The sequence below is a fragment of the Collimonas sp. genome (genome assembly GCF_039923675.1).
Classification (GTDB): Bacteria; Pseudomonadota; Gammaproteobacteria; order Burkholderiales; family Burkholderiaceae_D; genus Collimonas.
This window is the reverse complement of record NZ_JBDTCG010000044.1, coordinates 1-57,671: the sequence shown is the minus strand read 5'-3', so window position 1 is coordinate 57,671 and position 57,671 is coordinate 1. Positions and strand designations below refer to the sequence as shown.

Annotated in this window: 45 protein-coding genes (1 of these 45 running past the window's edge); 21 read left to right on the top strand and 24 right to left on the bottom strand. The window is 58.4% G+C overall.

From position 1 onward, the window contains the following. On the top strand, window positions 1-2,093 hold the 3' portion of the coding sequence (locus ABI171_RS08740) for an FUSC family membrane protein (RefSeq protein ID WP_348092184.1). Its footprint begins 112 nt before the window's first position; the window shows 2,093 of its 2,205 coding nt (coding positions 113-2,205); the start codon falls outside the window, past its left edge; the stop codon is at window positions 2,091-2,093. A gap of 169 nt (window positions 2,094-2,262) precedes the next feature. Continuing rightward, window positions 2,263-2,652, top strand: coding sequence for a hypothetical protein (locus tag ABI171_RS08735; protein ID WP_348092183.1), 390 nt, complete (start codon window positions 2,263-2,265; stop codon window positions 2,650-2,652). An 18-nt stretch (window positions 2,653-2,670) separates the two neighbouring features. Here ABI171_RS08735 and ABI171_RS08730 read toward each other — a convergent pair whose 3' ends face one another. Both ABI171_RS08730 and ABI171_RS08725 read right to left on the bottom strand, forming a co-directional pair. Further along, a complete protein-coding gene (locus ABI171_RS08730) occupies window positions 2,671-3,576 on the bottom strand; it encodes an SMP-30/gluconolactonase/LRE family protein (RefSeq protein ID WP_348092182.1) in 906 nt (301 codons plus the stop codon). 76 nt (window positions 3,577-3,652) lie between these two features. Next, entirely contained in the window at window positions 3,653-4,747 is a 1,095-nt protein-coding gene (locus ABI171_RS08725) for a porin (RefSeq protein WP_348092181.1), read from the bottom strand. Window positions 4,748-4,944: 197 nt separating this feature from the next. Here ABI171_RS08725 and ABI171_RS08720 point away from each other — a divergent pair, with 197 nt between their 5' ends. Then, window positions 4,945-5,886 carry a LysR family transcriptional regulator gene (locus tag ABI171_RS08720; RefSeq protein WP_348092180.1) on the top strand — a complete coding sequence of 314 codons (942 nt, stop codon included), beginning with the start codon at window positions 4,945-4,947 and terminating at the stop codon, window positions 5,884-5,886. Window positions 5,887-6,024: 138 nt separating this feature from the next. Here ABI171_RS08720 and ABI171_RS08715 read toward each other — a convergent pair whose 3' ends face one another. The 7 genes from ABI171_RS08715 to chvE all read right to left on the bottom strand — a co-directional run bounded on the left by ABI171_RS08715 (window position 6,025) and on the right by chvE (window position 15,359). Next, window positions 6,025-6,816 (bottom strand): SDR family oxidoreductase, encoded by a 792-nt coding sequence (locus ABI171_RS08715; RefSeq protein ID WP_348092179.1) that lies wholly within the window; start codon window positions 6,814-6,816, stop codon window positions 6,025-6,027. Between the two features lie 37 nt (window positions 6,817-6,853). Next, window positions 6,854-8,431 (bottom strand): aldehyde dehydrogenase (NADP(+)), encoded by a 1,578-nt coding sequence (locus ABI171_RS08710; protein WP_348092178.1) that lies wholly within the window; start codon window positions 8,429-8,431, stop codon window positions 6,854-6,856. 28 nt (window positions 8,432-8,459) lie between these two features. Continuing rightward, window positions 8,460-9,455, bottom strand: a complete 996-nt coding sequence (araD1, locus tag ABI171_RS08705; RefSeq protein ID WP_348092177.1) for an AraD1 family protein — start codon at window positions 9,453-9,455, stop codon at window positions 8,460-8,462. 124 nt (window positions 9,456-9,579) lie between these two features. Beyond that, window positions 9,580-11,325, bottom strand: a complete 1,746-nt coding sequence (locus ABI171_RS08700) for an IlvD/Edd family dehydratase (RefSeq protein WP_348092176.1) — start codon at window positions 11,323-11,325, stop codon at window positions 9,580-9,582. Between the two features lie 157 nt (window positions 11,326-11,482). Then, complete coding sequence (gene mmsB / locus ABI171_RS08695; RefSeq protein WP_348092175.1) at window positions 11,483-12,700, bottom strand: multiple monosaccharide ABC transporter permease; 1,218 nt, start codon at window positions 12,698-12,700, stop codon at window positions 11,483-11,485. Window position 12,701: 1 nt separating this feature from the next. Beyond that, window positions 12,702-14,240 carry a multiple monosaccharide ABC transporter ATP-binding protein gene (gene mmsA, locus ABI171_RS08690; RefSeq protein ID WP_348092174.1) on the bottom strand — a complete coding sequence of 513 codons (1,539 nt, stop codon included), beginning with the start codon at window positions 14,238-14,240 and terminating at the stop codon, window positions 12,702-12,704. 87 nt (window positions 14,241-14,327) lie between these two features. Continuing rightward, complete coding sequence (chvE, locus tag ABI171_RS08685) at window positions 14,328-15,359, bottom strand: multiple monosaccharide ABC transporter substrate-binding protein (protein WP_348092196.1); 1,032 nt, start codon at window positions 15,357-15,359, stop codon at window positions 14,328-14,330. A gap of 151 nt (window positions 15,360-15,510) precedes the next feature. On the opposite strand from chvE, the gene ABI171_RS08680 reads away from it, so the two are divergent. Next, window positions 15,511-15,741 carry a hypothetical protein gene (locus ABI171_RS08680; RefSeq protein ID WP_348092173.1) on the top strand — a complete coding sequence of 77 codons (231 nt, stop codon included), beginning with the start codon at window positions 15,511-15,513 and terminating at the stop codon, window positions 15,739-15,741. Between the two features lie 81 nt (window positions 15,742-15,822). Here the strand turns inward: ABI171_RS08680 and ABI171_RS08675 are convergent, their stop codons facing one another. Further along, window positions 15,823-16,722 carry a LysR family transcriptional regulator gene (locus ABI171_RS08675; protein WP_348092172.1) on the bottom strand — a complete coding sequence of 300 codons (900 nt, stop codon included), beginning with the start codon at window positions 16,720-16,722 and terminating at the stop codon, window positions 15,823-15,825. A gap of 165 nt (window positions 16,723-16,887) precedes the next feature. On the opposite strand from ABI171_RS08675, the gene ABI171_RS08670 reads away from it, so the two are divergent. Beyond that, entirely contained in the window at window positions 16,888-17,991 is a 1,104-nt protein-coding gene (locus ABI171_RS08670) for a YeiH family protein (RefSeq protein ID WP_348092171.1), read from the top strand. Between the two features lie 59 nt (window positions 17,992-18,050). Here the strand turns inward: ABI171_RS08670 and ABI171_RS08665 are convergent, their stop codons facing one another. Then, the gene (locus ABI171_RS08665; RefSeq protein ID WP_348092170.1) at window positions 18,051-19,115 is read right to left on the bottom strand and encodes an NAD(P)-dependent alcohol dehydrogenase; all 1,065 of its coding nucleotides are present in this window, start codon (window positions 19,113-19,115) and stop codon (window positions 18,051-18,053) included. A gap of 421 nt (window positions 19,116-19,536) precedes the next feature. Between ABI171_RS08665 and ABI171_RS08660 the strand changes: the two genes are divergently transcribed. After that, window positions 19,537-20,649 (top strand): porin, encoded by a 1,113-nt coding sequence (locus ABI171_RS08660; RefSeq protein ID WP_348092169.1) that lies wholly within the window; start codon window positions 19,537-19,539, stop codon window positions 20,647-20,649. A 100-nt stretch (window positions 20,650-20,749) separates the two neighbouring features. Here the strand turns inward: ABI171_RS08660 and rpiA are convergent, their stop codons facing one another. The 7 genes from rpiA to smc all read right to left on the bottom strand — a co-directional run bounded on the left by rpiA (window position 20,750) and on the right by smc (window position 32,167). Next, window positions 20,750-21,421: a ribose-5-phosphate isomerase RpiA gene (gene rpiA, locus ABI171_RS08655; RefSeq protein ID WP_348092195.1), complete on the bottom strand. Its 672-nt coding sequence runs from the start codon at window positions 21,419-21,421 to the stop codon at window positions 20,750-20,752. A 91-nt stretch (window positions 21,422-21,512) separates the two neighbouring features. Further along, the gene (locus tag ABI171_RS08650) at window positions 21,513-23,279 is read right to left on the bottom strand and encodes a cation:proton antiporter (RefSeq protein ID WP_348092168.1); all 1,767 of its coding nucleotides are present in this window, start codon (window positions 23,277-23,279) and stop codon (window positions 21,513-21,515) included. 278 nt (window positions 23,280-23,557) lie between these two features. Further along, the gene (def, locus tag ABI171_RS08645) at window positions 23,558-24,094 is read right to left on the bottom strand and encodes a peptide deformylase (RefSeq protein WP_348092167.1); all 537 of its coding nucleotides are present in this window, start codon (window positions 24,092-24,094) and stop codon (window positions 23,558-23,560) included. Between the two features lie 32 nt (window positions 24,095-24,126). Next, window positions 24,127-25,002 carry a UTP--glucose-1-phosphate uridylyltransferase GalU gene (gene galU, locus ABI171_RS08640; RefSeq protein WP_348092166.1) on the bottom strand — a complete coding sequence of 292 codons (876 nt, stop codon included), beginning with the start codon at window positions 25,000-25,002 and terminating at the stop codon, window positions 24,127-24,129. Beyond that, window positions 24,989-27,043, bottom strand: coding sequence for an NAD-dependent DNA ligase LigA (gene ligA / locus ABI171_RS08635; RefSeq protein ID WP_348092165.1), 2,055 nt, complete (start codon window positions 27,041-27,043; stop codon window positions 24,989-24,991). The genes galU and ligA overlap by 14 nt, the downstream gene beginning before the upstream one ends. Before the next feature lie 98 nt (window positions 27,044-27,141). Continuing rightward, window positions 27,142-28,287 (bottom strand): cell division protein ZipA C-terminal FtsZ-binding domain-containing protein, encoded by a 1,146-nt coding sequence (locus ABI171_RS08630; RefSeq protein ID WP_348092164.1) that lies wholly within the window; start codon window positions 28,285-28,287, stop codon window positions 27,142-27,144. A gap of 349 nt (window positions 28,288-28,636) precedes the next feature. Beyond that, the gene (gene smc, locus ABI171_RS08625) at window positions 28,637-32,167 is read right to left on the bottom strand and encodes a chromosome segregation protein SMC (RefSeq protein WP_348092163.1); all 3,531 of its coding nucleotides are present in this window, start codon (window positions 32,165-32,167) and stop codon (window positions 28,637-28,639) included. A 430-nt stretch (window positions 32,168-32,597) separates the two neighbouring features. On the opposite strand from smc, the gene dapC reads away from it, so the two are divergent. The 11 genes from dapC (at window position 32,598) to ABI171_RS08570 (ending at window position 45,168) form a co-directional block, all read left to right on the top strand. Continuing rightward, window positions 32,598-33,800 (top strand): succinyldiaminopimelate transaminase, encoded by a 1,203-nt coding sequence (gene dapC, locus ABI171_RS08620; RefSeq protein WP_348092162.1) that lies wholly within the window; start codon window positions 32,598-32,600, stop codon window positions 33,798-33,800. 178 nt (window positions 33,801-33,978) lie between these two features. After that, complete coding sequence (dapD, locus tag ABI171_RS08615; RefSeq protein WP_348092161.1) at window positions 33,979-34,806, top strand: 2,3,4,5-tetrahydropyridine-2,6-dicarboxylate N-succinyltransferase; 828 nt, start codon at window positions 33,979-33,981, stop codon at window positions 34,804-34,806. Between the two features lie 184 nt (window positions 34,807-34,990). Beyond that, window positions 34,991-36,136, top strand: a complete 1,146-nt coding sequence (locus ABI171_RS08610; RefSeq protein ID WP_348092160.1) for a PilT/PilU family type 4a pilus ATPase — start codon at window positions 34,991-34,993, stop codon at window positions 36,134-36,136. A gap of 37 nt (window positions 36,137-36,173) precedes the next feature. Continuing rightward, complete coding sequence (locus tag ABI171_RS08605; protein ID WP_348092159.1) at window positions 36,174-36,527, top strand: ArsC family reductase; 354 nt, start codon at window positions 36,174-36,176, stop codon at window positions 36,525-36,527. Between the two features lie 49 nt (window positions 36,528-36,576). Beyond that, window positions 36,577-37,725, top strand: a complete 1,149-nt coding sequence (dapE, locus tag ABI171_RS08600) for a succinyl-diaminopimelate desuccinylase (RefSeq protein ID WP_348092158.1) — start codon at window positions 36,577-36,579, stop codon at window positions 37,723-37,725. A gap of 21 nt (window positions 37,726-37,746) precedes the next feature. Continuing rightward, the gene (locus tag ABI171_RS08595) at window positions 37,747-39,333 is read left to right on the top strand and encodes a methyltransferase regulatory domain-containing protein (protein WP_348092157.1); all 1,587 of its coding nucleotides are present in this window, start codon (window positions 37,747-37,749) and stop codon (window positions 39,331-39,333) included. Window positions 39,334-39,523: 190 nt separating this feature from the next. Then, window positions 39,524-40,408: a 50S ribosomal protein L3 N(5)-glutamine methyltransferase gene (prmB, locus tag ABI171_RS08590; RefSeq protein WP_348092156.1), complete on the top strand. Its 885-nt coding sequence runs from the start codon at window positions 39,524-39,526 to the stop codon at window positions 40,406-40,408. 177 nt (window positions 40,409-40,585) lie between these two features. Continuing rightward, window positions 40,586-42,592, top strand: a complete 2,007-nt coding sequence (locus ABI171_RS08585; RefSeq protein WP_348092155.1) for an ATP-binding cassette domain-containing protein — start codon at window positions 40,586-40,588, stop codon at window positions 42,590-42,592. After that, window positions 42,550-43,449 carry a Rossmann-like and DUF2520 domain-containing protein gene (locus ABI171_RS08580; RefSeq protein ID WP_348092154.1) on the top strand — a complete coding sequence of 300 codons (900 nt, stop codon included), beginning with the start codon at window positions 42,550-42,552 and terminating at the stop codon, window positions 43,447-43,449. The genes ABI171_RS08585 and ABI171_RS08580 overlap by 43 nt, the downstream gene beginning before the upstream one ends. A 159-nt stretch (window positions 43,450-43,608) precedes the next feature. Continuing rightward, on the top strand, window positions 43,609-44,412 hold the full coding sequence (locus ABI171_RS08575) for a cystine ABC transporter substrate-binding protein (protein WP_348092153.1): 804 nt from the start codon (window positions 43,609-43,611) through the stop codon (window positions 44,410-44,412). Window positions 44,413-44,505: 93 nt separating this feature from the next. Further along, on the top strand, window positions 44,506-45,168 hold the full coding sequence (locus tag ABI171_RS08570) for an amino acid ABC transporter permease (RefSeq protein ID WP_348092152.1): 663 nt from the start codon (window positions 44,506-44,508) through the stop codon (window positions 45,166-45,168). A 14-nt stretch (window positions 45,169-45,182) separates the two neighbouring features. On the opposite strand, the gene ppk1 is transcribed toward ABI171_RS08570, so the two are convergent. From ppk1 to ABI171_RS08545, 5 genes are all read right to left on the bottom strand, one after another. After that, window positions 45,183-47,237: a polyphosphate kinase 1 gene (gene ppk1, locus ABI171_RS08565; RefSeq protein WP_348092151.1), complete on the bottom strand. Its 2,055-nt coding sequence runs from the start codon at window positions 47,235-47,237 to the stop codon at window positions 45,183-45,185. Between the two features lie 243 nt (window positions 47,238-47,480). After that, a complete protein-coding gene (locus tag ABI171_RS08560) occupies window positions 47,481-48,833 on the bottom strand; it encodes a GntP family permease (protein WP_348092150.1) in 1,353 nt (450 codons plus the stop codon). Between the two features lie 108 nt (window positions 48,834-48,941). Continuing rightward, a complete protein-coding gene (locus tag ABI171_RS08555; RefSeq protein WP_348092149.1) occupies window positions 48,942-49,325 on the bottom strand; it encodes a RidA family protein in 384 nt (127 codons plus the stop codon). A gap of 204 nt (window positions 49,326-49,529) precedes the next feature. After that, window positions 49,530-51,068 carry an amidohydrolase family protein gene (locus tag ABI171_RS08550; protein WP_348092148.1) on the bottom strand — a complete coding sequence of 513 codons (1,539 nt, stop codon included), beginning with the start codon at window positions 51,066-51,068 and terminating at the stop codon, window positions 49,530-49,532. 1 nt (window position 51,069) lies between these two features. Then, window positions 51,070-51,951: a MurR/RpiR family transcriptional regulator gene (locus ABI171_RS08545; protein ID WP_348092147.1), complete on the bottom strand. Its 882-nt coding sequence runs from the start codon at window positions 51,949-51,951 to the stop codon at window positions 51,070-51,072. A gap of 196 nt (window positions 51,952-52,147) precedes the next feature. On the opposite strand from ABI171_RS08545, the gene ABI171_RS08540 reads away from it, so the two are divergent. Further along, window positions 52,148-53,449 (top strand): amino acid deaminase, encoded by a 1,302-nt coding sequence (locus ABI171_RS08540; protein WP_348092146.1) that lies wholly within the window; start codon window positions 52,148-52,150, stop codon window positions 53,447-53,449. 20 nt (window positions 53,450-53,469) lie between these two features. Then, window positions 53,470-54,390, top strand: a complete 921-nt coding sequence (locus ABI171_RS08535) for a sugar kinase (RefSeq protein WP_348092145.1) — start codon at window positions 53,470-53,472, stop codon at window positions 54,388-54,390. 56 nt (window positions 54,391-54,446) lie between these two features. On the opposite strand, the gene ABI171_RS08530 is transcribed toward ABI171_RS08535, so the two are convergent. Beyond that, on the bottom strand, window positions 54,447-55,943 hold the full coding sequence (locus ABI171_RS08530; RefSeq protein WP_348092144.1) for a PLP-dependent aminotransferase family protein: 1,497 nt from the start codon (window positions 55,941-55,943) through the stop codon (window positions 54,447-54,449). A 189-nt stretch (window positions 55,944-56,132) separates the two neighbouring features. On the opposite strand from ABI171_RS08530, the gene ABI171_RS08525 reads away from it, so the two are divergent. Then, the gene (locus tag ABI171_RS08525; protein ID WP_348092143.1) at window positions 56,133-56,489 is read left to right on the top strand and encodes a hypothetical protein; all 357 of its coding nucleotides are present in this window, start codon (window positions 56,133-56,135) and stop codon (window positions 56,487-56,489) included. A gap of 108 nt (window positions 56,490-56,597) precedes the next feature. Continuing rightward, window positions 56,598-57,284 (top strand): gamma-glutamylcyclotransferase, encoded by a 687-nt coding sequence (locus tag ABI171_RS08520; RefSeq protein ID WP_348092142.1) that lies wholly within the window; start codon window positions 56,598-56,600, stop codon window positions 57,282-57,284. Window positions 57,285-57,671 lie beyond the last annotated feature (387 nt).

The following is a 57,671-nucleotide window of genomic DNA, read 5'->3' as shown; positions in this document are numbered from 1 at the left end:
ACCTGCCCACTGCGATGACGGTCTGTATCGGCGCCCTGTCGACCAGCCTGATGGATTTGCCAAGCACCCTGCGCCATAAATTCAACGAGATGCTGTCCAGCGTGCTGCTGTGTACCGTGGTGACGCTGATCATCAGCCTGTGCGCGCCGTTCCACTGGCTGCTCAGCATCATGCTGGTGATCGTCACCTTCCTCGCCTGCATGATGGTGGTGTATGGCAAAAAAGCCATGCCCTTGCAGTTTTCCGCCTTGTTCGTGATGACCTTGTCGATGGAAAACGCCACCAATGTGGAACAGTCGTTTTTCCATACCGGCTTGTTCCTCGCCGGCGGCCTGGCCTATCTGGCTTATTCGATGGTGGTGTCGTGGTTCCTGCGCAGCCGCATCAAGCAGCAGGTGCTGGCCGAAGCGCTGTTCGAGCTGGCGCGCTATATCAATATCAAGGCCGACTTCTACGACATGCATGTCGACCTCAACAGCCAGTTCAACATCCTGGTGCGGCAGCAGATCGTGCTGGCAGAGAAACAGCAGGCATCGCGCGACCTGATCCTGCGCGATCCGCGCAATCAGGAGGATGCGATCCTGGTGCAAGTCCACTTCGGCATGTTCGACCTGTATGAACACATCCTGTCGACCCATACCGACTACGCCATCCTGCGCCAGCATCTGGCGGATGCCGAAGTCCTGACCTATCTGCGCGACATGGTCAACAAGGCGGCCAAGGATATCGAATCGATTGCCTATGCCGTCACCCGCAAACGCGCCTCGTTCGCCAGCGTCAGCTACAAAGCGGAAATGCGTTCGATCGAAGCCGAATTGCTGCAGCTGCAGCAAGACAGCCTGGCGGGCAAGGTATCAGAAGAAGCGCTGGATATCCTGCGCACCAGCTACGGCAAGATTGTCGATGCGATCGACATGATCCAGCAATTGCACCACGCCACCCAAAGCGTGCAGGGACCGTTGCCGGTATTGCTGGGCAAAGACATGACGCCATTCCTGACCCAGCAAAAGTATCAGTTGGGGGTGCTGGTGGCCAACCTGCGCTGGCAGTCGCCGACTTTCCGTTTCGCCGTGCGCGCGGCGCTGGCGATTTCCTGCGGCTTGCTGGCGGCCGATGCCCTGCCCTATGCCGGCCACGGTTACTGGGTGGTGCTGACGATTGCGATCATCCTGAAACCGAGCTTCAGCCTTACCAAGCAACGCCGCAGCGACCGTCTGATCGGCACCTTGATCGGTTGCGTGGCGACCGCGCTGATCCTGCGTTTCGTGCACGAGCCGGTAGCCCTGCTCGGGATACTGTTCCTGGCTACGGTAGCGTCACCGGCCTTCATCTATGTCAAATACCGCTACACCGCGATTGCAGCCAGCATGCAGATCCTGCTGCAAATCAACCTGGTGATTCCGAGCAGCGGCCACGTCATCGGCGAGCGGCTGATCGATACGCTGATCGGCGCGGCGATCGCCACCGCTTTCAGTTTCGTGCTGCCGAGCTGGGAATACCGCACGCTGCCGCAACTGGTCAAGAATGTCTTGAAAAGCAACCAGCGCTTTCTCGACGCCAGCAACAAGCTCATGCAAGGCAAGGCGCTGGACGACTTTATCTACCGCCTCTCCCGCAAGCGTTTTCTGGACAACATGTCAGAACTGGCGTCGACGCTGGTGCGCATGCTCGACGAGCCGGTCAGCAAGCATCGCGCGGTGGAAAACCTGAACCAGTTCATCGTCCAGAATTACCTGGTGATGGCGCACATCGCCGCGCTGCGCATGCTGCTGCGGCGCAATGCCGAAGGCATGCCGCATGCCGCGGTCAATCTTGAACTCGACGCCGCCACCGCGCGCGTTTGCATGACATTGGGACTGGCGGAACATGTGCTCGACCCTGATTCGCCGTTACCCCCGCCTGGTGCGGCAGCCGGCCCGTCAGCTGGCGCAACGCCTGATGCCGACGCCATAACGGTAGCGCCGCAGGAGGCCGACCAGCCGGAAAACTGGCCGGCCTGGCATCCGTTGCAACAACGGGTGGAATTGCTGTATCAGGATAGTGAAAAGATTGCCGTCAACAGCGCCGCGATCGGACGCATTCTGGCGGTCTAAGGGCATCACCAGAAGCGGACCACCCGCAGAAAAAAGGATTTTTGTCAAAATAAAATCAAATTGTTTCTCTGATCAAGACCAGTGAAATACTGGCGCCTGTAGTTTCCATATAGTACTATTTCTACCTGGAAACGCATGTGCGGGTTTTACAATCTTGGAAAGGGTAACAATGAACATCACTATTTTAAAACTGGCAGTCGCATCTGCCCTGCTGTCAGTATCTGTCAGCGCCATGGCCAACGCCAACGGCGGAATCATTCATTTTGTCGGCGCCATCGTTGAACCGCCTTGCAGCACCGGCAGCTTCGATGGCGGCCAGATCAGCATCCGCTGCGAAACCAGAAGCGCCTTCGATGTGGCATTCCGGCGCGTCGGACCTAACGCAAATTCGCCCAACACGACTGTTACCTTGACGCGCGACGGCAAAGCGCTGGACATCAAGGAAGCCAATGCCTACCGCATGGCGCTGCAAGGAAATACGCAATTGGGCTTGAGTGTCAAAAAAACCGCGGCCCGGGCCGAGCTCAGCCCGGTCATCATGACCATCAGCTATCTGTAGATGTGATGCAGGTGGCGGCTATCCAGGCACGCCGCCAAACCGGACCTCCGGCAGGCCATGCACGTCCGCCAGTTGATGGCTGAATACGCCGCCTGCAGCGGGTTCGGCCAGCAAAGCCGCCGCCGACATCGATTCGCGTGCGGTAGTGATATATAAGATATCCAGATTCTCGCCGCCGAAAGCGACGCAGCTAGGTTGCGCCACCGGTACACCGACCATGCGTTCGATGCTACCGTCGGGCGCAAAACGCACTACCCGGTGACCGCCCCATTGGGCATTCCAAAGATACCCTTCGCTATCGATGGCTGAGCCATCCGGATAGCCGGGCTGTGCCGACAAGTCAGCGAACAGGCGCAGATTGCCGACCGTGCCGGCGCCAGTATTGTAGTCGCAGCAATCAATCTTTTTGCTGAGCGTATCGCAGTAATACATGATGCTGCCGTCGGGACTAAAACAGATGCTGTTACTGATCGCTACCGGCGGCAGCGCCAGCCGCTCCAGCGTCAGATCGGTGTTGAGCCGGTAGAACGAGGAGCAGGCGGCCATGTCGGCAGCGTCATTCTTGGTGCCGAAGACGAAGCGGCCGGCGCGGTCGCAACGGCCGTCATTGACCCGGGTATGCGGCAACTCGGCCTCGACCGCGCAAATCGGCGTGACGACGTGGCTGGAAAAATCAAACCAGGCAAGCTGTGAGGCCAGTCCCAGTAATAGCCGGTCATCGTCATTCGTCAGGGCAAAAGTCCCCAACCGTTCCGGCATCGGCCAACTCTGCGTGGTAGCGGTGGCAGGATGATGACGCCATAACGTAGCGCCGAGAATATCGGTCCACAGCAAGCATTGCGTGCGCCGGCACCAGAGCACGCCTTCTCCCAACTGATGTTTACCGTCGAATACCAGGCTTGCGGTGGCCGCTGCAGTTGTCATTGCACATCCTTGAAAAAAATAATAACGAGGCCGTTCGGCCTCGTTATTGTATTACCCATCAGTTTAAATCAAAGCATCAGAAAGAATGACTGGCGCCCACATAGCCGCCGTTCTGGCTGTGGCCCGGCAAAGGATTGTCGCCGCTCATTTCGACCGAGAAATCGGCATTGCCCTTGTTGCGCACGGTGCCGACGCTAGCGTACAGCAAAGTACGCTTGGACAGGTTGTAGTTGGCGCCCAGCATGAACAGGTTGCCGCTGCCGCCGTCATTGCTGAGCTTGGCATGGAAGGCGCCGCCGATCAGGGTCAGCGCCGGCGTCAGCGTATAGTTGGTGCCGATCCAGTAATGCTGGATCTTGTCCGGGCTGCCGGCGACGGCATCCGGCGCCGAGACATTTTCATAAGCCGCAAACAGCTTCAGGGCATCTACCGTGTATGTGCCGCCCACGATCAGGTCCTTGGACGCGGCGTACACGTCGCTGTACCTGCCGTTGACATCGCGTATTACGTCATAGATCGCGCGCAGCTCCAAACCGGCCACTGTGTAGACCAGCGAGATGCCGTCGCTGCGGCCGTTGCGGGTCGAACCGGCCTGTTCGCCCAGGCTGGTTTGCGCGGTAGCGTTAAAGCCGCTCCAGGTCGGGGTCTGGTATTCGATCACGTTGTTGGCGCCCGGCCAGTTGCGGCCCTTGACCAGATTGGCGGTACCGATGAATTGCTGGCCGGTCGGATCGAGGTACCAGACGTCGTTGACGATGAACAGGTTCTTGCCGAACTTGATCGACCCGGCGCTGCCGTTCAAGCCGACATAGGAACGGCGATTGAACAGCGCGCTGCCATTGGTCTGCCCGGTCGGCGCATTGAAGCCGGATTCCAGCAGGAAGAACGCGCCCAACCCGCCGCCCAAGTCTTCCGTGCCCTTGAAGCCGATCATGCTGGTGCCCCATTGATTGCCGGAGGTGCCGAACTTGCTGCCGGTGGCGCCGGTCGGATTGCCGTTGGCATCCTTCAGTGCGACGCCGCTCTGGAAATCGAGGCCGGCGTCGACCCGGCCGTAGATGGTGACATTGGTTTGAGCCTGGGCCGGCGCGGCGCCAAGGCAGAGCAAACCGAATGCTGCGGTTGCAGCCAGCGCCTTGAGAGGCACGCCTGTGGTGTTAGCGAATAGCATGTTACGTCTCCTTGAATTTATTTTCTTATGTGTACCCCTGATCGTCAGGATCGAGGCTGGACTCATAGTAAGGATTCGATTGATATCCATCCAATGAATTTTTACGCCACATCGATACTATGTTTGGTATCATTTTAAGAGCTGCACCAAGGCAACACCGATCGGGCGGCATATAAAAACCAACTAAAGAGACGACCATGTCCACAAACGACACCAACTGGTTTCTGCGTGCACGCCTGAAAACCCGTCAGCTGCTGTTGCTGATTGCCTTGGATGAAGAACGCAATATCCATCGCGCGGCGGAAGCGCTCAACATGACGCAGCCGGCCGCCTCCAAGCAGCTCAAGGATCTGGAAGACATGCTGGATGTGCAGCTGTTCGAGCGGCTGCCGCGCGGCATGCGGCCGACCATCTATGGCGAGGCCATGATCCGCCATTCACGCATGGCGCTGACCAGTTTGTCGCATGCCCATGAAGACATCACCGCACTAAAGTCGGGCCTGTCAGGCCAGGTCAATGTCGGCGCGATCCTGTCGCCCGGGATGGTGCTGTTGCCGCCGGCGATTGCGCGGCTCAAGCAGCAAGCGCCGATGCTGCGGATCGGCGTCGAGGTCGAGAGCAGCAACATCCTGCTGGAACGCTTGCAGCGCGGCTCGCTGGATTTCCTGGTGGCGCGCATCATGGACCAGGATGACAACCGCAACCTGGAATATGAAGAGTTATCCGATGAGCCGGTATGCGCGGTAGCGCGGGTCGACCACCCGCTGCGCCATGTCTCGAACCTGCAGTTGAAGGATATCGCCGATAGCGGCTGGATCCTGCCGCCCAAGGGCAGCATCCTGCGCCACCGGGTCGACATGATGTTCCACAAGGATGGCCTGGCGCCGCCCGCCAACGTGGTCGACACCACCGCCATCCTGGTGATCAGCAGCCTGCTGCAGCAGACCGATTTCCTGCATGTGATGCCGGCCGAGGTGGCGCGCTTTTATGTGCAGGTGAATGTGCTGGCGATACTGCCGATCGAACTGCCATGCAAGATGGACGGCTTCGGCATCATCACCCGCCGCCTGCAGATTCTGTCGCCGGGCGCGAAGATTTTGCAACAGACGATCCGTGACGTGGCGGCGCAAATTTATTAGCGCACAGAATGAAGTCCGTCGTACTTGCCGCACGCTGGCTTATCGCCCGCACAGGCAGCCATGATGCGGGCCTGCGCACAGCGTCGGCGAGAACTTCCCTGCTATCAGATGTCGAACAACAACGGCAAACGCGGATGATCAGGCCCAGCCGGCGTCAACGATGAATTCCTGCGCGGTACACATCGCGCTGTCATCCGCCGCCAGGAACAGCACCATGCGCGCCAGATGCCAGGGTTGCAGTTTACCCGGCAGGCACTGGTTGCGCTTGATGTCTTCCTCACCCGCTGCATCAAGCCATAAGGCAATCTGCCGCTCGGTCATCACCCAGCCGGGGGAGACTGTGTTGACGCGGATATTGTGCGGCCCGAGGTCGCGCGCCAGGCCGCGGGTCAAGCCCACTACTGCTGCCTTGGCGGTGGTGTAGACCGGATAGCCACCGTTGGACAAATGCCAGCTGATCGAACTCAGGTTGATGATCGAGCCGCCGCCCTTTTTCTGCATGCCGGGAGCGACTGCCTGGCAGGTAAAAAACATGGGACGCTGGTTGATGGCGATGCGGTCGTTCCAGTACTCGACGGTGACGTCCTGCCATTGATGGCGCTGGTCGTTGGCGGCATTGTTGACCAGTACATCGAAATCGCCCAGCTCTTGTGCGAAGTCTTGCATGGTGGCTTGCAATGCAGGAATGTCGCGGATGTCGCAATGGCGGAACAAGGGCTTGACCAGACCGGCGTCGGCCAGACGCTGGCACAGGGCTTCGCTCGCCGCCGTTTCGATGTCGACAAAAGCCACGCGAGCGCCCTGCTCGGCAAAGGCGCTGACAATCGCCTCGCCGATGCCGCTACCGCCACCGGTGACGAATACGCTTTTGCCTTTCAGGCTGGGGAAATTCGCCAACTGTTCAATTCCAACATTCTTTACTGCCGACATGACAACTCCTGTTCAATGTGATGCGAACGTATCTTGATTATTTCTTCAGCTGGCCGTTAATCCGCTGCCAGATAGCCAGCGGATTGGCATCCTGGATCGCCGCAGGCAACAGGTCCTGTGGAATGTTCTGATAGGAAACGGGCCGCAAAAATCGTTCAATCGCAGCGGTGCCGACTGACGTGCTGCGGCTGTCGGAAGTTGCCGGGAACGGCCCGCCATGCACCATCGAATAGGAAACTTCAACGCCGGTCGGGAAGCCATTGGCCAGGATCCGCCCGACCTTACGTTCCAGGATCGGCAGCAAGCTGCGCACGACGTCATGATCGCCATCCGTCATCTGCAAGGTAGCAGTCAGCTGGCCTTCCAGATGCTCGGCCACTTCCTGCATCTCGGCGACATCCTTGCACGCGATCAGTAGCGAGGTCGGACCGAATACTTCTTCCGACAATGTCGGATCGGCCAGGAAATCCTCGGCGCTGGTAGCAAACAACGCCGGCACGCCCTTGCCGGCGGCATCACCGGCGACGCCGTGGCTCAACTGGCGGGCTCTGGGGTTGCCGGCAAGGCGACCGACTCCCTGCTCATAGGCATTGTGAATGCCGGCGGTAAGCATGGTGCCGGCGCTGCGTTGCGCCAGTTGCAGGGCAGCTGCGGCGCGAAAACGTCCCAGGTCCGGCCCTTCCACCGCCAGCACCAAACCCGGATTGGTGCAGAACTGGCCGACGCCGAGCACCAAGGAATCGACAAAACCCGTGGCGAGCGCATCGGTCTTCTCGGCCAACGCATGCGGCAACAGGAAAACCGGATTGATGCTGCTCATTTCCGCATACACCGGAACCGGTTGCGGACGCGCCGCAGCGGCGGCCATCAGCGCCAGGCCACCCTGGCGCGAGCCGGTAAACCCGACCGCCTGGATCGCCGGATGTTTCACCAATTCGACGCCAAGCTGGTTGCCGATGCCGGTCAGCAGGGAGAACACGCCTTCCGCCAAACCCGCAGCGGCGACCGCTTTCTGAATCGCCCTGCCGACCAGCTCGGAGGTGCCGGGATGGGCAGGATGCGCCTTGACCACGACCGGGCAACCGGCTGCCAGCGCTGACGCGGTATCGCCGCCAGCCACCGAAAACGCCAGCGGAAAATTACTCGCGCCGAACACCGCCACCGGTCCCAGCGCAATCATGCGCAGGCGCAAATCGACGCGCGGCAAAGGCTGGCGGTCCGGCAGGGCCGGATCGATACGGGCATCCAGCCAGGAGCCTTCGCGCAGTACTTCAGCAAACAATTTAAGCTGGCCAACCGTGCGGCCGCGCTCGCCTTCCAGGCGGGCCCGCGGCAAACCGCTTTCCTGCATGGCGCGTTCGATCAGCTGGTCACCCAGTTCGATGATGTTGTGTGCAATGCTTTCCAGGAAACGCGCGCGCGTCTCGGGATCGGTGGCGCGATACGGATCGAACGCAATCCGCGCCAGGTCGCAGGCGCAATTTATTTCCGCCTTGCCGGCGGTGTGGAAGGCCGGCTGCAGATTGGCGCCGGTGGCCGGATCGAGCGCAAAGAAATCAGCGCCGCCGCCTTTGATGCTGGAGGCGCCGATCAGCGACTCGCCTGTAATGTTCATGGTTTTCCTGACAATGGTTGTCGACAGCTTACAACTGATGGATCTGCGGCGCGGGTAAAGTCTCGACCGCCAGGCGATTGCGCAACGGCGGGCCAAAAGCGGCGACATCGATCTCGAACGTTTCGCCGGGAACGACCTGGATGCCGTCGGAACAGCTCAGGGTGGCGGTGCCGAAAAAATGGATATGCACATCGCCCGGACGACGGAACAGCGGATACTTGAAATGATGGTATTCCAGGTTGGCGACCGTATGCGACATATTATCCTCACCGCTGACGAACGGCTTTTCCCAACGCACCTGGCCTTGGCTATCGCGAATACGCGACATGCCGGCCACATGCCCCGGCAGAGCGCCGACCAGCAACGCCGGTCCGACCGCACATACCCGTAGCTTGGAATGGGCCAGGTACAGATAGTTCTGCCGCTCGGTGACATGATCGGAGAACTCGTTGCCGATGGCGAAGCCGAGCCGGTATGGCGCGCCATCCGGCCCGATCACATACAGCGCTGCAATCTCCGGCTCTTCGCCGCCATCCAGCGCGAAATGCGGCATCGTCAGCGGCTGCTCGGCAGCGCGCACGATGCTGCCGTCACCCTTGTAAAACCATTCAGGCTGGACCCCGGTTTCGCCGACAGCGGGCTTGCCGCCATCCAGTCCCATGCGGAACATTTTCATGCTGTCGGTCAGCGTATCGACATCGCTGATTTTCTTATGCATCGCATCGCGGCCGTCGGCGCTGCCCAGATGCGTGAGGCCGGTGCCGGTGACGTAGCAATGCGCGCTGTCGCTATGGTCCAGCGGCGCCAGCAACTGGCCGGCTAGCGCTACTTCGGCATAGTCCAGCACGGAGGCACCCAGTCCCGCGCCGACGAGCGCTTCCAGAGTGCTGCCGGCGGCAATTGCCGCTTGCGCCAGATCGTAGGTTGAGGCATAGCCGTCAACCACGTGGATCTTCCGGCCTTCATCTTCCAGAACGCCAATCAGGCGCTGGCCGTCGGCTTGCTTGAATTGAACCAACAACATGTGCTTCTCCAATCTAAAACCTGTTCAGTGAGAGTGCTTAGTGTGAACGCTTAGGGGCGTCTCTAAAAGCTCCGTCATTCCCGCGTCCGCGGGAATGACGCCCCTAGAGCTATTCGAGGTTCCATTAGTGCGAATGTTTAGGTACGGCCGAACCACGGCAACCCACCAGGAAATCGAAATCGCAACCTTCATCGGCTTGCAATACGCGATCGATGTACAGCCGTTGATAACCGCTGTGCGCCGTCACCATTTCCGCATTGAGCGCCGTCCTGGCAATCTGGCGCTGCGCCATCTCTGCATCGCTGATATCCAGGTGTAAACGCCCGGCTTCGCAATCGAGCTCGATCCAGTCGCCATCTTCCACGACCCCCAGCGGTCCACCCGCGGCAGCTTCCGGCGCCACATGCAGCACCACTGTACCGTAAGCGGTGCCGCTCATGCGGGCGTCGGAAATCCGCACCATGTCCTTGATACCTTGCGCCAGCAACTTCGGCGGCAAACCCATGTTGCCGACTTCCGCCATGCCGGGATAACCTTTCGGGCCACAGTTTTTCATCACCAGTACCGAACTGGCGTCGACATCCAGCTCTGGATCGTTGATACGTTTCTTGTAATGATCGAAATCTTCGAACACTACCGCCTTGCCGCGATGCTTCATCAGTTCAGGCGTGGCGGCCGATGGCTTCAGCACCGCGCCGCGCGGCGCCAGGTTGCCGCGCAAGATGCAGATGCCGCCGTCGGCGATCAGCGGTTTGTCGATAACGCGGATGACTTCGTCGTTGTAGATCGGCGCGTCCTGGTTGTTTTCCCAGAGCGACTTGCCGTTGACAGTCAACGCATCCTTGTGCGGCAGCAGGCCGGCTTCCCCCAGGCGACGCAAGACGCCCGGCAAGCCGCCGGCGTAGTAGAACTCCTCCATCAGGAAGCGGCCGGATGGTTGCAGATCGACCAGGGTCGGCGTACCGCGGCCGATGCGTGTCCAGTCTTCCAGTTCCAGCGGCACGCCGATACGGGCGGCGATGGCTTTCAGATGAATCACCGCGTTGGTGGAACCGCCAATCGCGGCATTGACGCGGATGGCGTTTTCAAATGCTTCGCGGGTCAGGATTTTCGACAGCCTCAAGTCTTCCCATACCATGTCGACAATCCGCATGCCCGACATGTGCGCCAGCACGTAACGGCGCGCATCGACTGCCGGAATCGCCGCGTTGTGCGGCAAGGAAGTGCCCAGCGCTTCGGCCATGCAGGCCATGGTGGAAGCCGTGCCCATGGTGTTGCAGGTGCCGGCCGAACGCGACATGCCGGATTCGGCCGCCAGGAATTGATGCATGCTGATCTGGCCGCCTTTGACCGCTTCGCTCAGTTGCCAGACTGCGGTGCCGGAACCGAGGTCCTTGCCTTCATGCTTACCGTTCAGCATCGGGCCGCCGGTCACCACGATCGCCGGCACATCGCAGCTGGCCGCGCCCATCAACAATGCAGGCGTGGTCTTGTCGCAGCCGACCAGCAGCACCACCGCATCCATCGGATTGCCGCGGATCGATTCTTCCACATCCATGCTGGCCAGGTTGCGCGTCAGCATGGCGGTCGGCCGCAGGTTCGATTCGCCGTTGGAAAATACCGGGAACTCGACAGGGAAGCCGCCAGCCTCGTAGATACCGCGCTTGACGTGTTCGGCGATCTTGCGGAAGTGGGCGTTGCACGGGGTCAGTTCCGACCAGGTATTGCAGATGCCGATGATCGGCTTGCCCTGGAATTCGTGATCAGGAATACCCTGGTTCTTCATCCAGCTGCGGTACATCATGCCGTTCTTGTCATTGCTGCCAAACCATTCGGCGGAACGCAGCGGGCGTTTTTTATCGACAGTCATCTTTGGCTTCCTCATGAAATTCTGAAAATCAGGCGACATCCGGCCGCAGCGGAACGGATGCCTGCTTTTAAAATTTTTAATCTCCACTCAGTCATTGCTGACCGGGTCATTCCCGCGCACGCGGGAATGACGATGCTTTTAATTGAAATAGTCCGGCTTATTTGTTCTTGTTGTAGACGTCGACAAATACCGCGGCCAGCAATACCAGGCCCTTGATCACCTGCTGATAGTCAATGCCGATGCCCATGATCGACATGCCGTTGTTCATCACGCCCATCACGAAGGCGCCGATCACCGCCCCCATGACCTTGCCGACGCCACCCGAGGCCGAGGCGCCGCCGATGAAGCAGGCTGCGATCACGTCCAGCTCAAAACCGGTACCCGCTTTCGGCGTGGCCGTATTCAGGCGGGCTGCAAAAATCAGGCCGGCCAATCCCGCCAGCATGCCCATGTTGATGAAGGTATAGAACGACACGCGGGAAGTCTTGATGCCGGACAGCTTGGCCGCCTTCTCGTTACCGCCGACCGCGTAGATGCGGCGTCCGATCGTGGTACGGTTGGCGATGAAGGTGTATACCACCATCAGCAGGAACATGATGATCAGGACGTTCGGCATGCCTTTGTAAGACGCCAGCAGATAACTGAAGAAAATGATGACGGCGGCAAATATCGCATTTTTGACGATGAAGAACACGTAAGGTTCATCTTCCATGCCGTGCTTGTTTTGCTTGGCGCGCGCCCGTATCTTGACGAAAATCAGGATCGCGGCGACCGCCACGCCTGCCAGCAAGGAGGTGATGCGCAAGTTGGCGCCATTGAACAGATCCGGAATGAAGCCGGAGCTAAGCATCTGGAAATCATCGGGAAACGGGCCGATCGACTGTCCTTGCAACAGCGCCAGGGTCAATCCCTTGAACACCAGCATGCCGGCCAGCGTAACGATAAACGACGGAATCTTGAAGAACGCCACCCAATAACCCTGCGCCGCACCGATCACGCCACCGGCCAGGATGCACAGGACGCTCGCCAATACAAAATTCACATGCAGGTTGACGATCAGCACCGCCGCCAGCGCACCGATGAAGCCGACCACCGAGCCCACCGACAAATCGATGTGGCCGGCGACGATCACCATCAGCATGCCGAGCGCCATGATGACGATGTAGCTGTTTTGCAGCACCAGGTTGGTCAGGTTCAACGGTTCCATCAAGGTACCGTCGGTCATGTACTGGAAGAAGCCCATGATCACGACCAGCGAAATCAGCATGCCATATTCGCGCATGCTGTTTTTCAGGAAACCGGTGTACTCCTTTTTTTCCGGCAAAGGCCGGGCCCGGTTTTCACTTGCCGCGGGCGCTACGATTTCGTTCTTCATTTCAGTTGTCTCCGTTCTTCACATTCCGTACGATGGCGCGCATGATTTTTTCCTGGGATGCTTCCGCGGCGCTCATTTCGCCAACGAAATTCCCCTCGTTCATGACATAGACGCGATCGCACATGCCGAGCAGCTCCGGCATTTCCGATGAAATCATGATGATGCATTTTCCTTCGCTCGCCAGCTGGCTGATGATCGTGTAGATCTCGTACTTGGCACCGACGTCGATACCGCGCGTCGGCTCATCCAGGATCAGCACGTCCGGATTGGAAAACAGCCATTTGCTGAGCACCACTTTCTGCTGGTTGCCGCCCGACAGATTCAGCACTTTCTGGAACACGTTGGAACAGCGGATTTTCAGCTGGCGGCGATAATCCGCAGCGACCGCATATTCCCGCCCTTCGTCGATCACGGACTTGTCCGCCACGCCATCGAGATTGGCCAGCGTGATATTTTTCTTGATGTCCTGGTCCAGGATCAGGCCGTAGCCTTTTCTGTCTTCGGTGACATAGGCGATGCCGTTGTCGATGGCTTTCTGCACCGTGCCGACATCGATTTCCTTGCCGCGCAAAAAGACCTTGCCGCTGATGCGCTGGCCGTAGGCGCGGCCGAAAATACTCATCGCCAGTTCGGTGCGGCCGGCGCCCATCAGACCGGCAATGCCGACGATCTCGCCCTTTTTGACGTGAAAATCAACACCCTTGATCACCTGCCGTTCCGGATGGATCGGGTGATGTACGCGCCACTGCTTGACCTCGAAAATGGTTTCGCCGATCTGCGGGCTGCGCTTGGGATAACGGTCGGCCATCTCGCGGCCCACCATGTTCTGGATGATGCGGTCTTCGCTGATCACTTCTTTGTGGCAGTCCAGCGTATCGACCGTGCTGCCGTCGCGCAGGATCGTGATCGAATCCGCGACTTTGGAAATCTCGTTGAGCTTGTGCGAAATCAGGATCGAGGAAATACCCTGCGCCTTGAGTTCCAGCAGCAGTTCGAGCAAGGCATCGCTATCGCTTTCATTCAGGCTGGCGGTCGGCTCGTCGAGGATCAGCAGCTTGACTTGCTTGGATAGCGCCTTGGCAATCTCGATCAGTTGCTGCTTGCCGACGCCGAGGTTGGTGATCAGTGCGTTGGGCGATTCCTTGAGGCCGACTTTCGCCAGCAGCTCCTTGGTCTTTGCATACGAGCCGGCCCAGTCGATGACGCCGTGCCTGGCTTGCTCGTTACCGAGGAAAATGTTTTCCGTTATCGACAGCAATGGCACCAAGGCCAGTTCCTGATGGATGATGATGATGCCGCATTCTTCACTGTCGGCGATGCCTTCGAATTGTCGTGTCTGGCCTTGGTAGTGGATATCGCCGGTGTAGGAACCATGCGGATATACCCCGCTCAGCACTTTCATCAAGGTTGACTTGCCGGCGCCGTTTTCGCCGACTACAGCGTGGATCTCGCCGCTGCGTACTACCAGATTGACATTGTCTAATGCTTTGACTCCCGGGAATGTCTTCCCGATCCCGCGCATTTCCAGGATGGTTTCCATCTGCTATGACCTCGCTTACCACTATTCAACAGGACCTGCACAAATACCGGACTGTAGGGTGGGCGGCATGCCCACCCTACCAGAGCATTATTTAACCTGGCTTTCTGTGTAATAACCGCTGCCGACCAGCACTTGCTTCCAGTTGGAGACATCGACGCTGACTGGCTTCAACAGATAGGAAGGCACGATCTTGACGCCGTTGTTGTAGGTCTTGGTATCGTTGATGGCTGGCGTTTTACCGCTCAACACGGCATCGACCATGCCGACCGTCACCTTGGCCAGCTCACGCGTGTCCTTGAAGACGGTTTGGCGCTGCTCGCCGCGGATGATCGATTTTACCGACGGGATCTCGGCGTCCTGGCCGGTCACGATCGGCATTGGCTGCTTAGGCGTACCGTAGCCGACACCCTTGAGCGACGACAAGATGCCGATACTGATGCCGTCATACGGCGACAACACTGCGTCCACATGGGCATTGCCGTAGTAGGCGCTGAGCAGGTTATCCATGCGTGCCTGGGCTACCGCGCCGTCCCAGCGCAAGGTGGATACCTTGTCCATGCCGGTCTGCTTGCTGCGCACTACCAGCTTGCCTTTATCTATGTATGGCTGCAATACCGACATCGCGCCGTTGTAGAAAAAGAAGGCGTTGTTATCGTCCGCCGAACCGCCGAACAGTTCGATATTGAACGGGCCTTTGCCGCCCTTCAGGTCCAGCGCTTTTTCAATATAGCTGGCTTGCAGCACGCCAACCTGGAAGTTGTCGAAAGTCGCGTAGTAGTCAACGTTCTTGGAATTGCGGATCAGGCGGTCATAGGCGATGACCTTGACGCCTTTGTCGGCGGCCTTTTGCAGGGCATTGGTGAGTGTGGTGCCATCAATGGCGGCGACCACCAGGACTTTCACGCCCTTGGTCACCATGTTTTCAATCTGCGCCAGCTGGTTCGGGATGTCGTCTTCGGCGTATTGCAAATCGGTCTTGTAACCCTTTTCCTTGAACACCTTGACCATATTGTCGCCGTCGGCGATCCAGCGCGCGGAAGACTTGGTCGGCATCGAGATGCCGATCAGGCCCTTCTCTTGCGCACTCGCATGGGTTACCAGGCCAAACATGCCAATCATCAATCCAACAATCGTCGTTTTAAGCATTTTCACAGCTTGTCTCCTTTAGTTACTCTAGTTATTTTGATCTTCTGTCAGAACTTGGTGAAGCCACTACTACTTGCTACTGCTTGGGTGATCCGGATAACGGCGGGAATCCGCGAATACTGGCATGCGTTTTCCAAACAGCAATTCCGAAACTGTAAATATAGACCTTTCCTGGTGGATTTCCTCGCTATCTTACGAACATTACCGATATCAAACAAATGAATTTTTAAGATATTTCGATATCGATTTAGATATCAATGTAAAAAAAGACAAACTACCTGGAGAGCCTTTCGCCGCTAATCACAAGAGAATAAATACCGAAGCCAGTGTAAAAACACTTGGCCCGGCTTACTAATCACTTTTTAATCACAATCGATATCCATTTTGATATTAGTTGTCAGGTAGAGCCCGCAACCTGATCAAGCAGGCCTCCGATTCAGGACCAATTGCGGCAAAAAGCCAGGAACTGCATCAGCCGCAGCGAGAGGATTTTGTGTTTGCTATGGATCAGGTAGAAATGCCGGTGCAATCTGGGCAGCGTGGTTTTCAACGCTACCAACTTCCCGCTTTGCAAGAAATCGGCGACTACCGCTTGCGACAGGCAACTGAGTCCAAGCCCGGCAGCAGTGGCGTGTTTGATCGCTTCCGAATTGCCAAACTCGCAGCTTTGCCGCAAATGATGCAGATGCGGCAACAAGGCTTGCTCGACCGCCTCGCGCGTACCGGAACCGGGTTCACGCAACAGCCATTCCGCTTCGCGCAACTGCGCCACGCCGATCTTCTTGTCGCCTGCAATGCCTTTCACAATCGGATGCTGCGGCGAACCGACGATCAGCAACTCGTCCAACATCCATGGTTCAACCTGCAAGTCCGGTGCGTGACAAGGCCCTTCGATCAAACCGACATCGACTTCGAAATTAGCTACAGCGGCGACAATGTCGGCGGTATTGGCGATCGTCACCCGCACTTGCAGCTCGCTATGCAGCTCCCGATAGGAGGCGATCAGCGACGGCAGCAAGTAACTGCCGATGGTGGTGCTGGAGCCGATCTGCAAGCCTCCGCCCTGCGCCATGCCCGGCGACAAGAATTGCTGCTCGATGGTCTTGGCGGCATCCACCACCTGCGCTGCCTGCGGCAACAGCAGACGGCCGTTATCGTTAAGCATCAGGCGCTTGCCAACGCGGTCGAACAAGCGGCAATCGAGCAGGTTTTCCAGCTCGTTCAGCGCGGCGCTGGTGGCGGATTGCGATAACGCAACCTGATCAGCCGCCGCAGTGGTGCTGCCGGATTGAGCTACGGCCAGGAATATCTGTAATTGGCGGATGGTGAGACGCATCGTGGCTGGGCCTTGGTAGTGGGCGTCGAACAAGAGGCTCGGCAATAATCTACCCATAAAACAGGTTGATTATACAAAATTAATCTGTTTTCCTTTTAAACACCAGATAGTTATAGTGGATTCCATGGCAGCGCACTTCAACGCCGCATCTTGATTGGAACCATAGTGAGCACCTCGACACTGGCAAGCCCAGCCCAAATACAAAAAACCCGTTCGCCGCTATTGGCAAATCTGGCCGGCATAATATTAAGCGCCTTGATCGCAGCAGTTGCAATCACCGCCGCCGCCAATATCGACTGGCTGCAGGCGCACGGCTTCAGCGCATTGACGCTGGCGATCATGATCGGCATGCTGGTCGGCAACCTGGGCTATCGGCGGATAGCGCCGGCCTGCGGACCTGGCGTCAATTTCTCCAAGCAAAACCTGCTGCGGCTAGGCATCATCCTGTACGGTTTTCGCCTGACCTTCCAGGATATCGGCCATGTCGGCCTGAGCGGCGTCCTGATCGATGCGCTGGTGCTGTGCTCGACTTTCGGCATGGCGCTGCTGCTCGGCACGCGCTTGTTCAAACTGGATCGCAACACCGCCATGCTGATCGGCGCCGGCAGTTCGATCTGCGGCGCGGCGGCGGTGATGGCGACCGAACCGGTGCTGCGCGCCCAGCCGGCCCAGGTCACGGTGGCGGTGGCGACCGTGGTGGTGTTCGGTTCGCTGGCGATCTTCCTCTACCCGCTGCTGTATCAGTTGAATCTGCACTGGCATTTCCTGGCGGCTTCGCCGCTGGCCTACGGCATCTATACCGGCTCGACCGTGCATGAAGTGGCCCAAGTGGTCGCGGCGGCGCGCGCCATCAGCCCCGACGCCGCGAATACCGCGGTGATTACCAAGATGGTGCGGGTGATGATGCTGGCGCCGTTCCTGATGTTGTTGTCGGCCTATGTGGCGAAGAAATCGGCTGGTACAAAGAAAACCGGTGGCACGGCAAAACAAGGCGCGGGCCGCCTGGCGATTCCCTGGTTTGCCTTCGGTTTTGTGGCAGTGGTGGCGCTCAACTCGCTGGCCGTGCTGCCGCACACGCTGGTAGCGCATATCAACGATGTGGATAACGTATTGCTGGCCATGGCGATGGCGGCGCTAGGCATCTCCACCCATTTTTCGTCGATACGCACCGCCGGCATCAAGCCTCTGCTATTCGCCGCTTGCCTGTTCGGCTGGCTGATCGTGGCTGGCGCGGTGATCAACAATGCGGTGCTGCGCCTGTTTGCCTGATCCGCAGCCGGAAACCGGAGCGGCCCGCCAAGGTATTTCCTTGCCGGGCCGCTCTGCCGTCAGGCGGCCGATTCTTTAGGCAACGACGCCATGTCAATCACAAAGCGATATTTGACATCGCTCTTCAGCATTCTCTCGTAGGCCTGGTTGATATCCTGGATTGCGATCATCTCGATATCAGAGACAATCCCGTGCTCGGCACAGAAATCCAGCATTTCCTGGGTTTCCTTGATGCCGCCGATCAGGGAGCCGGCCAGGGTGCGGCGTTTCATGATCAGGTTGAATACATTCGGCGACGGATGCGGCTCCGCCGGAGCACCCACCAGCGTCATCGCGCCATCCCGTTTCAGCAGATTCAAAAAAGCATCCAGACTGTGCGGCGCTGCGACCGTGTTCAAGATGAAATCGAAACTGTTGACGTGCTGCGCCATCTGCGCATCATCCTTGGAGATCACCACTTCGTCGGCCCCCAGCCGCAAGGCGTCGTCAATCTTGTTCGGCGAGGTGGTGAACAGCACCACATGCGCGCCCATCGCGTGGGCGATCTTGACACCCATGTGGCCGAGCCCGCCCAGCCCGACGATGCCGACCTTGTGGCCCTTGCCGACTTTCCAGTGACGTAGCGGCGAGTAGGTGGTGATGCCGGCGCAGAGTAGCGGCGCCGCTGCCGCCGGATCAAGCTTGTCCGAGATGTGCAGGACGAATTTCTGGTCGACCACGATATTGCTGGCGTAACCGCCGAAGGTGACGCCGCCGCTATGTTTGTCGCCAGCGTTGTAGGTGCCGGTGAAACCGTTTTCGCAATATTGCTCCAGCCCTTCGGCACAGCTCGGACAATGCTGGCAGGAATCCACCATGCAGCCGACGCCAGCCAGGTCGCCGGCCTTGAACTGCTTGACCTGGTCGCCGACCTGGATCACCCGGCCGACAATTTCATGGCCCGGTACTGCCGGATAGACGGTGTTGTGCCATTCGTTGCGTGCGGTATGCAAATCGGAGTGGCAGACGCCGCAAAACAAAATCTCGATCTGGACATCATGGGGGCTCGGCGAACGACGCTCAAAGGCGTATGGCACCAACGGCGTGTGTGCATTATGCGCGGCATATCCTAGTGCTTTCAGCATGACATTTCCTTTTCGATATGTGGAACCGCAGATCTGGAACACCTGGAAATCGCTATCAGGGCGTTCAATGCGCGAGCTTATCGCACCTGATAAGGCTTTACCGGCAGCAACGGAGCGCCGGACAGGCACGATCCATGGCAGCAGCGAAACTCCACTATACGCCAATACAAATAAATCATATGTTCAGTCATAAATGTCATAAACGACTGTCAAAAAACAACATAATTTACCAACGTCATTTAAATTGAAAATATTTTCCATAAAAATTAAAAAAATAAGTGCATTTTTCTTATTGATAGGTAATATCCAATCCGTTCAACTAGTAACAATTAGTAACAATTAGTAACAATAGTAACCAGTTATTACAGTCAGTCTCAAGCCGGACGCCAGGATAAATTACTCAAAATATCAAAGGGAAGAAATGAAAAAGACCGTATTCGCATTAGCCGCCCTCGGCCTGATCGGCGCCAATGCACACGCTCAAACCAATGTCACAATCTATGGCTTGATCGATACCAGCCTCACTTACACCAGCAAGGTCGGCCCGAAGAACAGTAGCCGTTTCAGCGTCGACTCCGGCGACCTCTCGACTTCCCGTATCGGCTTCAAGGGCACGGAAGATCTGGGCGGCGGCTTGAAAGCCATTTTCCAGCTGGAAAACGGTTTCAATACAGACGACGGCTCGCTCGCAACTGCCAGTACCTTGTTTGACCGCAAAGCGGTGGTCGGCCTGTCCGGCAGCTTCGGTACGGTCACCATCGGCCGCCAAACCGATTACCTGGATGACATCGGTAGCAAATACACTTCCGTGCAGACATTCGGCAGCAACGGCATCAAGGGCGGCCATTTCAATAACCTGGACCGCATCGGCGGCGTCCGCGCCAATAATTCGATCCGCTACGACAGCGCCAACCTGAGCGGCTTTACCGGCAGCCTGTTCTACGGTTTCGGCGAAGTTGCAGGCCAAACATCGGCAGGTCAGGCTTTCGGCCTGGCGGGCAACTATGCGAATGGCCCGTTCGGCATCGGCATCGGCTACTTCCAGACCAAACTGGCTGCCGATGCACTGCCTGGCAAGGCTGGCGACACCGATCTCAAGACCTTCACCCTCGGCGCCAGCTACCAGGCCGGCCCGGCCAAGATCTACGGCGCATGGTCGCAAAGCAAGCGTCCGCTGCAAACTGCGTTGGCCGCGACCGGCCTGGTCAACATCACCACCGCCACCAAAGCCAACATCTTCGACCTGGGCGTAGATTATTCCTTGTCGGGCAACCTGCATTTTCTGGCCAGCGTGATCTATGACCGCGCCGACATCAGCCGCAAAACCACCGGCTCGACCAAAGGCAAGACTACCCAGCTGAACCTAGGCATCGACTACTACCTGTCGAAGCGCACCGACCTGTACGCCATGTACAGCAACCAACGCGCCAACGACGTCAACAATCCGGGCGTGGTCAACGGCGCCTACAGCAACGCGCCAGCGGACGACAGCAGCCAGAACGTCTTGCGCGTCGGCCTGCGTCACAAGTTCTGATTAGTGAACGGTAGTTACCTGCCCTAATAAAAAAAGGGGGAAACATGGTTTCCCCCTCTTCTTTTCTACCGCGGAAATCCGCAGGAATCTGTGAGCACGCTTAGAACGTGAGCGTCTTGACGCCGTCAGGTGTGCCCAGCAAACAGACATTAGCGCCTTGCTGCGCAAACAGGCCGACCGTCACCACGCCGGTGATCTGGTTGATTTGCCGCTCCAGTTCGACCGGATCGGTGATCTTCAGGTCGACCATGTCGATGATCACGTTGCCATTGTCGGTAATCAGTGGAATGCCATCCTTGAAACGCAAGCGCGGTTCACCGCCGAACTTGATCAGCTTGCGCGCCACTACCGCCTGCGCCATCGGGATCACTTCGATCGGCAACGGAAATTTGCCCAACACCTTGACCAGCTTGGAACCATCGGCGATACAGATGAATTTCTCGGCCACGGAAGCCACGATCTTTTCGCGCGTCAACGCCGCACCGCCGCCTTTGATCATCGCACCCTGTGCAGTGATTTCATCGGCGCCGTCGACATAGACCGGCATGGTCGCGACCTGGTTCAGGTCATAGACTTCGATGTCGTGCGCGCGCAGGCGGGCCGCAGTCGCCTCGGAGGAGGCTACCGCACCCTTGATGCGGTGCTTGATCTTGGCCAGTTCATCGATGAAGAAATTGGCGGTAGAACCGGTGCCGACGCCGACAATCTGGCCGTCGACCACGTATTTAATTGCTTCGCGGGCAACAGCTTGTTTGAGTTGATCCTGAGTCATGGCAGTCATGGCGATGTCTTGAAAGAGATAAAACCAGTATTTTAACCAATCGCTGACCCAGATCCCTAAATCAATCGTCGGTTGCGGGCAGTCAGTGCTTTTCGTCCGGCTGCTCTTCCAATGTTTCGCGCAAGGCGATCTGCAGCCTGGAATGCAATTTGACAAAGCGCTGCCACAACACCACCACCAGTACGGCGGCGCCGACCAGCACCAGGATCAGCAGATTGGTCGGCGGCAGGATGCGGCTGCTGAGCGCGGTAATCATCAGCATGATGCCGATGATCGAGACCACCGGAATCACTTCCGCAATCACGCGCCGCACTGCATGATTGTAGGAGCCGGCCCATTCCGGCTTGACGCTGATTTCCGCCAGCAGCATGCTCAGCGCGTGCAATTTGCGATAAGTCGCGATCAGGAATGGCAGCGACAACAGCAGCGCCCCGCCCCACACGATGGCATCCTGGATTTGCGGGTCCGCCACCCAGGCCGACATGCTGCCCCCCAGTGTCTCGGCAAAATAGCCGCCGATAATGAAGATCGCCGCGACCAGCGCCAGGTTCACCACCACCTGCAGCAGGATGCGCCGGATGATCCGCGACAGCTCGGCGCGATCGCCTTGCGGCTGCAGGCTGGCGAGCCAGGTCGAATACATGCCGAACACTGCCGACATTTTTTGCGGCATGGCCTTCGCCAGGCGGCTGGAAAGCGGATCGGCCAGCTTGATAAGGTAAGGCGTCAGCAAGGTTGTCACCGCCGATACCGCCACCACAGTCGGATACAGGAAATCGCTGGTGACTTTCAGGCTGACGCCGAGCGCGGCGATGATGAATGAAAATTCGCCGATCTGCGACAACCCCATGCCGACTCGCATCGAGGTGCGGCCGTCCTGCCCGGACAAGAAAGTGGCGAGGCCGCAGCTGACAACCTTGCCTAGCACCACCGCAATCGTGATCACGGCAATCGGCAACCAGTATTGCGCCAGGATGGAAGGATTGAACAAGAGGCCGATCGCCACGAAGAAAATCGCGCTGAACATGTCCCGTACCGGTTCGATCAGGCGCTCGATCTGGTGCAGGTGGCGCGACTCGGCCATCACCGCACCGATCAGGAAAGCGCCCAGCGCCACGCTGTATTCCATTTTCATGACCAGCAGGCAGAAGCCGAAACACAGGCCGAGCACCGTCACCAGCAGCATTTCCTTGCTCTTGAAGCGCGCCACATAATCCAGCAAGCGCGGCACGATCAGGATCCCTGCGACCAGCGACACGATCATGAACAAGACCAGCTTGCCGATCGTGACGATGGCATCGCCGGCATCGACCGAACCGCTGGTAGCCGCGCCCGAGAGCAACGCGATCATGCCGATCGCCAGCACATCTTCGACGATCAGGATGCCGAAAATCAGCTGTGCGAATTTTTCGCGTTTCATGCCCAGTTCGTTGAGGGCTTTGACGATGATGGTGGTGGACGACACCGACAGCATGGCGCCGAGGAATATCGCATCCATCTGCTTCCAGCCGAAATAGATGCCGATTTCGTAGCCGATCCACAGCATCAGCGTAATCTCCGCCAGCGCCGCGACGAACGCGGTAGCGCCGACCTTGGCCAGCTTCTTCAGACTGAATTCCAGTCCCAGCGAAAACAGCAGGAAGATGACGCCGAGTTCCGCCAGGATCTGGATCGTGCGTTCATCGGTGATCAGGGAAAACGGTGGCGTATGCGGCCCGATGATGACGCCGGCGACGATATAGCCGAGCACCACCGGTTGCTTGAAACGGTTGAACAGCACCGTGACGACGCCGGCAATCAGCATGATTACAGCCAGGTCCTGGATGAAGGTTTCTACTGCGTGGTGCATGGGCAAGCTTTCCGAATAGAAGAAGCAGCTATTGGGGAGGCGCACAAACAGAAGCGGCGCAGAGGGCGCCGCCATGCAAGGCAGTGATGGATAAGTATGACAAACAGCGTGGAAAAACCGAATTTCCGTGCTTGGTTTTCTTGCAACACTATATGCTATCGAATGTTTATTTTCAATAGCATAATGATTTTAGGCTGTGATGTGAGAACGATGTAGAGCCGCTCGACATGAGCCGCTCAACGTGAGCCGCTCAACGTGAGCCACTCAACGTGAGCCACTCAATCATCGTGATCAGGATCCAGCTCCGGGAACAAGACTTCGGTATAACCGAAACGCGTGAAGTCCTTGATACGCATCGGATACAGGATGCCATTCAGATGGTCACACTCATGCTGCACCACGCGCGCGTGAAAGTCATCGACGTCGCGGCTGATAGGCGCGCCAAACTGGTCGACACCCTCGTAATGCAGTTGCGTCCAGCGCGGCACGACGCCGCGCAATCCAGGCACCGACAGGCAGCCTTCCCAGCCGTCCTCAAGCTCGTCCGACAAGGGCCGCAGGACCGGATTGATCAGGACTGTCTCCGGCACCGCCGGCGCATCCGGATAACGGACGTTGTTCTTGAAGCCGAAGATCACCAGTTGCAGATTGACGCCTATCTGCGGCGCCGCCAGACCAGCGCCGTTCACGGCATGCATGGTGTCGAACATGTCGGCGATCAGGCTCTCCAGCTCTGCCGTGCCGAAAGCAGTCACCGGCTCGGCTTGCCGCAGCAGGCGCGGATCGCCCATCTTCAGGATTTCACGAACGGTCATGGTCTGGTCTTCAGTATGTTTATTTAAGCGGCTTATTTAAATTGCTTCAGGTATTCGGCAAATTCTGCGCCGGTTTCGTGATGCTTCAACCCCATCGCCAGGGTCGCCTTCAGATAACCCAGCTTGGAACCGCAATCATACCGCTGACCGGCATAGCGGTATGCCAGCACCCGCTCATTCTTCATCAATGCGGCGATGCCGTCGGTCAGCTGGATTTCACCACCGGCGCCTTTTCCAAGGCCTTCCAGATGATCGAATATCTTGTTGGTCAGGATATAGCGCCCCACCACCGCCAGGGTTGACGGCGCCTGGTCCGGCTGCGGCTTCTCGACGATGCTGTTGACCTTTTCCAGATTCGGCTTATACGGATCGATGCTGACGATACCGTATTGCTTGGTCTCGGCGCGCGGTACATCCTGCACCGCCAACATGCTGGAACCCTCAACCGCAAAAATGTCGGTCATCTGCGCCAGCACCGGCTGCTGCCCTGCCGCCACGTCCATGAAATCGTCCGCCAGTAAAACGGCGAAAGGCTCGTTGCCGACCACCGGACGCGCGCACAATACCGCATGGCCCAGACCCAGCATTTCCGATTGGCGGATAAAAATACAGTTGATATGCTTTGGAATGACGTTTTGCACCAGGTCCAGCAGACGCTCCTTGCCGGCCGCTTCCAGCTCGGTTTCCAGTTCATAGGCTTTGTCGAAATGATCTTCGATCGCCCGTTTGTTACGGCCGGTGATGAACACCATGTCGGTGATACCGGCGGCAACGGCTTCTTCCACCGCATATTGGATCAATGGCTTGTCTACGATCGGCAGCATTTCTTTTGGCTGGGCCTTGGTGGCCGGCAAGAATCGGCTACCCAGGCCGGCAACAGGAAATACAGCTTTTCTAATCTTGGTCATGTTCGCTTTCTATAAGAGTGCGGAGTGCGACTTCATCCAGAATCGGGATGTTCAATTCTTCCGCCTTGGTCAGTTTGCTACCGGCCTCGGCCCCGGCAACGACATAACTGGTCTTCTTGGAAACCGAGCCGGTCACTTTGCCGCCGGCCGCTTCGATCATGGCTGCGGCAGCATCACGCGTGAGCGTAGGCAAGCTACCTGTCAGCACGAAGGTCTTGCCTAACAAGAACTTGGACGCACTTTCCGCCGGCAAGTTCTCCGGCCAATGAATTCCGGCTGCCCGCAATTGCTCTACCAACTCCCGATTCAGCGGATCTGCAAAGAAAGCCAGCAAAGAACGTGCCACAACCGGGCCGATATCGGCAACGCCCAGCAATTGTTCTTCTGAAGCCTGGATGACGCCGTCGATGCTGCCGAAATGCGTAGCCAGCTCTTTTGCCGTCGATTCGCCGACATGCCGGATGCCGAGTGCATAAATAAAACGGCCCAAGGTCGTCGACTTGGATTTCTCGAGCGCGGACAAGACATTTTGCGCCGATTTGTCTGCCATGCGGTCCAGCGCCGCAAGCTTCACCAAACCCAGCTTGTAGAGGTCGGCGGCAGTCGTAATGATATTGCGATCGACCATCTGTTCGATCAACTGGTCGCCCAGGCCTTCTATATCCATCGCCCGCCGCGATGCAAAATGCTGCAGGCCGCCCTTGCGTTGCGCCGCGCACTTGACCCAGCCGCCGGAACAACGGGCAATCGCTTCGTCTTCCAGCTTGACGATGGCCGAACCGCAAATCGGACATGCACTCGGCATAACGAATGCCTGCGCATCCGCCGGCCGCAAATCGGCCACGAACGACACCACTTCCGGAATCACATCGCCGGCGCGGCGCACGATGACCGTATCGCCGATCTGGACATCCTTGCGCCGCACTTCGTCTTCATTATGCAAGGTGGCGTTGGTGACCGTGACGCCACCGACAAACACCGGTGCCAGCCGCGCCACCGGCGTCACTGCGCCGGTGCGGCCGATCTGCACTTCGATCCCCAGCACCTGGGTGGTGGCCTCTTCCGCCGGGAACTTGTGCGCCAGCGCGAAGCGCGGCGCGCGAGAGACAAAGCCGAGAGTCTGTTGCTGCAACAGGCGATTGACCTTGTACACCACGCCGTCGATTTCATAAGGCAGTTGCGGACGCTTGCTGCCGATACCACGGAAAAAATCCAGCAAGCCGGCCGCACCCTTGACCACACTACGCTCTTTGCATACCGGCAGACCGAGTTCGCTATACCAGTCCAGCAACGCCGAATGCGAAGCCGGCATTGCCGCGCCTTCCAGCGTCCCTATGCCATAGGCAAAGAAACGCAAGGTGCGTTGGGCCGTGATGCGCGAATCCAGTTGCCGCAAACTGCCGGCCGCCGCATTGCGCGGATTGGCGAATTCTTTCATTTCCGCTTCGCGCTGGCGTGCGTTCAACTTGGCGAAATCTTCCTTGAACATCAGCACTTCGCCGCGCACGTCCAGCACCTTCGGTGGCTGCTTGGTATGCAGACGCAGCGGAATCGCGCGCACGGTGCGGATGTTGCTGGTGACGTTTTCGCCGGTGGTGCCGTCGCCGCGCGTGGCCGCCTGCACCAGTACGCCGTCTTCGTAGCGCAGGTTGATGGCCAGGCCGTCGAATTTCAGTTCGGCCGCATAGTCGATCTCGCTATCGACCTGGGTATCGAGACCATCCCTGACGCGGCGGTCGAATTCGACAATATCGTTGTCTTCAAAACCGTTCCCCAAGGACAGCATCGGGATCGAATGCGTCACCTGTTCGAACTGCGGCAACGGCGCCGCACCGACGCGCTGGGTCGGCGAATCGGGCGTATTCAGCTCTGGATGCGTTTGTTCCAGCGCTTGCAGCTCCCGGAACAACAAGTCGTACTCGGCATCCGGAATCGACGGATTATCCAGCACGTAATAGGAGTGGTTGTGGCGATTCAGCTCGGTAGCCAGCCAGGCGGCGCGTACGCTCCAATCGGAGGCAAATTGTGAAAGCGGTGACATGGTATTGCAAAATCCTTACGTTGTTCAAACCTCCTGTCTAGTCAGTTGAGGACAGAGTAATTCGTCGCGCTGCGGCGACTCTTAAACTCTGTCCCCAATTAGCTAAACAAACGCAGGGCCCGCACTGAGCCGGCTGGAATTTCAGCGGCATCCATTTCCCGGTAGAAGGCATCGACCTGGCCGGCAATTTCCGCCAGCTGGATGTCCGCCAAAGGCTGGTTGCTATCGTCGACCAGTACGCCGCCAAGGCGTGCAGCCAATGAACGGCCGCAGGCCACCATCGCGCCATAACCGTCGCGGTCAGGGGCAACGCGCGGGACGTCGAGCAGCAAGGTCAGGCGACTGGTGGTCTCGGCGACAGCACTGGCATTGGTGGACAAGGAGAACAGCAGGCCGCCCTCGCCATCCGACATCACCATGCGGCCTTCCGGCCGGGCGTCGAAGCCTTGCCGCGTCAACGCCGCTTGCAAGGTGCTGATCGCCCATGGCGCGCCATTCGACTGGATGTTCACGCCCAATTGAGCGTCGTGTTCAGTCACAAACTGATGCAGGGAGCGTGCGGTGTGCATCACTTCCATCATGTCCGGCAGATCCGGCTCGGCGCCGATGTCGTCGGCGATCTGGCGCAGACGGCTGACCAGTTCGGAATACTCGATTTCATTCAAGGGATTGGTGCGGTTGGCCAACTGCACGCCTGCCAGCAAAGTGCTGTAGATGCCACCGTGGGCCACCGGCTCCCAATCGCCGTTAGCGTCTTCGCCGATAAAATGAATAGGCTTGTTGCCGACATGACGCAGGCTTTGCAATGCCGGCAATACCTTGTCGCCACGCACCGGTGCATCCAGCGCAAGCGGAATGGCGCAATCGATCAGTTCATCGACCGGCAAATCCCTGCGCACGGCTGCCGCAGTCTGCTGCGCCGCACCGGCCATGGGATTGCCGAGCTGCGGCTCCAGCACGTTTTGCTCGGCGCTCTGCTCCGGGTCGTCGTGCGGCAAAGTCGCCGCCACCTTGGCGTCAAACTTGGCATCAGAGTCGGATTCGAACAGTTTCGGCTCGTGGCGCACCGGCGCTTCAGCGCTTTCCTTACCGGCAGGCGCCTTCATCAAGACATCGTCATGCGATCCGGAAAACGCCCGCTCAACGCTCTTCTTGGCCTTGTATTCCTGCCATTTGTTGTAGGAGATGACGCCAACAACAAACGCGCCTCCAATGATAAACAGGCTGGTTTGTAAATCTGTCATTCTGCTAATGCCTTAATAGCCAGCGCTGCCGTGTCACCGGTGCGCGTGCTTGAAATATGAATCTGCGATTGAAATCGTGGTCTGGTCATTGATTAAATCCGAGGCAAAAACACTTCTAAAATAATTGTCAGCGACCCCATGAACAGCTATTTGCTGCTGAAAATCCGGTTTATTTTTATAAAAACAATACCAGTATTACTGCATATGCCCTCAACGTAAAATTATTGAGACAATTTTTTACAATATATTGCATTGCGGCTATCAAATCAGCTTAGTGTTGCCGCAAAAAGTTGTCAAGCTGGCTAAGCTGAAACGGGTTACCGGTCCCGATTCCGCATCGGATAGCAGTTTATGCGGCAACCGGGTCGCTGGCAAAACTTCTGGCCGCTTCCATATCCACTGCAACGATCCGCGATACGCCCTGCTCCTGCATGGTTACCCCGATCAGCTGCTGCGCCATTTCCATCGCAATTTTATTATGCGAAATGAACAGGAACTGTGTGTTGGCGGACATACGCTTCACCATATTGCAGAAACGCTCGGTATTGGCGTCATCAAGCGGCGCATCAACCTCATCCAGCAGACAGAACGGCGCCGGGTTCAGCTGGAACATCGAGAACACCAGCGCGGTCGCCGTCAGCGCCTTTTCACCACCCGACAGCAAATGAATCGTTGCATTCTTCTTGCCCGGCGGTTGCGCCATTACTTGCACGCCGGAGTCGAGGATTTCGTCGCCGGTCATGATCAACCGCGCCTGGCCGCCGCCGAACAGGATCGGAAACAGCTCGGCAAAATGAAGATTGACCTTGTCGAAGGTGTCCTGCAACAGGTCGCGGGTTTCCTTGTCGATCTTGTGGATCGCATCCTGCAAGGTGTTGATGGCTTCGGTCAGGTCGGCGTTTTGCGCATCCAGGAAATTCTTGCGCTCGGATGCCTGCGCCAGCTCATCCAGCGCGGCCAGGTTGACCGCGCCCAGGCCGGCAATCGCGTTGGTCAGGCGAGTGACTTCGCCTTGCAGATACGATGGCCGCATTTCGGCGGTCAACTTTTCGCTGAGCGCCGCTTCGTCCGCTTGCGCTTCGAGCAGCTGTTGCACGTATTGTTCCTGGTTCAGACGTGCGGCCTGCTCTTTCAACTGCAATTCCATGATGCGGTCGCGCTGCGGCTGCAAGCTGCGCTCGGCTTGCAAGCGCGTTTCTTCGTGCAGGCGCAGATTCTGAGAAACCTGGTCCAGCTCGTGGCGGGTATCGGCCAACGCGCGTTCCTGCTCGCTGCGCTTATCCAGCAAGTCTTGCAAACCGGCTTGTGCGGCCTGGTCGTCCAGGCTTTCCAGCTCCAGATGGCCCTGCTGCATGTTGGCGAACAATTGCGCCGCCTGCTCCAGCGCGGTGGCGATGCTGCGCTTGAGTTCTTCGATCTTGTTACGATGGGATTTCTCGGCGAACTCCGCTTCCTGCGCGGCACGTTCCATCTCACGCAGACGCTGGCGAGCGTCGTTCAACTGCTGTTCCTTGCCCAGGTAATCGGTTTGGCCGTCTTCATGCTTTTCCTGCAGCTCGGCCAGTTCCATATCGAGCTGTTCGAACTTCTCTTCCGATTCCATCTTGACCTGCTGCTGCTCGTTTTCCTGCGCGGCGATTTCTGCCAGGTCGGCAGCGATCTGCGAGCTGCGCTGGTTGAAACGTTCCTGCAACTCGGACAGTTTCATGACGTCGATCTGCAAGCCGTGCACCGCTTGCGTCAAGCCGGTATGGCGCAAACGCATTTCCTGCAAGCGCTGGGTTGCGTGCGACAATGCCGCCTCGGCGCGCACCGAACGCGAACGCGCCTCGTCGGCCAGCATCTGTTGGGCGCGCAACTGCTTGGTGATGTTTTCAATTTCCTGCTGGCGCGCCAGCATGCCGTCCTGCTCCGAATCCGAAGCATAGAAACGCACGCCAGTCTTGCTGATCACATGGCCCTGGCGCGTCACAAAGCTGGCGCCTAGCGGCAATTTGTTGCGCTCGGCAAAAGCCGTTACGGTATCGTCGGCAGCGTAGAAATTGTGCAGCCAGTCTTGCATCAGCACGCGCAAACCCGGATCGTTCAACTGCAACAGGTTCAGGAACGGCTTCAGGCCGGCAGACGCATCGGCCGGCGGTGTGGACGCCACGCCATTCGGCGAGAACAAGGCCAGTTTGGCCGGCGGCGCATCGTTGAAGAAGGCCTTGGCCCAATCCAGATTGGACATTTCCAGCGCCGAAGTCCGCTCGCGCAAGACCGATTCCAGCGCGGTTTCCCAGCCGCCGTCGATATGCAGTTTTTGCCACAGGCGCGGCAAGGTTGCCAGCTCGTGCTTTTCCAGCCAGGGCTGTACCTTGCCTTGCGTCTGCACACTCTCCTGCAATTGCTTGAGCGCGGCCAGACGGGCTTCCAGCTGCGCGTTGTTGGCGCTTTCGGTATTGACTTGCTGCTGCGCGTTGCGCCGCTCTTCTTCCAGCCGCGGCTGCTGTTCCTGCAGCTCTTCCAGCTGCATGCCGGTTTCTTCCAGCCCGGCCTGCTTTTCTTCCAGCTGCATGCGCAGATTGGTCAGATGCGCATTGTCCGGCAGGTTCAAGCCATTCTTTTCCTGCGACAAGCGCTCGCGGCGGCCGGTCAGGCCGTTGAGGATATTCGAGGCATTGCGTTGATGTGTCGATCCGAGTTCGATCTGCTGCTGGATCTGCATGATCTTGCCGCGCGATTCGGTGCTCTTCAGCTGCGCTTCGCGCCAGCTCTGCTCCAGCGCCGGCAACTGGTCGTTATGCTGTTGCGACGCCACTTGCGATTGCTCGACCCGCGCCATCAGCTCTTCCAGATGCATCTCGGCTTCCACCAGATCATCCTGGAACTGCGTGCCCTGGCGCTGCCATTGATCGCGCTGCGCGGTCAAGGAATTGAGTTGCGATTGCAGGCGGTTGCGCGATTCAATGACGAACTTGATCTGCGCTTCCAGGCTGCCGATTTCGGAATTGGTCTGATACAGATGGCCCTGCGCCTGATGCATGCGGTCGCCCGCGGCATAGTGCGACTGACGCATATGCTCCAGCTCGGTTTCCACATGGCGCAGCTTGGCGGTCTGCTCTTCCAGGTCGGTTTGCGCCTTTTCAATTTCGCGGAAGAATTTTTCCTGCTCGGCCTTGGCTTCGTTCTTGCGCAGCAGCCACAGCAGTTTCTGCTTTTCTTCCTGATCGCCTTGCAATTCATGGAATTTTTGCGCAACCGCGGCTTGCGATTGCAGCTTTTCCAGGTTGGCGTTCAGTTCGCGCAGGATATCTTCGACGCGTAACAAATTGTCGCGCGTGTCGTTCAGGCGATTTTCGGTCTCGCGGCGGCGTTCCTTGTACTTGGAGACGCCTGCAGCCTCTTCAAGGAAAATCCGCAATTCCTCAGGGCGCGCCTCGATGATGCGCGAGATCATACCCTGGCCGATGATCGCGTAAGCACGCGGGCCAAGGCCGGTGCCGAGGAAGATATCCTGGATGTCGCGGCGGCGTACCGCCTGGTTGTTGATGTAATAAGTCGAGGTGCCGTCGCGCGTCAAGGTGCGCTTGACGGCGATTTCCGCGTACTGGCTCCATTGCCCGGCCGCTTTGCCGAGGCCGTTGTCGAACACCAGTTCGACCGACGAACGGCCAGCCGGCTTACGGTGTGAAGAACCGTTGAAAATAACGTCTTGCATCGATTCGCCGCGCAACTCGGAAGCCTTGGACTCACCCAAGACCCAGCGCACCGCATCGATAATGTTTGACTTGCCGCAACCGTTAGGCCCCACTACACCGACCAGCTGGCCGGGGACCTGAAAGTTGGTAGGGTCAACGAAAGACTTGAATCCCGATAATTTAATGGAAGTTAAACGCACGCAATGGCTCCAGCCGACTGTTCTTATCAAAGTCGGCGAAAAAGCTACCGCCAACTACTTCACACTATAAAAACGAGGAAAAACCTCGCAGGAGGTCGCCATCATAACATTCCACCTCGCCGTATATGCGATATGGATGCCTCTAAATGGCAGCGGACAGCGGGAAATCTGATTGTTACTTTACTAGTAAACCGTTCGCGTCCAATAGTGGCTACGCACGGAATGCAAACACGCCCGGTTTGGGCCGGACTTGCCGGAAAAGCTCAAGGAGACAATGAAAAGCAAAAAAAAAGCACAGAATCTGCTTTTTGCAGCCTCCTGGTTACGCAGCGGCGGCGATCAAACAGGCTACTTCTGTATATAATGCAAACAGCATATTCGTCGCCGTTTTCCGTCATTCCACCTTTGTTATTCATCCGTTATCAACCACGTGAATCCATTACTAGACCGGCTGCAGCCCTATCCGTTTGAAAAACTGCGTGCATTATTCGCAGACGTCACGCCTAACCCTGCGTTCAAGCCGATCAGTCTCGGCATAGGCGAGCCCAAACATCCCACGCCGGCATTCATCCAGCAGGCGCTGAGCGACAACCTGAACGGTCTGGCCAGCTATCCAAGCACAATTGGCGCGGAACCTTTGCGCGCAGCCATCGCCGGCTGGCTGGAACGCCGCTACGGCTTGCCGCCGCTGGATCCGGCGACGCAGATCTTGCCGGTCAACGGTTCGCGCGAGGCGCTGTTTGCGCTGGCGCAGACAGTGGTCGATCCCGCGCAAAAAGATGCGCTGGTGATGTGCCCGAATCCGTTCTATCAAATCTATGAAGGCGCCGCCTACTTGTCCGGCGCCCAGCCTTATTTCGTCAATTCCGACCCCGCCCGCAACTTCGCGCCGGATTACCGCAGCGTGCCGGACGATATCTGGCCGCGGGTCAAGCTGCTGTATCTCTGCTCGCCGGGTAATCCGACCGGCGCCGTGCTGTCGCTGGACGACTGGAAGGAATTGTTTGCGCTGTCGGACCGGCATGGCTTCGTGATCGCCGCCGACGAATGCTATTCCGAGATTTATTTCAAGCCGGAAGCGCCTTTGGGCGGTCTGCAAGCGGCCAATATGCTGGGCCGCAGCGGATATCCACGTCTGATCGCTTTTTCCAGCCTGTCGAAACGCTCGAACGTGCCTGGCATGCGCTCCGGCTTTGTCGCCGGCGATGCCGCCATCTTGAAGAAATTCCTGCTGTATCGTACCTATCACGGCGGCGCCATGAGCCCGCCTGTGCAAGCGGCTTCGGTCGCCGCCTGGAACGACGAAACCCACGTCGTCGAAAACCGCGCCAAATACATGGCAAAATTCCAACAGGTCACCCCTGTGCTGCAAACCGTGCTGGATGTCGCACTGCCCGATGCCGGTTTTTATCTATGGGCCAAGGTAGATAAATTGACAAACATTTCCGACACCGACTTCGCCAAGCGGCTGTATGCCGAATATAATGTAACAGTATTGCCCGGCAGCTATCTGGCGCGCGACGCCCATGGCAGCAATCCGGGCCGGCAACGGATCCGCATGGCGCTGGTGGCGGAAGTCGATGAATGCCTGGAAGCGGCGCAACGGATTGCGGCATTTTGCCGCGCATTGTGACTATTTGCGGGACAGAGTTTAAGAGTCGCCGCAGCGCGACGAATTACTCTGTCTTCAACTGACTAGACAAAACGGTTAAATTCTCAAGGAAAGTAATCCGAGAGAGTTTTTAAGCCGGCCAGCGTGGCGAATTACTCCGCCCCCATTGATTATTTTTAAACTTTAAACGACGAAAATCATGACTCAATCTCTGCAAGCATTTATCGACCAAGCCTGGGAACAGCGTACCGAATTTTCCCCTAAGACCGCACCCGCCGATGTCCGCGAAGCGGTCGCCAAGGTCATCGCCGAACTGAATCAAGGCAGCCTGCGCGTGGCCGAGAAAATCGACGGCAACTGGGTCGTCAACCAATGGATCAAAAAGGCCGTGCTGCTGTCGTTCCGCCTGGAAGACAACCTGCCGATGCCGGCCGGCGAGAACATGCAGTTCTACGACAAAGTGCCAACCAAGTTCGCCAACTACACTGCGGAAGATTTCGCCAAGGGCGGCTTCCGCGTGGTGCCGCCAGCAGTGGCGCGTCACGGCAGTTTCATCGGCAAGAACGTGGTGCTGATGCCTTCCTATGTCAACATCGGCGCCTATGTCGATGAAGGCACGATGGTCGATACCTGGGCTACCGTCGGCTCTTGCGCGCAGATCGGCAAGAACGTCCACCTGTCCGGCGGCGTCGGCATCGGCGGCGTGCTGGAACCGATGCAAGCCAACCCGACCATCATCGAAGACAACTGCTTCATCGGCGCCCGTTCGGAAATCGTCGAAGGCGTGATCGTTGAAGAAAACTCGGTGATCTCGATGGGCGTCTATATCGGCCAGTCGACCAAGATCTATGACCGCGCCACCGGCGAAGTCACTTACGGCCGCATCCCTTCGGGTTCGGTGGTGGTCTCGGGCAGCCTGCCTTCGGCCGATGGCAAGTACAGCCTGTATTGCGCCGTGATCGTCAAGCGCGTGGATGCCAAGACCCGCTCCAAGACCGCTATCAACGAACTGCTGCGTGAAGCCTGATCAGTTGTAAGGCTTTGGAGGACAGGGTTTGCGGGCTGCCAAGGTGAACCTTGCTACCTCTGCGGCACCATCCCCTGCCAAGATGTGTGAATGACAAAGAAAGAAGACGGAACAGCCAGCGCCAAAACGTCGTGCGCTGTCCGCTCTTCGACATAATAATAGTTTCTGCACCGAGGAGTTTTTGATGGCAATGGATCGCTTGTTTCAGCTGATGCAGGAGAAGGAAGCGTCGGACATGTTCCTGGCGTCAGGCTCGCCGATTCATCTGAAAATCAAGGGCCAGATGGTCCCGGTCAACCAGCAAACCATGGATGACAACACCATCCTTCTGCTGCTGAAAGAAGTGCTGCCGGCCGAACGGCTGCAAGAACTGGACCGCAACAATGAATTGAATCTCGGCTTGCCGGTCGCCGGCATCGGCAGTTTCCGGCTGTCGGCGTTCCGCCAGCGCGGCAGCATCTCTGCCGTGATCCGCTATATTCCCTACGAGATTCCGCCATTTGAAGAACTGCGCCTGCCGCCCGCATTGCTTGAGCTGATCGGCCGCAAACGCGGCTTGCTGCTGATTGTCGGCTCTACCGGTTCCGGTAAATCGACCACCATCGCCTCGATGCTGGACTACCGCAACAAGACCCAGGCAGGACATATCCTGACCCTGGAAGACCCTATCGAATTCCTGTTCGAGAATCACCGCTCGATCGTCAACCAACGCGAAATCGGCAGCGACACCACCGACCTTAACGGCGCGCTGAAGAATGCCTTGCGGCAGGCGCCGGATTGCATCCTGATCGGCGAAATCCGTGACAAGGCCACCATGTCGGCCGCGCTCGCCTACGCCCAGTCGGGCCATCTGGTGGTATCGACGCTGCACGCCAACAACACCTACCGCGCGCTGAACCGCATCATCAGTTTTTATCCGATGGAAAACCGGCCGGCGCTGCTGGAAGATCTGGCGTCGACCCTGGCGGCGATTGTTTCGCAACGGCTGGTCACCACGGTCGAAGGCCAGCGCACACCGGCAGTGGAAATCATGCTGAACACGCGCCACGTTTCCGAGCTGATTGAAGAAGACAACATCAGCCAGATCAAGGAAGCGATGGAAAAGAGCCTGGCGCCCGGCTCGCAGACTTTCGAGCAGGCACTGATGCAATTGATCGCGGATGGCGTCATCACCCAGGACGAAGCGCTGGAACATGCGGATTCGCCGAGCAACCTGTACTGGCTGATCAACAACCATACGCCGAGCTCGAAGAAAAATGCGGTGCCGGTGATCCCTGAGCCTGAACGGGTCGAAGGCGCAACCTTCACCGAATTCACACTGGATCTGTAAAAATATCCTCATCATCTGTAGCGACAGCATCTCATTTATGGCAATTACTCTTTACGGCATTCCCAATTGCGACACGGTCAAGAAGGCCCGTACCTGGCTTGAAGACCAGGAAATCGCTTATACGTTTCACAATTTCAAGAAAGATGGCGTCACGGCTGAACTGATCACGACCTGGCTGGCGGACATTCCCTGGGATACGCTGGTCAACCGCAAAGGAACGACCTGGCGCGGCCTCTCTGAACAGCGCCGCAACGGCATCACCGACGGCATCAGCGCGACGCCGTTGATGATGGAACTGCCGTCGATCATCAAGCGGCCGGTGCTGTACACCGGCAAGCAGGCTTATGTCGGCTTTTCGGATGCGCTGTATCAGGAAATATTTAGCCAATAAGTCAGTTAAAAGCCCGCAACCCATCGCAACATAATTTGAAATGCCGCACATGACCGAACACAGCAAAACCCTGGCGCTGGCCGAACAACTGATCGCACTTTCCTCCGTCACGCCGCAAGACAAGGGCTGCCAGGCGCTCCTGATCGAATTGCTGGCGCCGCTCGGCTTCGCATGCGAGACCATCCAGTCCGGCGATGTCACCAACTTGTGGGCGCGCAAGGGCACGGCGCGGCCGCTGCTGGTGTTCGCCGGCCATACCGATGTGGTGCCGACCGGTCCGCGCGAGCAGTGGCAATCCGATCCTTTCCTGCCTAGCCATCGTGACGGCAAGCTGTATGGCCGCGGTGCGGCCGATATGAAAACCTCGATTGCGGCGATGGTGGTGGCGGTGGAAGAATTCACCAAGGCCCGCCCGGATCATTCCGGCTCGATCGGCTTCCTGATCACCAGCGATGAAGAAGGCCCTGCCACCGACGGCACCGTGGTGGTCTGCGAAAAACTCAAGGCGCGCAGCGAGCAACTGGATTACTGCATCGTCGGCGAACCGACTTCCAGTTCGACCTTGGGCGACATGATCAAGAACGGCCGCCGCGGCACCATGTCCGGCAAGCTCACCGTCAAAGGCGTGCAGGGCCATATCGCCTATCCGCATTTGGCGAAGAATCCGATCCACCTGGCGGCGCCGGCGCTGGCCGAACTGGCTGCGGAAAAGTGGGATGACGCCAATGAATACTATCTGCCGACTTCCTGGCAGATGTCCAACATCCACGGCGGCACCGGTGCTTCCAATGTGATTCCGGGCGAAGTGGTGATCGATTTCAATTTCCGCTTTTCGACCGCCAGCACGGTGGAAGACTTGCAGCAGCGCGTGTTGGCGATTCTGGACAAGCACGGCCTGGAATACACGCTGGCCTGGACTGTCGGCGGCCGGCCGTTCCTGACGCCGCGCGGCACGCTGAGCAACGCCATCTCCGCCGCCATCAAGACGGAAACCGGGATCAACACCGAGCTGTCCACTACCGGCGGTACCTCGGACGGCCGCTTCATCGCGCAGATCTGCCCGCAGGTGATCGAATTCGGGCCGCCTAACGGCAGCATCCACAAGATCGACGAACATGTTGAAGTGCAGTTCATCGATCCGCTGAAAAACATTTACCGCCGCACCCTGGAAAACCTGCTGCCTTCGGCTTCCGTCTAACTCACTCACACAAAGGTTCTTATGGCCGGCACAAAAGACATCGTTGAACAAGCCTACGACGCCACGCCATATACCTCCCATCCATTCAAAGCCACCGCGCCAGAGCATCTGGCGGCGGTCGCCGCCCTGTTCAACCTGACGCCGCCACGCACCGACAATGCGCGGGTGCTGGAGCTGGGCTGCGCTGCCGGCGGCAACCTGATTCCACATGCACAACGGCATCCCGACGGCCGCTATGTCGGGGTAGACCTGTCCAAGGTCCAAATCGACGCCGGCCAACAACGACTGACGGCGCTCGGCCTGAACAATATCGGCTTGCATCACATGAGTCTCAGCGATATCGGCCCGGCCTTGGGTCAGTTCGACTACATCATTTGTCATGGCGTATATAGCTGGGTGTCGCCGCAGGTGCAAGACGCCATTTTGCGGGTGTGCGCTGAAAACCTGGCCGCCGACGGCATCGCCATCATCAGTTACAACACCTATCCGGGCTGGAAATTCAAGGAAGTGGTGCGGGAAGCGATGCTGTTCCGTGGCAAAAATCATGAAAAACCCGAGGACAAACTGGCGCATGCCCGCGGCATGTTCAATTTCATGCACGAGATGTCGAGCAAAGGCAGTGTCCTGCACCAGGTGCTGGAGCAGCACGCCGATACCTTCAGCGGCAAATTCGACGATTACTATCTGCAGCATGAGTATCTGGAGCCGTACAATGCGCCCTGCTATCTGAGTGAATTTACGGCCCGGGCGCAGCAGCGCAAGCTCAGCTATCTGGCCGATGCAGAAACGCAATCGATGTTTGTCAGCAATCTCGGCAGCAACATCGCCGAGCCCCTGCTGCGCGAATGCGAAAATGACCAGGTCGTGCTGGAACAGTACATGGATTTCCTGCGCAACCGCCAGTTCCGCCACACCCTGCTGGTGCACGCGGAACAACAAAGCCGGATCCGCTATCTGCTCAATTCGGCCCGGCTGGCGCTGCTGCACTATGCTTGTGCGGTCGACAGCGGTGCTGTGGCTATCACCCAAGACGATACGGAGCAAGCTCTCACCCTCAACGGCCAGCAACTCGTGATCAAGGGCCGGGTCAACAAGGTCGCCTTGCAACTGCTGGGCGAACGTTTTCCCGGCACCATGCACGTGCCGGAACTGGTGAGCGCCATCCGTCAACGTCTGCAGCAGCGGCAAGACAGCGATACCGAGACGGTGATCCAGCTGATGGAGGTGCTGGTGATACGTGGCGCAGTCGATTATCGCGTGCAACCTCTGGACGTTGCCCCTGCGGTTTCCGAACAACCGCTCGCCCTGGCGTCCGCCCGCGCCGATTTGAGCCTGGATCCGAACGCCGACACCACCAACCTCTGGCACCAGCGGATAAACTTGAACATCATCGAAAAAGTCCTGCTGCCCAAATTGGACGGCAACCATACCCAAGAGCAACTAATTGAACATGTCTTGCAAAAAGAGCAGCAACACATGCTGGAGTTCAAGCACAAGGACGGCCACCGCTTGACTGATCCGCAAGCCCTGCTGGAGGCCGCCGCCGAACATGTCGCCAATGCCCTGCGCGCACTCAGATATAATGCGTTATTGATCAACCCCCGATAATATCGGGCTAAATCAATACAATACCGGGCTAAATGGCCGGGTTTGCTCCATTCCGCCCGGCATTTCCGATAGAATCCGCCTGACACATTTTTTGGCCCCGGCTTTACATCGCTGGGGCCGAGTTGCCCGGACAGCGTAATCCACCACGTTGCGGCAGCACCTGATATTCCGCACACACGACAATCGCGCCATGACACCACAATCCTTTACCACTATCCGCGACCTGCTGCGCTATGCAGTAACCCGTTTCAACACTGCTGGCCTGTTTTTCGGCCACGGCAGCAGCAATGCGCTGGACGAAGCGGCCTACCTGATCCTGCACACGCTGAAGCTGCCGCTGGACAAGATCGACCCCTTTTTCGATGCGCGCCTGCTGCCGCATGAAATCGAAGCCGTCTTGCAGGTGATAGAAAAGCGCAGCGTCGACCGCCTGCCTGCCGCCTACATCACCAACGAGGCCTGGCTGGGCGAATACCGTTTCTATGTCGACCAGCGCGTGATCGTGCCGCGTTCGTTCATCGCCGAACTGATCCCCGACCATTTCTCGCCATGGCTGCAAGAGCCGGCGACGGTCAGCAACATCCTGGAACTGTGCACCGGTTCCGGCTGCCTGCCGATCATGCTGGCCGATGCCTTCCCTTCGGCCCATGTCGACACCGCAGATATCTCCGCCGATGCGCTGGCAGTGGCGCGGCGTAACGTCGACGACTATGAATTGCAGGACCGCATCACGCTGATCGAATCCGATTTGTACAGCAAGGTGCCGGCAAAGAAATACGACCTGATCGTCACCAACCCGCCGTACGTCAATTCAGGCTCGATGGGCAAATTGCCGCCGGAATACCTGCGCGAACCGCAAATCGCCCTGGCCGGCGGCAGCGACGGCATGGACCTGGTGCGCCAGATCGTGGCCGGCGCCAAGCAGCACCTGACCGCAAACGGCGTACTGGTGGTTGAAATCGGCAATGAGCGCGCCTTCGCCGAAGCGGCGTTCCCGAATTTGGAAATGACCTGGGTCTCGACCAGCGCCGGCGACGACATGGTGTTCCTGCTGACCGCCGACCAGCTGCCGTAGAGAAGTACAGATAACCACTCCCGGCACCATCCATTTATTTATTTAACCTCTAGAAACCCCGTCATCTCCACGAACGCGGAGATCCAGGTTGCTGCATAAAAATGGATTCCCGCGTTCGCGGGAATGACGCAGCAGGAGTTATAGAATTTTCCTTTAGCTGATAGCAGATAGTTTTCAATGATACGTTTTCAACAAGTTTCCCTGATGCGCGGCGTCAAGCCTTTGCTCGACAATGTCGACGTCACCCTCAACCCGGGCGACAAGATCGGCCTGATCGGCGCCAACGGCGCCGGCAAGTCCAGCCTGTTCGGACTGCTGCGCGGCGAGCTGCATGCCGACCTCGGCGAGATCGACTTTCCGTCGAAATGGCGCATGGCCTACGTCGCCCAGGAAACCCCGGCGCTGGACCGTTCGGCGATCGAATATGCGATTGACGGCGACGTCACCCTGCGCCGCCTGGAAGATGAACTGGCGTTCCTGGAAAGCGAACCGGAAAGCACCGCCAACGGCATCCTGATCGGCGAGCTGTATAGCGCACTGGCCGATGCCGATGCCTACACCGTGCGCTCGCGCGCCGAACAGTTGCTGACAGGTCTCGGCTTCTCGCTGTCGCAAATGGACCAGCCGGTAGCCAGCTTTTCCGGCGGCTGGCGCATGCGGCTGAATCTGGCGCAAGCGCTGATGTGCCCGTCCGACCTGTTGCTGCTGGATGAACCGACCAATCACTTGGACCTGGACGCCATCATCTGGCTGGAAGACTGGCTCAAGCGCTATCCCGGCACCCTGATCATCATTTCCCATGACCGCGATTTCCTCGACGGCGTGGTCAATGTCATCGTGCATATCGATGAACGCAAGCTGAAGCGTTATTCCGGCAACTACTCCTCGTTCGAACGCCAGCGTTCGGCGCAGCTGGAACTGGCCGCCGGCACCCTGGAAAAGCAGATGCGCCAGCGCGCCCATCTGGAATCGTTTATCAATCGCTTCAAGGCCCAGGCCAGCAAGGCGCGCCAGGCCCAGAGCCGGATGAAGGCGTTGGCCAAGATGGAAGAACTGGCGCCGCTGCGTGCAGCCGCTGAATTCTCGTTCGAATTCCGGGTGCCGCTGAGCGCACCGAATCCCCTACTGGTGATGGAAGACGTGAGCGCCGGTTATCGCACCGAAAGCGAAACCAGCCACGAAGTCACCGAAAAAGTGATCGTCTCCGGCATCAATTTTTCGCTGCAGATCGGCCAGCGCATTGGCCTGCTGGGCGTCAACGGTGCGGGTAAATCGACTTTCATCAAGACCATCGCAGAAGAACTCAAGCCATTGCACGGCGACGCCCAGTTCGGCAAAGGCTTGTCGATCGGTTATTTTGCCCAGCACCAGGTGGAAATGCTGCGTCACGACGAATCGCCGTTGTGGCACATGGGTAAAATCGCGCCGACCACGCGTGAACAAGAACTGCGCAACTTCCTCGGCAGCTTCAATTTCAACGGCCCGATGGTGACCAGTTCGATCAAACCGTTTTCCGGCGGTGAAAAAGCGCGCCTGGCGCTGGCGCTGATCGTCTGGCAACGCCCTAACCTGCTGCTGCTGGATGAACCGACCAACCATCTGGACCTGGAAACCCGTGAAGCGCTGACCATGGCGCTGGCGCAGTTCGAAGGTACGCTGGTGCTGGTCTCCCATGATCGCCATCTGTTGCGCGCCACCACCGATCAGTTCATCATTGTCGCGGACGGCAAGGTGCAGCCGTTCGACGGCGATCTCGACGATTACAAAGACTGGCTGTTCAAGACCAAGCTGGCGGCCAAGAACAGCGCTGCCGACGCGACTCTGCCAAAAGCCAGCAGCAAGGCCAAGATCGCCAGTGCGGTGGCGCCGGCGGCCGCTCTGGTCGTCGACAATGCCGACCGCCGCGAGCAGAAGCGGCAGGAAGCCGATGCACGCCAAAAACTGGCGGCGCAGAAGAAGCCTATCGAATCGCGCATCAAGCGCCTGGATGAACAGATCGCCAAACGTACGGCGCAGAAGACCACGGTCGATACCCGCCTGGCTGATCCGGAAATCTACGATAAAGACAAGAAGAAGGAATTGGCGACGCTGCTGACCGATCAGGCGTTCTACGCCAAGGAACTGACGCAACTGGAGGCGGAATGGCTGGAACAGCAGGAAGCGCTGGAGCAACTGGGCAACTAAAAGCCGGCCGGGGCGGCGCAACGCGCCGTCCTAAAACGCTGAGTATTATCGGCTGCGGCAAAGTCGGCCAGACCCTCGGCAGGCTTTGGCATCGCCAGCGGGCATTTACTTTGCTCGATATCCTGAATCGTTCAAATGCCAGCGCGCAACGGGCTCGCACCTTCATCGGCGCCGGCGATGTGGCGACCTCTTATGACGAGCTGCGCTGTACCGAAGTATTCCTGATTGCCGCCGGCGATGACCAGATCGCAGCTTGCTGCGATGCGCTCGCAGCCGCTGGTAAGCTGCAGCCCGGCAGCATCGTATTTCATTGCAGCGGCGCCTTGTCGTCGCTGGAACTGGCCGCCGCCACCGGCCTCGGCGCGGCGGTCGCCAGCATCCATCCGATCCGCAGTTTTGCCTTGCCGCGGCAAGTGGCCACGTCGTTTGACGGCACCTTTTGCGGCGTCGAAGGCGATGCCGCCGCGCTCGCCGTGCTCAAGCCGGCATTCCGCACCATTGGCGCCCAGCTGGTCGCCATCCGGCGCGAGCAGAAAACTCTATACCACGCCGCCGCCGTGTTTGCCTCCAACTATCTGGTGACCTTGATCGACGTCGCGCAGCAGGCTTATGCCGCCGCTGGCATAACGCCAGAAGATGCCTTGAAACTGATACAGCCGCTGCTGACCGAAAGCGTCGCCAATGCCTTCCGGCTCGGGCCGGCAACCGCCCTTACCGGTCCGATCGCACGCGGTGACCTGGAGACGGTGGCGCGCCAGCAGCAAGCCCTGCAGCAGTGGCAACCGCAAGTCGCCGCACTGTATCAGCAGTTTGCACTGCTCACCACCGAGCTTGCCGGACGCAAGAAAAACGGATAGCCGTAAACACCGCTAACCGAAAAAAATCTAGAATGCAAAGACAATAACTGCATATAGAATGGCAAAAGCATCATTTTACGTTTGCCCGCAAAACCGCTTAACATAGTCGTCACCAGCAACACCCCGTGCTTGTCTGTGCCCTCAACCAAAGGATAAAAAATGGCCACAACACTGTCAAAACTCAGCAAAATCGCAGCGGCAATCCTGATCACCAGCGTAACGCTGAATGCCTTCGCGGCAGATTTGCTCGATACCGTCAAATCCCGTGGCACCTTGAAGGTGGCGATGGAGGGCAACTACCCGCCGTTCAATTTCAAGGATCCGAAAAGCGGTGAGCTGACCGGCTTTGAAGTCGATGTGGCTAAACTGCTGGCAGCCAAGCTGGGCGTGAAGCCGGAATTCACAACGACTGAATGGAGCGGCATCCTGGCGGGCCTCGGCGCCGGCAAGTACGATGTCATCCTGAACCAGGTCGGGATTACCGAAGCCCGTCAAAAGGCCTTCGATTTTTCGCAACCTTATACCCTCTCCACGGCGCAACTGATCGTCAGGAAAGACGAGAAGCGCAGCTTCCCGACGCTGGAATCGCTGAAGGGCTACAAGCTCGGCCTGGGCCAGGGCACCAACTTCGAGCAGAAAGCCAAGGCGGTTCCAGGCATCGACGTCAAAACCTATCCGGGATCGCCTGAATACCTGGCCGACCTGGCCAGCGGCCGTATTGATGCGGCTTTGAATGACCGCTTGCTGGTCGGCTATCTGCTGAAGAGCTCCAACCTGCCGTTGAAGGCCGGCGCCACGTTCGGCGACATCGATAAAATCGGCATTCCTTTTCAAAAAGGCAATCCGAAGTTCGAAGCAGCTTTGAATAAAGCACTGGACGACATCCTGAAAGACGGCAGTTTCAAGCAGGTTTCGTTCAAATGGTTCGGCTTTGACGTTAGCAAAGCGCCATCGGCGCAGTAACTTGATTCGCGCTACACTGCGGTTAAACCAGACATCCCCGCCCACTGCGGGGATGTTTTTTTAGGCCGAGAATCTAGGTTTAACAGAGACCCTATGGAATTACTGGATTTGCTGCAGCAATCAGCGCCGACCTTGTTTCGCGGCGTCGGCTATACCTTGATTTTCGCGGTGGCGTCGATGCTGGGCGGTTTGCTGCTCGGTTTTCCCCTCGCCATCGCCCGCATCGTACCGTCGCGCTGGGCGCAATGGCCCTCCACCGTGTATGTCAGCCTGATGCGCGGCACGCCGCTGCTGGTGCAAATCTTCGTGATCTATTATGGCTTGCCCAGCATCGGCATCAGCTTCTCGCCGCTGACGGCGGGCATCCTGGCGCTCAGTCTGAACGCCGGCGCCTACTTGTCGGAAAGTTTGCGCGGCGCGATTCTCGGCGTGCATGCCGGGCAATGGTCCGCCAGTTACAGCATCGGCTTGAACTACGGGCAAACCTTGCGCTACATCGTGGTGCCGCAGGCGATCCGGCTGGCGGTGCCGTCGATGAGCAATACCCTGATCAGCCTGATCAAGGATACCTCGCTGGTGTCGGTCATCACCGTGACCGAACTGATGCTGGCGACCAAGGAAGTGATTGCGGTGACCTTCCGGCCGCTACCGCTTTATCTGGCGGCGGCGGCGATCTACTGGTGCCTGAGCATGTGTTTTGAACGCTTGCAAATCCGCCTGGAGCGCAAGCTCGGGCAGGCGCATAAATCAAACTAGCAATCGATTTGCCGTCAAAAACGCGATAGCAGATCGATCTGGCTCACCAGCGGCGTAGCGTCACCCGGATGTGCGCGCTGGTAGCTGCCGTCGCTATCCATATCCCAGGCCGATGCATTGTCTTGCAAGTGCACCAGCAAGCTCTCCTCGATCACGCGGCGCTTGAGTTTGCCGTCCAGGATCGGGAACGCTGTTTCGATGCGGCGGAACAGGTTGCGGTCCATCCAGTCGGCGCTCGACAACATCACATGTTCCTCGCCGTCGGCATAGAAATAAAACACCCGGTGATGTTCCAGGAAGCGGCCGATGACGGAGCGCACCTTGATGTTTTCCGACAAGCCCGGCACGCCCGGCTGCAAGGCGCAGACGCCGCGAATCAGCAACTGGATCTTGACCCCCGCCTGCGAGGCCAGGTACAAGGCTTCGATCACGGTCGGCTCCAGCAAGGCATTCATCTTGGCAATGATGTAGCCCTGCTTGCCGGCCTTGGCCGCGTCGACTTCTTTCTGGATCGCATACAGCACATTGGCATGCAAGGTAAACGGCGATTGCCACAGGCGTTTGAGCGGCACCTGCTTGCCGAAACCGGTCAATTGCTGGAACACGTTATGCACGTCTTCGCAGATCTTGTCGTCATTGGTCATCAAGCCGAAATCGGTGTACAGGCGCGCAGTTTTCGGATGATAGTTGCCGGTGCCGAGATGCACGTAACGTTTCAACTTGGTATGTTTGGCGTGCCGTTTGCGGCGCACGATCAGCAGTGCCTTGGCATGCGTCTTGTAGCCGAACACGCCGTACACCACGTGGGCGCCGACCGCCTCCAGCTTGGCGGCCCAGCCGATATTGGTTTCTTCGTCGAAGCGCGCCATCAACTCCAGCACTACCGTGACTTCCTTGCCGTTCTTGGCGGCTTGCATCAGGGCGCTCATCAGCGGCGAGTCGTTGCCGGTACGATAAATGGTCTGTTTGATGGCCAGAACGTCGGGATCGATCGCGGCCTGCTGCAACAGCTCCAGCACTGGATGGAAGCTTTCGTAAGGATGGTGCAGCAAGACATCGTTCTGGTCGATGATATCGAAGACCGAGGCGCCGGTGGTAAACGCCTTTGGTAGTACCGGCGAATGCGGCGTGAATTTCAAATCCGGGCGGTCGACCAGATCAGGCAAAGGCATCAGGCGCACCAGGTTGACCGCGCCGTTGACCCGGTAGCAGTCTGCCGGCATCAGGCCGTTCTGGTTCAGCAAGCGCTGCACCAACGAAGCCGGCGTGCCGTCGGCCACTTCCAGCCGCACCGCATTGCCGAGCTGGCGCGTCGGCAGCTCTCCTTGCAACGCCAGCCGCAGATCGGTCACCTCATCCTCATCGACAAACAAGTCGCTGTTGCGGGTCACGCGGAACTGATAGCAGCCGCCAATCGACAAACCCGGAAACAGCTCGCCGACAAAGCGTTGCATGAAACTGCTCAACAGCACGAAGCCGTAAGGATGGGCCGACAGGTGTTCCGGCATCCGCACCAGCCGCGGCAAGACCCGCGGCGCTTGCACGATGGCGAGTTCGGTCTCGCGGCCGAAGGCATCCTTGCCGCTCAGCTTGACGGCGAAATTCAAACTCTTGTTCAACACGCGCGGAAACGGGTGAGCCGGATCGAGGCCGATCGGCGTCAGCACCGGCAGCAGCTCGGTCTTGAAAAATTCATGGGCCCAGGCGGTTTGTTCCTCGGTCCATTCGGATTCCTGATAGAACGCAATGCCCTCGGCGTTCAGCGCTGGCAGCAGCACTTCGTTGAACAGCGCATATTGGCGCGCCACCAGCTTCTGCGCGCGCTCGCTGATGGTGCTGTAGGCATGCTGCAACGACATGCCGTCAGGCGTCACGCCATCCACAGCAACCCGGATCTGCTCCTGCAAACCAGACATGCGGATCTCTGAAAATTCGTCCAGGTTGCTACTGGTGATGCAGACAAAACGCAGCCGTTCCAGCAAGGGCACCAATGGATCTTCAGCCTGGGCCAGGACCCGCTCGTTAAAGGCAAGTACGCCGAGTTCGCGGTTGAGCAATGGAAAAGTCATGTTCCGGTCGATAGAGTGAGCTAGGGGGATGGACGATTTACAGCCTGCACAATTGGCAGATTACTAATATGACGTTATTGATTGTAAGGATGGAATGTGACGCGAGAATGACAAACCCGTGTCCGACAGCAGACGGTGCAGCGTGAAAGCCAAAGATATCTTGTCGCCTAAAAAAGAAAACGACTTGCAGAAACCAGATTCTGCAAGCCGCTCTAACAACGTCGCCACTACTTTAACTGCTGATCAAATCACCGTAGCCAACCCCAGCGTCAGCAACAAGGCCACCACCGAAATAATGGTTTCGCAGACCGTCCAGGTCTTGAAGGTTTCCGTCACGGTCATGTTGAAGTATTCCTTGACCAGCCAGAAGCCGCCGTCATTCACATGCGACAAAATCAGCGAACCGGCGCCGGTGGCGAGCACCATCAGTTCCGGCCTGACAGCGACGGTGCCGGCAGTGACGATCGGCGCCACGATACCGCAAGCGGTGGTCATGGCGACAGTCGCCGAGCCGGTAGCAACCCGGATCAGCGCCGCCACGAACCAGCCCAGCAGCAACGGCGACAAATGCGCATTGTTGGCGACTTCGACAATCGCTTTGGAGACGCCGCCATCGATCAGGATACGGCCAAAGCCGGCGCCGGCGCCGACGATCAGCGTGATGCCGGCGATAGGCGCCAGGCATTCGGTAGTGAATTTGAGGATGGCCTCGCGATCAAAACCGCGCGAATTGCCGAAGGTATAGAAACTCACCAGCGTACCGATCAGCAGTGCGATCACCGAGTTGCCCATCAGGCGCATGAAATCGTTAGCGAATGTCTTTGGCGTAAAAAAAACATCAGCCCAGCTACCCAGCAACATCAACGCAACCGGCAGCAGGATGGTGGCGATGGTGATGCCGAAACCCGGCAATTCACGGGTCTTGCCCTCTTCCACGAATTGCGCGATCAGTGGATTGTCCGGATTAGGGATGACGAAACGGCTGATCAGCTTGGCAAACAAAGGACCGGCAATGATGGCGGTTGGAATGCCTACGATCAGCGCATACATGATGGTGCGGCCGATATCGGCGTTGTAGGCAGTCACGGCAAACAGCGCGGCAGGATGCGGCGGGATCAAGCCATGCACCACCGAAAGACCGGCGACCATCGGGATACCGACCATGATCATGTTGGTGCCGGTACGCTTGGCGACGTTGAAAGCGATCGGAATCAGCAGCACGAAACCGACTTCAAAGAATACCGGCAAGCCGACAATCAGCGCCACCACCATCATGGCCCAATGCACCCGCTTGGGGCCGAAAACGCCGATCAGCGTGTTGGCGATGCGTTCTGCACCGCCCGACTCGGCCATCATCTTGCCGAACATGGTGCCCAGCCCGACCACCAGCGCAATGTGCCCCAGCGCGCCGCCGACCCCGGTTTCATACGACTTGACGATATTTGCCATCGGCATGCCGACCACCAGGCCCAGTATCACCGAGACCACAATCAGTACGATGAACGGATTCATCTTGAACTTGGCGATCAGCACCACCAGTGCGATCACTGCAATCACTGCGTACAGGAGCAACAGATTTCCCTGAACCATCTCCATCAAATCCTCCTATGTTTGCTTATATTTTATGAATACTTCGGTCGAATGCAGCCTGGGTTGGTGACGCGTAACCCAAGCTGTACAGCCAATCGCTTTCGTCTTGCGCGATTATTTTTTATAGGCAATGCAATCCACTTCCACTTTGCAATCGACCACCATCGCCGATTGCACGCAAGCGCGGGCCGGCGGATTGGCGCCGAAATATTCCTTGAAGACACGGTTGAACGATTGGAAATCCCGGGTATCGTCGAGCCAGACGCCGCAACGCACCACGTGTTCCGGACCATAACCGGCTTCCTTCAGGATAGCCAGCACGTTCTGGATGGTCTTGTGCGATTGGGCGACGATGCCGCCGTCGATCACTTCGCCGTCCACCATCGCCACCTGGCCGGAAACATACAGCCAGCCGTCGGCCTCCACCGCGCGCGCAAATGGCAGGTGCTGGCCGCCGGTTCCAGAACCACCTTCGACACCATATCGTTTGATTGTCATGACTACTCCTCAGTAAAAAATAGAATTCAACTTGCGACAGCTACACGAACATTAGGGCGTGTTGACATAGGATTTGGGAGTGCGAACGCGCGGCATGCGACGCCTGCAGCCGTTCCCGGAGGGTTCAAGCCAAAACGTGCGTTGCCCGCGTTGCATGGCTTGCCACCACACGTTTTGGCTTGAACGCATCTCCCAAATCCTATGTCAACACGCCCTAGCCTCTCGCGCCAGGAAACGCCCCGCCCGCAACCCGGTAGGCGCTTTTTCCGCACCGCCAAGATAAGACAAGACGCCATTCACCCATACTGCCTCGATCCCTTCAGCCGGCTGCATCGGATCCGCGAAAGTTGCGGCATCGCGCACCGTCTCCGGATCGAACAGCACCAGGTCGGCCCAATAGCCTTCGCGCACCAGGCCGCGCTCGGTCAGACCGAAACGCTCGGCCGACAAGCCGGTCATCTTGCGGATCGCCACGGTCAACGGAAACAGTTTTTGTTCACGGCTGTAATGGCCGAGCACCCGCGGAAATGCGCCCCACAGGCGCGGATGCGGCAAGGGGTCATTGGGCAGGCCATCCGAACCGACCACGGTGGCCGGATGACTCAGGATGCGATTGACGTCATCGTCTTGCATGCAGTGATATACCGCGCCGGCCGGTTGCAAGCGGCGCGCGGCTTCCATCAGGTCGACCTGCCATTCGGCAGCGATGGCGGCCAGCATTTTACCGCCCATCGCCGGCTGCGACTCTGACCACGTCACCATGATATCGATGGTGTCGGTCACTTGCTTCAAATCCAAGGTGGAAGAACTGGCCGTGTAGGGATAACAATCGCAACCGACCGGCTGGTAGCGCTGCGCCTGCTCCAGCGCCGCCAGCACTTCGCCGCTGCGGCCCCAGTTTTCGACGCCGGCACATTTCATGTGCGAGATCACCACCGGCACCCGCGCGTGCTTGCCGATGCGGAAGGCTTCGTCCATGGCTTCCAGGATATCGGCGAATTCGCTGCGCAGATGCGTGGCGTAGATCGCGCCAGCCTCGGCCAGCGGTTCCGCCAGCGCCAGCACTTCCGAGGTCGGCGCCATGATCGCATTGCCATACGCCAGGCCGGTGCTGAGGCCCAGCGCGCCGTGCGCCAAGGCTTCACGCAACTGCACACACATGGCGGCGATTTCGCTGTCGCTGGCGGCGCGGTCAAGGCGGTCCATCTGGTTGCTGCGCAAGGCCGTGTGGCCGATCAGCGCCGCCACGTTGATTGACGGTTTGGCCTGGTTGACGGCTTCGACATAAGAAGCGAAAGTGGGATAGCTGAAAGCGCTCGCTTCGCCCAGCAGATTCATCGGATCAGGCGGTTCCGCCTTGAGGCTGACCGGCGCGGCGCTGATGCCGCAATTGCCGACCACCACGGTGGTGACCCCTTGCGACAGCTTGGGCAACATCACGGGTGTGCGAATGACATTGGTATCGTCATGCGTGTGGACGTCGATAAAGCCGGGGCTCAATACCTTGCCGTTGCCGTCGATGACTTGTCGCGCATGCCAGCCGAGTAAAGCACCAAGTAAAGCACCATTGGCACCATCGGCGCCAGCGCGGGCGATCTGCACGATGCGACCGCCATCAATGGCCACATCGGCAGCAAACGGCGCGCCGCCGCTGCCGTCGATCACGGACACGTTGAGAATCAGCGTATCGCATTGGTGAATTTCAGCGGCATTGTCGCCAGTATTCATATCATCACTACCCATATCAATCTCCCAGCGGCTCGCGGCTGCTGCCGCCACGATGCGTATCCAGTGTGAATTTCAGGCGTCGCAGCAGCTCCTGGCTACGGTCTTTTTGCAGCAGCGCCAGTTCCGTCATCAGCACATCCAGCGCCATCATCATGGCGTAGCGCGATGACGACGGCTTGAAAATAAAATCGGTTTCCATCGACTTCAGCGGCAGCAGCACATCAGCCATCGCCGCCAGCGGCGAACCAAGCGCGGTAATCGCCACCAGCTGTACGCCGTACTCCTTGGCCACCGCGCAACTGGCGTTCAACTCAGCCACGTTGCCGGTGGTGGACAAGACCAGCACCACATCGCTCTTGTCCGAGGTCGCCGCCACCATTTTTTGCAACATGGCGTCGTGATAGGTTGCCACCGGACGGCCCAGCCGCACCAACCGATAGCGCGCCTCATCAGACAGCATAGTCGAGCCGCCTCCCATACCAAAGGCATAAATCATGCGCGCCTGCAGCAACGTTTGCGCCGCTTGCAACAGCGTTTCCTGGTTCAGCAAGCTGCGGTTCACTTCCAGCACTTTGTGGATATCGGTGTAAACCAGGTCGACGATTTGCGGCAGCTCATCGTCGGCAAGCACATTCTCTGTCCGCAAAAAGCGCTGGCCGATGGCTGCGGCCTGCGCCAGATTCATCTTCAGTTCGCGCACATCGCGGCAGCCGATGGCCTTGGCGAAACGGGTAACGCTGGCTTCGCTGACGCCGGCCTGCCTGGCCAGGGTCTGGATGCTGGCGCTGGCGGCGAACGGCAAGTCGCCAAGGATCGCCTGCGCTACCTTTTGCTCAGCCTGGCGCAACTGGCTGCTACGCTCGGCGATGCGCGACACAATATCGAATGGATGATTCATGCGCTCCACGAAGTGCTACACGACGGCGTTCCGATGGGTATACCGTGTGGTCAGTCAGAAATATTGCATCTACCGCAACAACACCTCGATGTTACGGCAAGATGAAAATTGTTATGTTACTTTGTAACATGCTTCTAATATAGTAAATTCAAGGATATGATTACGTCAAATGAATTATGACGGAGGAGAGTTAAATATGAGTGTTACAAACAATCACACCAATATCCAGAGCCCGCTTATCGATCCCTTGAACAAGGGGCTTGGGGCTTTTCAGCAAGCTGTGACTGCCGAGGAAATCAAGGCGCTGAACTGGAACCTGCTGCGCGAAGACCTGAGCCTGCCTACGGCGGTGCTTTACGAAGAGCGCATGAACCACAACCTGCAGTGGATGCAGCAGTTCGTCACCGAATACGGCGTCAAACTGGCGCCACATGGCAAAACCACCATGGCGCCCAAGCTGTTTGCACGCCAGCTGGCCGGCGGCGCCTGGGGCATCACCCTGGCCACCGCGCATCAGACCCGGGTCGCCTATCAGCACGGCGTGCGGCGCATGATCATGGCCAACCAGCTGGTCGGCAAGCAAAACATGGCGATCATCGCCGATTTGCTGGCGGATCCGTCGTTTGAATTCTGCTGTCTGGTCGATTCGGCCGACGGCGTCGATCAACTAGGCGCTTTCTTCCATGCGCGCCGGCAAAAATTGCATGTGCTGCTGGAACTGGGACCTGACGGCGGCCGCACCGGCATCCGCAACCCGCAACAGCAGGCAGCGGTGCTGGCGGCGCTGGAGCGCTGGCCTGACAATATCGTGCTGGCCGGCGTCGAAGTCTACGAAGGCGTCCTGAAAGAGGAAGCCGACATCCGCGGCTTTTTGCAGCATGCAGTCGCCTGCACCAAGCAACTGGCCAAAGATGGCCGCTTTGCCGCCCGCACCGATGGCGCCACGGCACGGCCGGTCATCCTGACCGGCGCCGGTTCGGCCTGGTATGACGTGGTCGCCGAGGAATTCGCCAAGACCGAGATCGGCCTGCCGCTGGATGTGGTGTTGCGTCCCGGCTGCTACCTGACGCACGACGTCGGCATTTATCGCGCGGCGCAGGCACAGATACAGACGCGCAATCCTATCGCTCGCAAAATGCGCACCGAGCTGCAGCCGGCGCTGCAACTGTGGGCTTACGTGCAATCGATTCCCGAAGCCGGCAAAGCCATCATCGCGCTCGGCAAGCGCGACGCCGCATTTGACGCCGGCCTGCCTTTGCCTGCTGCGCATTTTCGTCCGGGGAATCAGGCGCCGACGGTGACCCCGGCGCACTGGCAACTGACCGGCATGATGGACCAGCACGCTTACCTGCAGATTACCGACGGCGACGATATCAAGGTCGGCGACATGATCGGTTTCGACATTTCGCACCCTTGCCTGACCTTCGACAAATGGCGTCAGATTGCCGTGGTCAACCCGCAGCATCAAGTGGTCGATGTAATCCAGACTTTCTTTTGACTTCAGCACCGGGTAAAGCAATGACGATAGATATACTGGCCTATGGCGAAGCGATGGTGGAATTCAACCAGCGCGTCCATGACGCACGCATGTACTTGCAGGGCTTCGGCGGCGACACCTCCAATTTTTGCATAGCCGCAGCCCGCCAGGGTGCGCGCAGCGGCTATATCAGCGCGCTCGGCAATGATCACTTCGGCGAAAAATTGCGTGCGCTGTGGCTGGCGGAACAAGTCGACGCCAGCCACGTGCTAAACGATGCAAGTGCGGCTACTGGCGCGTATTTCGTGTCGCACAACGAGGGCGGCCATCACTTCGATTACCTGCGCGCCGGTTCCGCCGCCAGCCGCTACGCCAGCGCGCAATTGCCGCTGGAGGCGATTGCAGTCGCCAAGGTGCTGCACCTGTCCGGCATCAGCCTGGCGATCAGCGCATCGGCCTGCGACGCCGGACTGGCGGCCATGGCGCATGCGCGCAAGGATGGCGTGAAGACTTCGCTGGACACCAACCTGCGGCTGAAACTGTGGCCGCTGGAACGCGCCCGCGAAAAAATGCGCGCGGCGTTTGCGCTGTGCGATATCTGCCTGCCCAGCTGGGACGACATCAGCGCCCTCACCGGCCTTGACGACCGCGACGCGATTGTCGATACGCTGCAATCCTACGGTATCGGCCTGATCGCTTTCAAGCTCGGCGCGGAAGGCTGTTATGTCGCCACTGCCAAGGAACGGCGCCTGGTACCGCCCTACGGCGTGGAAGCGGTAGACGCCACCGGCGCCGGCGATTGCTTCGGCGGCGCCTTCATCGCCCGCCTGGTGGCTGGCGACGATCCCTTCCGGGCCGCGCGCTACGCCAACGTCTGTGCGGCGCTGTCGACTACCGGCTACGGTGCGGTAGCGCCAATTCCCCATGCGGCGCAGGTTGAGGAAATACTGGGCTCAAGCTAGAAAGCAGCGAGCTGCTCTGCACGCGCTGCTTTGTACCCACTGCTTTGCAGCCACCGTTACGCAGCGCGCGCCCGTTCCGCCAGCAAGCCTTCGACAATTTCTCCCAGCCGCTTTATGCCCTGCTCGATCTGCGGCGAAAACGGCTGGCCGCAGCTCAGCCGCAGAAAGTGATCGAAGCGCTTCGAATTGGAAAACATCAGGCCCGGCGCGGTCTTGATCCCTTCCTGCAATGCCGCTTCAAACACGGCTTTCGATGATAGTTGCGCAGGCAATTCCACCCATAGCAAAGCACCGCCATCCGGCACGTTGATGCGGGTGCCGCTCGGGAAATGACGCGCGATCGCCTCGGCGGTGCGAGCCCGCTGCAAGCGCAAGGCCTCGCGCAAACGGCGCAGATGACGTTCGTACGCGGTCGACGCCATAAAATCGGCGGCGGCGATCTGCGACCATTCTTCGTTGGCGCGCGTATGTGCAAATTTCAGCATCTCGATCCGCGCCTGCCAGCGGCCGCCAGCCATCCAGCCTAGCCGCATGCCTGGCGCCAGCACTTTATTCAGCGACGCGCAGTAGATCACATTGCCGCTGCGGTCCCAGGATTTCAAGGCACGGGCCGAGCTTGTCTCCGGCACCATGCCGCTATACGAATCATCTTCGATCAACGCCATGCCATGCTCTTCGCACAGCGCCACCAGACGCGCCTTGTGCTCGTCCGGCATGATGCTGCCGAGCGGGTTTTGCAAATTCGGCACCACCACTGCCGCCTTGATATCGGGGTAGGTTTGCAGCGCAAGTTGTAGCGCTTCTATCGATATGCCGGTGCGCGGGCTGGTCGGAATCTCCAGAGCCCGCATGCCAAGGCTTTCCAGCACCTGCAACAAGCCGTAGTAAGTCGGCGACTCGACCGCGACCGTATCTCCCGCCTGCGCCACGGCGCGCAGCGCCAGGTTGATCCCCTCGATGCAGCCATGGGTGACGATCACCTCTTCCGGCGCCAGCTTGATGCCGATGGTCAGGCTGCGCTTGGCGAGAACTTGCCGGAACGCCGGATTACCGCTATGCGACATCATGCTGGTCAACACCTGAGGCTGCAGGCGCAAGGTGCGGATCGCAGCGTTTTTCAGGGCCTCCACCGCATACAGCTGCGGCGCACAACTGGCGCCGCTCAAATCGAGAGTGACGCTGGCGCTGCGGCCTTGGGCGATAACTCCCGAGACCCGCTCATGGATCCCGGCATACTGGGCCGACATCAGGGCTGGCATGGCCGACAGGTTGGGCTCTTCCGCCAGCGCCAGGCGCCGCGCAGGCAGTACGAAATAACCCGAGCGCGGCCGCGCCTCCAGCCAGCCGTCTTGCTCCAGGTAACGCAGCGCTTGCAAGGCCGTCGACAGGCTCACCTGATGCTGCCGCATCAAGTCGCGCACCGAAGGCATGCGATCGCCCGCCGCCAGCGTACTGGACTGGATCGCCGCCAGGTAATGCCCGGCCAGCTGGCGGTACAGCAGTTGCGGCGTAACGGATTGCGACGATGAAAGCGACAAGGGAGGTTTGCTCATGGCGATGGTTGAATTGTTTGAGTGTGAGGCATTTGCGGACAACGAAACAGATACAGAACAAAGCAAAACAGACAATAACAGGTCCGCAAATACCCCGACTGTTACGCTGTATTTAACGCATCGCTGTGCCTGTTTCGGTAGCGTTTTGGCGATTACGCTGGAGCCGTCTCATTAAACAAGGAAACCACGATGAACTCGCCCGCCGGCAGCACCTCCAGAATCGAACTAGGCCGCGGCAGCGGCAGCATGTTCCACGCCAGCCGCGGCACGACTATCGTCTCTTTGCAAGGCAATATGCTGATCGCCGAAACCGACAGTTATTTGACCGATATCAGCGTCGCCAACTGCGCCCTGCTCCACGAGGGAGATTGCCATGTGATACGGCGCAGTGGCTGGGTACGCTTGCATGCGCAAGGAAGCAGCAACGCTGCCGGCCTGGTAATTGTGCCAACAGGAAATTTTCTGGCGTCATTCCTGGCCCGCTGGCGGCGTCGGAGCGACACCTCCGCGTATGCGGCAAACCAGACGCATGTCATTGAATCATAGACAACCAGCCACAAACAGTATGTCCGCCGCCACATATCTCCCTGCTTGGCATGCGGACATACAGCAAAGCGCTTGTTGCAAAACCCTGATCTGGCTTATTCTGTGTGCATGAGTATCACGCGCGAAGATCTAGAACAGGACCGCCTCCGAAGCTTCCTGGATAACACCCCGATTGCGGCTGCCCTGCTGTCCGAAGCAGCGCTGGAAGCCTCCTGGCGCGCCGCCCTGGCGTCGCTACCCGATCCCAACGGCGACGTCTGGCTGTTCGGTTACGGCTCGCTGATCTGGAACCCGATGGTGGAGTACAGCGAACGCGTACCGGCCATGCTATACGGCTTCCACCGCGGCTTCTATCTCTACTCCCGCATCAACCGCGGCACTTGGGATAATCCCGGGTTGGTGCTGGGCCTGGATCGCGGCGGCTCCTGCCAAGGCATCGCCTTCCGGATCCCCGCTATCAGCATAGAAACCGAACTGAAAATGCTATGGCGCCGCGAAATGCTCACCGGCGCCTACATCCCGCGCTGGCTACCCATGCAACTCAACGGCAAAACCGGCCCCCGCATCAAAGCCCTGGCCTTCGTCATGAACCGCCAGCACGAAAGCTATGCCGGACGACTGCCCGACCCCACGATCATCTCCCACTTGCGCGACGCCTGTGGCTTGTATGGACCGGCCAGGGATTATTTGCGGCATACGCTGGAGGGACTATTGAAAGAAGGATTTGAAGATCCCTATCTGGCGAGGCTCTGGGCGCAACTAGAATCCTGTCAAAAAACCACAACAGAAAATTAACCCCGCTGGTTTTGACGTTGAAGTTGCTTGTGAAGTTGCCGTTGATGTTGCATTTGAAGTACCCGCATTGAGAACTTGCCAAAAGAGGCGCGTGGCAGTCGGGAATTGTGGGGGAACATGTTTGAGCCGAAGGCGAGTTGGTTTCCCCACCCGACTGCCACGCGCCTCTTTTGGGGACCTGACCGAAGGGAAGGCAAGGGCTTTGCGGTCGCCTTCTTTTTGGTTACTTTTTCTTGGCGAAGCAAGAAAAAGTGACTAGCTGCCGGAGGGTGTAAATAATTTTGTGTAAACGGTCATTTGGCAGGACACTGCCGCCATCAAGGAGAAACAATGACCGTCGCAACGCGTAACAAACGGGCCAAGCCCGATCCAGAACTGCTGAAACTG

What these genes read in the sequence shown, in the direction of transcription:
- ABI171_RS08735 (WP_348092183.1), top strand. Translation starts at nt 2,263, where the DNA reads ATGAACATCACTATTTTAAAACTGGCAGTCGCATCTGCCCTGCTGTCA.
- ABI171_RS08730 (WP_348092182.1), bottom strand. Translation starts at nt 3,576, where the DNA reads ATGACAACTGCAGCGGCCACCGCAAGCCTGGTATTCGACGGTAAACAT.
- ABI171_RS08725 (WP_348092181.1), bottom strand. Translation starts at nt 4,747, where the DNA reads ATGCTATTCGCTAACACCACAGGCGTGCCTCTCAAGGCGCTGGCTGCA.
- ABI171_RS08720 (WP_348092180.1), top strand. Translation starts at nt 4,945, where the DNA reads ATGTCCACAAACGACACCAACTGGTTTCTGCGTGCACGCCTGAAAACC.
- ABI171_RS08715 (WP_348092179.1), bottom strand. Translation starts at nt 6,816, where the DNA reads ATGTCGGCAGTAAAGAATGTTGGAATTGAACAGTTGGCGAATTTCCCC.
- ABI171_RS08710 (WP_348092178.1), bottom strand. Translation starts at nt 8,431, where the DNA reads ATGAACATTACAGGCGAGTCGCTGATCGGCGCCTCCAGCATCAAAGGC.
- araD1 (WP_348092177.1), bottom strand. Translation starts at nt 9,455, where the DNA reads ATGTTGTTGGTTCAATTCAAGCAAGCCGACGGCCAGCGCCTGATTGGC.
- ABI171_RS08700 (WP_348092176.1), bottom strand. Translation starts at nt 11,325, where the DNA reads ATGACTGTCGATAAAAAACGCCCGCTGCGTTCCGCCGAATGGTTTGGC.
- mmsB (WP_348092175.1), bottom strand. Translation starts at nt 12,700, where the DNA reads ATGAAGAACGAAATCGTAGCGCCCGCGGCAAGTGAAAACCGGGCCCGG.
- mmsA (WP_348092174.1), bottom strand. Translation starts at nt 14,240, where the DNA reads ATGGAAACCATCCTGGAAATGCGCGGGATCGGGAAGACATTCCCGGGA.
- chvE (WP_348092196.1), bottom strand. Translation starts at nt 15,359, where the DNA reads ATGATTGGCATGTTTGGCCTGGTAACCCATGCGAGTGCGCAAGAGAAG.
- ABI171_RS08680 (WP_348092173.1), top strand. Translation starts at nt 15,511, where the DNA reads ATGCGTTTTCCAAACAGCAATTCCGAAACTGTAAATATAGACCTTTCC.
- ABI171_RS08675 (WP_348092172.1), bottom strand. Translation starts at nt 16,722, where the DNA reads ATGCGTCTCACCATCCGCCAATTACAGATATTCCTGGCCGTAGCTCAA.
- ABI171_RS08665 (WP_348092170.1), bottom strand. Translation starts at nt 19,115, where the DNA reads ATGCTGAAAGCACTAGGATATGCCGCGCATAATGCACACACGCCGTTG.
- ABI171_RS08660 (WP_348092169.1), top strand. Translation starts at nt 19,537, where the DNA reads ATGAAAAAGACCGTATTCGCATTAGCCGCCCTCGGCCTGATCGGCGCC.
- rpiA (WP_348092195.1), bottom strand. Translation starts at nt 21,421, where the DNA reads ATGACTCAGGATCAACTCAAACAAGCTGTTGCCCGCGAAGCAATTAAA.
- ABI171_RS08650 (WP_348092168.1), bottom strand. Translation starts at nt 23,279, where the DNA reads ATGCACCACGCAGTAGAAACCTTCATCCAGGACCTGGCTGTAATCATG.
- def (WP_348092167.1), bottom strand. Translation starts at nt 24,094, where the DNA reads ATGACCGTTCGTGAAATCCTGAAGATGGGCGATCCGCGCCTGCTGCGG.
- galU (WP_348092166.1), bottom strand. Translation starts at nt 25,002, where the DNA reads ATGACCAAGATTAGAAAAGCTGTATTTCCTGTTGCCGGCCTGGGTAGC.
- ligA (WP_348092165.1), bottom strand. Translation starts at nt 27,043, where the DNA reads ATGTCACCGCTTTCACAATTTGCCTCCGATTGGAGCGTACGCGCCGCC.
- ABI171_RS08630 (WP_348092164.1), bottom strand. Translation starts at nt 28,287, where the DNA reads ATGACAGATTTACAAACCAGCCTGTTTATCATTGGAGGCGCGTTTGTT.
- dapD (WP_348092161.1), top strand. Translation starts at nt 33,979, where the DNA reads ATGACTCAATCTCTGCAAGCATTTATCGACCAAGCCTGGGAACAGCGT.
- ABI171_RS08610 (WP_348092160.1), top strand. Translation starts at nt 34,991, where the DNA reads ATGGCAATGGATCGCTTGTTTCAGCTGATGCAGGAGAAGGAAGCGTCG.
- ABI171_RS08605 (WP_348092159.1), top strand. Translation starts at nt 36,174, where the DNA reads ATGGCAATTACTCTTTACGGCATTCCCAATTGCGACACGGTCAAGAAG.
- dapE (WP_348092158.1), top strand. Translation starts at nt 36,577, where the DNA reads ATGACCGAACACAGCAAAACCCTGGCGCTGGCCGAACAACTGATCGCA.
- ABI171_RS08595 (WP_348092157.1), top strand. Translation starts at nt 37,747, where the DNA reads ATGGCCGGCACAAAAGACATCGTTGAACAAGCCTACGACGCCACGCCA.
- prmB (WP_348092156.1), top strand. Translation starts at nt 39,524, where the DNA reads ATGACACCACAATCCTTTACCACTATCCGCGACCTGCTGCGCTATGCA.
- ABI171_RS08585 (WP_348092155.1), top strand. Translation starts at nt 40,586, where the DNA reads ATGATACGTTTTCAACAAGTTTCCCTGATGCGCGGCGTCAAGCCTTTG.
- ABI171_RS08580 (WP_348092154.1), top strand. Translation starts at nt 42,550, where the DNA reads ATGGCTGGAACAGCAGGAAGCGCTGGAGCAACTGGGCAACTAAAAGCC.
- ABI171_RS08575 (WP_348092153.1), top strand. Translation starts at nt 43,609, where the DNA reads ATGGCCACAACACTGTCAAAACTCAGCAAAATCGCAGCGGCAATCCTG.
- ABI171_RS08570 (WP_348092152.1), top strand. Translation starts at nt 44,506, where the DNA reads ATGGAATTACTGGATTTGCTGCAGCAATCAGCGCCGACCTTGTTTCGC.
- ppk1 (WP_348092151.1), bottom strand. Translation starts at nt 47,237, where the DNA reads ATGACTTTTCCATTGCTCAACCGCGAACTCGGCGTACTTGCCTTTAAC.
- ABI171_RS08560 (WP_348092150.1), bottom strand. Translation starts at nt 48,833, where the DNA reads ATGGAGATGGTTCAGGGAAATCTGTTGCTCCTGTACGCAGTGATTGCA.
- ABI171_RS08555 (WP_348092149.1), bottom strand. Translation starts at nt 49,325, where the DNA reads ATGACAATCAAACGATATGGTGTCGAAGGTGGTTCTGGAACCGGCGGC.
- ABI171_RS08550 (WP_348092148.1), bottom strand. Translation starts at nt 51,068, where the DNA reads ATGGGTAGTGATGATATGAATACTGGCGACAATGCCGCTGAAATTCAC.
- ABI171_RS08545 (WP_348092147.1), bottom strand. Translation starts at nt 51,951, where the DNA reads ATGAATCATCCATTCGATATTGTGTCGCGCATCGCCGAGCGTAGCAGC.
- ABI171_RS08540 (WP_348092146.1), top strand. Translation starts at nt 52,148, where the DNA reads ATGAGTGTTACAAACAATCACACCAATATCCAGAGCCCGCTTATCGAT.
- ABI171_RS08535 (WP_348092145.1), top strand. Translation starts at nt 53,470, where the DNA reads ATGACGATAGATATACTGGCCTATGGCGAAGCGATGGTGGAATTCAAC.
- ABI171_RS08530 (WP_348092144.1), bottom strand. Translation starts at nt 55,943, where the DNA reads ATGAGCAAACCTCCCTTGTCGCTTTCATCGTCGCAATCCGTTACGCCG.
- ABI171_RS08525 (WP_348092143.1), top strand. Translation starts at nt 56,133, where the DNA reads ATGAACTCGCCCGCCGGCAGCACCTCCAGAATCGAACTAGGCCGCGGC.
- ABI171_RS08520 (WP_348092142.1), top strand. Translation starts at nt 56,598, where the DNA reads ATGAGTATCACGCGCGAAGATCTAGAACAGGACCGCCTCCGAAGCTTC.